Raw genomic sequence first — 57671 nt, forward strand, 5'->3', positions numbered from 1 at the left:
GCGAACCTGTCTACGCAAAATAGCGAAACAGGTTCGCTCCAACCAACATTGGAGCGAGGTAAAGCCCCGCCCGATCCCGCCTACTCGCCCGGGTCCGGCGACGGCTGGAACCGGTAAGCGCGCGGGCTGACGCCGTGAAAAGCGCTGAAGTGGCGGGTGAACGGGTGGATGGAGGTGTATCCCAGCCGTTCAGAAATAGCCGTTACTGAAAAATTCGTTTCCACGAGCAGATGAGCCGCGCGTTTCATTAACAATCTATGGCGGTAAGCGTTTGGCGTAAATCCCGTTTCCCGCAAAAACAGCGAATGGAAGTAAGAGCGCTTCAAGCCGCACATCGCCGACCATTCCTCCACCGAGGTTCGCGTCTCGGGATGCTCGTTCAGCTGCGCCAGCAGCTTGACGATGCGGAAGTCGCTAGGCTGATGGGTATGGATGACGTTGTACCAGCTCAGCATCCATGCATACAGCAGGCTGTTGACCAGCTCCGCGTGGTAATAACGCGTATCGTCAAACTGCTTGGCGAGCGTGACGAAGGAGTCGAATAGCCAAGGATAAGGCTGGAGCGAGAAGCGGCTGGGCAGCGAATCCAGCTCCGGGCATGGCTCGGTAACGGAGAGGGTATCGAACGTAAACGGCTCCGGCGCATGAATAAACATTCGGTTGAGCGACACCGGGCTGGGAGCGCCCTCCCACATATCGCAATAAAGGTTATAGGAGGACAAAGGTTGTCCTTTCTGAACATGGAAAGCATGAGGCTCGCCCGGGCGCAAAAAGATAAGCGTCCGGCGGTCGATTGGATACAGTTTCCCGTTCACTTCCATTTCGCCGGGTCCGTCCACAAACAGGTGGAATGCATAGACATTGCAGACTCGCAGTTTTTCGTTGATGCCGCCTTCATAGAGGTAACGCATGGAATCGCCGACGTAGGGCTTTAATTCATTGAGTGGTTTCATGTTCGGTTTCCCTGCCTTTGCTTTGCTTGACCGCTATACGCTATATAGGTAAATTATTTCGAAAAGTTTACCGGACTAATCGTCAACTAATTGGACTAGCGAACAAATACGTCTTTTTTTATCAATGTTACAATAATGGCGCGATTTACGAAAGGGCTTTCACCGTCAATACGGACGATTAAGCCAACACCGGAGAGGATGATTACGATGAAAATGACATATACACAGCCGGCAAGCGGCTGGAAGCAAGGAATTCCGCTCGGCAACGGACAGCTTGGTGCGGTTCAGCACGGCGGCATTGACAGCGAGACATGGAATATGACCGAGGTGACCTTCTGGTCAGGCAAGCCGGAGCGCTTCGGCGGATCGCCGGATGCAAGAGAGAAGCTGGCGGAGATGCGCGAGGCCTTCTTCAGCGGCGATTACGTCAAAGGAGACAAGCTGGCCGAGCAGCATTTGGAGCCGAGGAAGGGCAACTTTGGCACAAATCTGTCGTTATGCGACATTCTAATCAGCTATGGAGATCAGGGCACTGAGCTGGTTCGCGAGCTGGATCTGGAGCGGGCAGTAGCAGCGGTATCCTACCGCAGCAGCACTGGAGCTGCCATTCGCCGCGAATCATTCGCAACGCATGCGGATGGCGTTCTCGTATCCCGCATTAAGGGTGATCGTGCGGGAAGCGTGTCGTTGAAGCTGCGCATGCAGGGAAGAACGAATACTTTCAATGCTTGGCTGGAGGAAGAGGGTAAGCTCGTTTTCCGTACACAGGCGACGGAGGACATTCATAGCGACGGAACTTGCGGAGTATGGAGCGAAGGTGCGGTACAAGTTGCCGTAACAGGCGGAACGCTGCAAGGAGCAGATGGAGAGATCAGCATCGAGGAAGCGGACGAGGTCGTCATCTATTTCGCCGTTGCCACCGATTATGGCCGCAAGGATGACAGCTGGAAAGCCGAAAGTTCAGAGCGGCTCAATGCTGCACAAGCGAAAGGCTTTGACCGGCTCTTGGCCGGTCATTTAACAGACTATCAAGCGCTCTACAAGCGCGTTAATTTAGATCTGGGAGAGACGGCTGAATTCGCCGAACTTCCAACGGATGAGCGGGTACGCCGCTTGCGGGCGGGCGATTCTCGTGACACTGGCCTTATCGCATTGTTTTATCAATATGGACGCTATTTGACGATTGCCGGATCAAGGGGCGATTCCAGGCTGCCGCTGCACTTGCAAGGCATCTGGAATGACGGCGAAGCCAATGCGATGGCTTGGAGCTGCGACTATCACCTTGACGTCAATACAGAGATGAACTATTATCCGACGGAAATTAGCAACTTGGCAGAATGTCACGTCCCGCTTATGAACTATATCGAGAAGCTGTCGGAAGCGGGCCGGTCGGCAGCGGAGGATTTCTATGGCTGCGAAGGCTGGGTCGCGCATGTATTCTCCAACGCATGGGGATTTGCTTCGCCGGGCTGGGGAAGGTCTTGGGGGATGAACGTAACGGGCGGCCTCTGGATCGCGACTCATCTGAAGGAGCATTACGAATATGGCAAGGACCGCGATTTTCTATCCCGTCAGGCTTATCCGGTTATGAAGGAGGCCGCGTTGTTCTTCCTGAATTACATGGTCATCCATCCGAAGTACGGCTGGCTCGTAACGGGGCCGTCGAATTCCCCGGAGAACAGCTTCTATCCGGGTCCGTCAGAGCAAGGTGAGCAGCAGCTTTCCATGGGCTCAACGATGGACCAGATGCTGGTTCGTGACTTGTTCGTCTTCTGTCTGGAATCAGCAGAGCTGCTGGAAGCCGATCCGGAGCTGCAGTCGCGGCTTAAGGCGGCGATCGAGCAGCTGCCGCCGCTCCAAGTCGGCAAACGCGGCCAGCTGCAGGAGTGGCTGGAGGATTACGCGGAAGCGCAGCCGCAGCACCGGCATTTCTCCCATATGTACGGCATCTATCCGGGCAACCAGATTACGCCGGAGCATACGCCGGAGCTGAGCGCCGCGATGCGGCAGACGCTGCTTGGGCGCATGCTGGTTGACGAACTGGAGGATATTGAGTTCACCGCCGCGTTGTTCGCGCTGGGCTTCTCCAGGCTGCATGACGGCAATCAAGCGGTGAAGCATGTCCGGCATCTGATCGGCGAGCTTTGCTTCGACAATCTGCTGTCCTATTCGAAGCCGGGCGTAGCCGGCGCAGAGACGAATATCTTCGTCATTGACGGCAACTTCGGCGGCACGGCGGCGATTGCCGATATGCTGCTGCAAAGCCATGCCGGCTCTATTCATCTGCTGCCTGCTTTGCCGGCAGACTGGGCCAACGGGTCATACGAAGGACTGCGGGCAAAAGGAAATGCCGAAGCTTCGGTCGTATGGAGCGGCGGCAGCTTGACGGAGGCGGTCATCACGGCGTACTCCGATCTGGAGACGGTCGTGCAATGCGGCGGCAGCCAGATCAATCTGCAGCTGGAGGCGGGCAAACGTTACCGTCTAGACGGTCAATTACAGTTGATCGACATCTCAGCCGCCTAACATAACGAAACGAACGAGTGGCCATTCAAGCCGCCAAAGGGAGAGCTGCACCGCAATCAGAGGGTGCCAAGCTCAAACTTTGGCGGTTTGTCGTATCGTTCGTTAAATATTGGGATTGTTCCGGCCCCTTCTCTGTTTTACATTGGAAATGCACTTTGTAAGCGCTTTACTATTTTCAATAGCGAACAGGAGGCATGAAGTAATGAGAAGAAAACATTGGGCATTGTCCGGCAAAGGCTTGTTCCTTTTGCTGACGGCAGTGCTGCTTGTCCAGACGGCGTTTTTCACTCCGGGCCAGTCCGGGCGTGAAATTCATGCGGCAGGCGCAGACACCGAAGCGGCGGCAGTGGTACAGGCCGCAGCCGGAAGCTATTCGTATGAAGCCGAAGCGGCGGGGAACACGCTGACTGGCAAAGCGGAGATTAAAGCATGCAAAGAGGCAACCGGCTGCTCCGGAGGCCAAGTGGCCGGCGGGCTGTGGGGCGGTTCTTCGTTGACATTCAATGATATTACTGTGGAGACAGCCGGCGTATATACGCTGACAGTCCACTATATTTCGGGTGACCCGAGGTCGTTTGGCGTTAGCGTCAATGGCGGCACGAAGGATCACTACGATCTGCCGAAGACGGCGGACTGGGATACGCTTGGCGTTTATGAGCTTGAAGTGGAGCTGAAGGCGGGAGCGAATACGATTCGCTTCGATGATGAGGGCGGCTACTCGCCGGACATCGACCGGATCGACCTCCGCTTATCTGATAACGGCGGTCCTGGCGGCCCTGTTACAGGTACCGTCTATGAGGCGGAAGCTGCCAACAACGTACTGACAGGCAATGCTGCGGTAAGCGGCTGCGCTGCTGCGACGGGCTGCTCGGGCGGCCGCAAGGTAGGCAATTTGTGGGGCGGCTCCACGCTGCAGTTCCGCGATATTATGGCGGAGAAAGCCGGCGTGTACAAGCTTAGCATCTACTACATTTCCGGAGACCCTCGTCCGGTATCGATCTCCGTTAATGACGGCGCATCGGAAAACTATGCGCTGCCAAAAACAGAAAACTGGGATACGCTTGGCGTATTCACGCTGGAGATCGAATTGAAAGCAGGAGCGAACACAATTACCTTCAACGATGACGGCGGCTGGTCGCCGGATATCGACAAGCTGGAGATCGCTGCTGCTGGAGGCGGAGGCGAAGATCCGGGTCCGGTGGACAACATCGGTGTAATCGGCAAAGCGCTCGATTCGGACAAGTATGGCTCCATTAAAGTAACAAAACACGAGAAAGGAGCAACGTTCGTTTCCCGCTCCTACAGCATTACATTCAATACGGAGTCCGGCCTGGCTGCCTATGCCTGGAACGGCAAAACGCTTGTGAAGGGCGCTTATGCCAGCGCGCAGCTTGAGGACAAGCTGCTGGACAGCCGTCAATACACTGAGCACAGCTTCAAGCTGAAAGATGTGGAGAAAATTAAGGACGGACATGGCAAGGGCGTCCGCATTACGGTCGAGAACCGCAGCGAAGGCTTGCCTGTAATGAAACAAATCTATCAGCTGTATGAGGATCAGCCTTACTTCCTCGTATCCCAGCAGGTAGTCAGCAGCGGTGCTGCGGTTAGCTCCAATGATATGGCTCCACTCGTCGTAAACGCTAGCGGCGGCGTTGATATCGGCACAGGTGGAGACAATCGCGTACTGATTACGCCTTTCGACAACGACATGTGGTCGCGTTATCAGGCCCGTACAATCAATACGGCGCTGAACAACAACAACTACATCAGCTCGGAAATGACGGCGATCTATGACAACACCAGCCGCACCGGGCTTGTTATCGGCTCTGTTACGCATGATGTGTGGAAAACCGGCATTTACTGGAGCGGCTCGAACGACAAATTGAACAAGCTGAAAGTATACGGCGGCTTTACGTCGCTTACTTCGACCCATGACACGATCGATCACGGCAAAGTGTCGGGCCAGACGATTACTTCTCCGCAAATTGCAGTCGGTTATTACAACGACTACCGCGACGGTCTGGAGAATTACGGTGAAGCGAATGCGGCAGTTGCTCCGCCGCTCAAGTTCCAGAAAGGCGTGCCTTCCGGCGTACCGGTTGGCTGGAACAGTTGGGGCGCGTACGAAAGCTCGCTCAGCTACGATAAAGTCGTAGAAGTATCCAATTTCTTTAAAGAGAATCTGAAAAAGTCGTTTACGAACGACGGCACCGTATATATTAACATGGACTCGTATTGGGATAACCTGTCCGAGCAGCAGCTTCGCGATGCGGTGAAGGTTATTCGTAAAAACGGGCAAAAAGCAGGCATCTACTACGGCCCATTCGTCTATTGGGGCGATAATATGTCGCAGCCGGTAGAAGGCACTAACGGCAAGTATACGTACGGTGACATCGTGCTTCGCGATGCAGCGGGCAACATTTTGCCGAAGGTGGACGGCGCTTATGCGATCGATCCTACACATCCAGGCTCTCAGCAGCGCGTCGAATACGTATTCAAGAAGTTTCTGGACTACGGCTTTGAATATATTAAAATCGACTTCCTGACGCACGGTTCGTTCGAAGGCAAGCATTATGATCCGAAGGTGCAGACAGGCATTCAAGCGTACAACCAAGGAATGGCGCATATCAACAAGACGCTTGGCGGCAAAATGTTCATCAGCGCCTCGATCGCGCCTATGTTCCCGAGCCAATATGCGCATGCGAGACGCATCTCCTGCGATATCGACGGCACGCTTGGCCGCACGGAATACCAGCTTAACAACCTGACTTACGGCTGGTGGCAGAACGGAACGATCTACGCTTATACCGATCCTGACTATATGACGCTGGCCAAAGGCGGCTCGTATAATGCAGCGCAGACGCGAGTTAATGCCGCAGCCATTTCCGGTACGGTGTACATGAACTCCGATGACGTTAGCAATGTGGAAGCACAGAAGCTTATGAAGTCGCTCTTGACGAATAAAAGCGTGAATGAAATCGCGCTGATCGGCGAAGCGTTCCGTCCGGTTGAAGGCAACACAGGAACGGCTGCAACTGACGTATTCGTCCTGCAGGACAAAAAGGACTACTACCTGGCGGTATTCAACTACACGAACGAAGCAGCGGTGAAAACGATCGACCTGAAGCGGGCGCTTGGCGTTTCTGCAACTGCGAAAGTTGAGCTGACAGACGTGTGGACAGGTACGAAGGCAGAAGTGAAGGACAGCCTCCAAGTGAATCTGGAAGGCGCACAATCGAAGCTCTATAAGGTAAAAGTGAAAAAGTAACATGAATGAAAAAGCCAGCAGACCGAAAATCGGTTTGCTGGCTTTTCTTATTAACAGCCATAACATCTTACTTTCCCGGTATGCGAATCGTAACCGTCGTTCCGATGCCTAGACGGCTGTAAATCGAGACGCCGTAGGAGTCGCCGAACAGCAGCTTGATCCGGTTGTCAACGTTGCGGACGCCGTACCCGGATAGCTTGTCCTCGCTTTGCGGCAAATCCCGCTCGTTCGGCATTCGCATGCCCATGCCGTCGTCGATGACTTTTAACAGAATGTCCTGTCCATCGCGGCAGGCCCTGATAATAATGTTGATGCCATGCTCGTGATCCCAGATCGCATGGTTGATGCAATTTTCCACAAAAGGCTGAAGCGTGAGCTTCACAATCGGGCACGGCAGCACGGATTCATCGATATCATAATGGACCCGCAGCAGATTGGCGAATCGCACCTGCTGAATGGATACATAGTAGCGGGTGAGCTGGATTTCCTCATGCACCGAAAGCGTGTTTTTGCCTTTATTGAGCGAGATGCGGTAAAACTTCGCCAGGTCGGTTACCATCTTGTTCATTCGCGGATCGGCGTTCCGAATGGCCAGCGAAGAGATCGAAGCGAGTGAGTTGTACAGAAAATGCGGATTGATCTGGGCCTGCAGAACATTGAGCTCCGCTTCCCGCTTATCGATTTCTTTCATGTACACATCGGAGATTAAGGCACTGAGACGCTGACCCATTCTTCGCAGCGCATTGCCGATTTGCCCGATCTCGTCACGTCCGAGCGGCCGGATGTCAGTCAGCTCGAAATCCTCTTTCTCGATGCGCCGCATCATGCCGACGAGCGTTTCGACCCGTTTCGTGAACAACCGTGCAGTGACATAAATCAGAATGGCCATGACGGCAAGGCTGGCTACTGCATAGATCAGAATCCGCTTAGCGGTCAGATTCGCCTTGGACAGGAAGCTGCTGTACGGAATGACCGACACGCTCTTCCAGCCGTATTTGGTCGTATTGTAGACGACTAGCACCGGCTCTCCGTTATACGTGCTGTCGAACTGGCCGTTCATCTCCTGCGGGAACTTGTCCGGCAAATCGATGGGCTGATTCAACAGCGTCTTGTCTTTGGCGGACATGACGATGCCGTCATCATTGATAATCAGTACGGTTTTGTCCTCCGACTCCTTCTCCATCAGCCGGAAAATATCGGACTCCAGAATGTTGATTGTCAGCACGCCGTAAGGATTGTTCATGCTGCTAATATTCAGCATTCGCGATAGCGTGAACATCGGCGGCAGATCAGGCTCCGGCGGTGAAGTTACAAAGCGCACGTCCCCATAGCTGTCCCGCAGCGACTTGTAAGCCAGAGAATCACGGAACTTCTCGCCCATTCTTTTAATGAACATACCGTCGGTAGGAAGCGTTTCATTATTAATGTAGATCGTCATGGAATGGATATCCGGATTCGTCGTCAGCATGTTGACGAAGGAGTTGTTGATATATTTGTACGCATCGACGAATAGCGCCGGGTCTACCGAGTAATCATTCGTTAAATAGGCGCGCATCGTAGAATCCAGATATAGTGTGGCAGAAAGCTTCGTATACGTATCCAGCTTGTTCTCCAGGTTGGAGTTGATTTGCGCCACAGTAGATCCGGTATTCGCCACCATCTGGGCGGACAGCTCGCCGCGAATGGTCGTATAGGAATATAAGGCGAAGAAGAGCAGGGGGAGAATGCCCCCAAGCAAGAACATGATGAACAGCTTCTCCCGGAGCCGCCAATTGTTTAAAGGGTTGATAAGCCAAGCGGCCAGTTTTCTCATCCGTTGATCACTCCAGCCTAAAGTTGCATTTTACGATATTCGTTTGGCGTACTCCCTTTATGCTTTTGAAAAACCGAACAGAAATAGGAGACGTTCTCATAGCCGACCTGATGGGCGATTTCTCGAACCTTTAGCGAACGGTTTTTGAGCAGCTCCGAGGCATGATTCATGCGGACACGGGTCAAGTAATCGAGTATCGTCTCGCCCGTCTTTTCCTTAAATATAGTACGTACATAATTCGGCGACAAGTAGACCTCCTTCGCAATATCCTCCACCGTAATCGGAAGATGATAGCGCTCGGCGATCAGCTTCGTAATCTGCCCGGCGACCGACTGATAGCGGTCAGCATCGCGAGCTCCCGCAGCCCTCAGAAGCGCGCTGCAGAAGCGCTGCGCATACGCATTATAGTGGGCGATCGACGGCAGCAGCGACAGCTCCTTCCAATGATCGGCGAGCAGCTGGTCGCGAAGCGGGCCGGCCATCAGGGAAGTGAAATGCTGCTCAAGCGCTGTAAGCAGCTGAATGACCGCTCGAACCGCGAAGTTGCGTTCGACCCGTTCTTGCCGCATGGCCGCGAACCAATCGTCCAGTGTTTGCCCGGTACGCTCAGCATCCGTGCTCTGAATGGCGGCGATCAGCGCTGCAGTGGCTTGCTCCACAGGCATGTCGGTCTGCTTCATCGCTTCCTGGCTTCCTGGCATAATAACCGAGCCTGCCTGCCGGTAGAGCTTTTCATCATTGCAGCGCTGTGACTGCTCGAAGGCTTCCTTCAGCAGATGGAAGCCTTTGTATGGGCCGGACAGGCCAATCGTCACGAAGGATTCGCCCTCCACTGTAATCGCCAGCAGCTCTTCCCGAAGCAGCTCCCAATAGGCAGGGTCCCATTGCTGCGGTTTACCTTGAAACAGGACAAACAAAGTATTAATCCCGGTCTCCAGCACAATTGCAGTATCCAGCCGCTGCCTGAGCAAGTCGCGTGCAGCTTCAGCTGCATCCGACACCAGCGCTCCTGATGAAGCGGGCAGTGCGACTGCGTCTTCCTCAGGTTTGCCTCGCGAGGCAGGAGGCTCAAATGTCATGTAAGCGGCTCCAAAAGATTGCTGGGCAGAGAAGCCGGATGCGCTTTTTTCCCATTGGCTAATCCATTCCAGCCTGCGCTCCTCTACAGGCTCGCGTACGATGCGAAGCAGCAGCTTCTCCAGCCGCCAGCCGCCGCCTGCGCTGGCAAGCTGCTCTTCCTCGCATTTCTTTTTTACCTTCTCCAACAGTACAAGCAGCTCTTCCATATCAATGGGCTTCAGCAGATAGCCTGCCGCTTCGATATTGAGCGCGGACTTAATATATTGAAATTCGTTATGCCCGCTTAAGTAAATGATTTTGACACTTTTATCGATCTGCTTCGCCCGCCGTCCAAACTCCAGTCCGTCCATAATCGGCATGCGCACGTCCGTCACGACAATATCCGGCTTTAGTTCCGTGAGCTTACTGAGCGCTTCCTTGCCGTTTCGGGCCGTCCCGACGACCCGGATGCCGGCCTGCTCCCAGGGAACGTATTGCTCCATCATCTCCAGCTCGATTGCTTCATCATCTACCAGCAGCACAGTGTACATGTTGGCACCCGCCTTTTCTAGAAGAAATATAACTCTATGATGTCTTTTTTATTAGTGTAACGGTAATGCCGCTATTCAACAATGGAGCAAAAGTAAGAGTGTGCGTTTCGAATATGAATCGTTAGATCTTATTATAGAACAGGTATTTTGCCAGGCCTATAATGAGAACACGAAGCAAATGAAAACGCAATCAATTCACGGGAGGCAACACGATGAACATGCAACCTAAAGCGCAACCTCAAGGAAGCGGGACGCTGGCCGTCAAGCGGAATAGAGGCGGACTGCTGGACAGATTGAAAGAGCAGCGGCTGCTTTACGTACTGATGCTGCCCGCGATCATCCTGACCTTGATGTTCTCCTACGTACCGATGTTCGGGCTGTATATGGCGTTCATTAATTATCAGCCGGGCGGCGGAACGTTTTTCGAGCAATTTTTCACGACGGACTTTGTAGGGCTGCAATGGTTTGAATACTTCTTCACGAACGGCGACTTTGTAAGGATCATGCGCAATACGCTGGCACAAAGCTTCCTGTCGCTGCTGTTCGGATTCCCAATGCCGATCATTCTGGCGCTTATGATCAATGAAATGAGAAACGGCTGGTTCAAACGGACGTTCCAGACGGTATCTTATATGCCGCACTTTATCTCTTGGGTTATCGCGGCGAACATCATTATTACGATGCTCTCGTCGGGCGGGGTTATCAACAACATCCTGACCGGCCTGCATATTATCGACGAGCCGATTCAGTTCATGCAGAAGGGACCGCTTTTCTGGTGGATTATCGCCCTATCGAATGCCTGGAAGGACATGGGCTTTAACGCGATTATGTATCTGGCTGCGATCTCGGCGATCAACCCGGAGCTTTATGAGGTGGCGAAGGTCGATGGCGCAAGCCGCTTGAAACAAATGCTGCACATTACACTTCCTTCCATTAGACCAACGATTATCATTTTGGCTATACTTGCAGTCGGTGGTATTCTCAATGCCGGCTTCGACCAGCAATACCTGCTTCAGAACAATACGGTTATGCAATATTCAGAAGTCATCGATACGTACACGTACAAATACGGTCTGCAAAACGGCATGTTCTCGTACGGTGCTGCCGTCGGTTTGTTCAAATCGTTGGTGGCGTTCATACTCGTCATCAGCGTCAACCAGATGGCTAAAAAAATGGAAGAACAGTCACTGTTCTAGAACAAAACGGAAGAGGAGAACACGCCATGGTGAAAGACAAAAAAGATTTTCTCTTTATGACGGCCGTTTACACATTTATCGTTGCGATATTTATTGTTACATTCTATCCGTTCTGGAATATCTTCATTATTTCTTTGAACAGCGCGGAGGATACGCTGCGGGGCCATTTATATTTGTGGCCGAGAGAGTTCAGTTTGGCGAGCTACAAGCAAATTTTGACGGACAGCGAGATCTGGATGGCGATTCGCATCACGCTGCTCCGGACGCTTATCGGCACGCCGCTTGCTGTCATTACAATCAGTATGCTGAGCTTTGCACTTAGTAAAAAAGAGCTGGTCGCAGGCCGTTTCTGGACCTTGTACTTCGTCTTCACGATGTACTTCGGCGGCGGACTTATTCCTTACTACATGGTGCTCAAAAGCTATCATCTGATCGACAATTTCATGGTTTTCGTCGTACCTGGCTTAATGAACGTTTTCTATATGATCATCGTTCGGACCTTTATGCAAGGACTGCCGCAGGAGCTTGATGAATCGGCGAAGATGGACGGTGCGAACTACATCCAAATCTTCTTCCGCATCATTCTGCCGCTGACGACGCCGGTGCTGGCGACGATCGGATTGTTTACGGCAATCAGCCACTGGAATTCCTGGTTCGATTCGTACGTGTTCACTTACAATCCGGATTTGAAAACGCTGCAAGCTGTACTCGTCAAAATACTGAACCAGTATCAGACGGGCTCCATGGTCGGCGACGCACAGGCAATGGCGAACTCGGCCAAACGCATGGCCGTATCACCGGATACAATTCGTATGGCCGCGACGATGGTCGCAACGCTGCCGATCATTATGGTATACCCGTTCCTGCAAAAATATTTCGTGAAAGGTATGACGTTGGGCGCGGTTAAGAGCTAATCTGCCGCCCAACCAGATTACTTGCGGGAGGTGTTGCGGTCGGCCGGATGAATGCCGAACAGTCTTTTCGATAAGCATACGATTATGAATAAGGGGGATTTTTGGATGAACGCAAAAAAATGGATGCTGTCCCTGTTGACAGCCGTAATGTTGATTTCCTTATTGTCTGCTTGTGCTTCGAATTCATCGAATAAACCGAACAACACCGGTACGGAAAAGCCGAATAGCGGCACGGAAGGCACGAAAGAGCCAAGCACGGACCCGATCAAGATTACATTCTTCGATAAAAACACAGGAGATAAATTCGATAACGCTATCGCGAAAGAAATTACAAAACGTACCGGCGTAACGATCGAAATTCAGCAGCCGACAGGCAATCCGACGGAGAAGCTGAACCTGATGCTGGCGAGTGAAGACTTGCCGGACATGATTATGTTCGACCGCTCCAGTGATCTGGTTGCGAAATACATTGAAGCGAAAGCAATTATTCCGTTGAATGATCTGATCAGCCAATATGGTCCGGACGTAACGACTATGTATGGCGACGTCTTGAACAAAACACGTTACAAAGACGGTAACAACTACTACCTCTCCAACTGGTACGGCCTTGAGCATGAGCCGGTATTCGGATTCAATATGCGCAAGGATATCGTGAAGGAGCTTGCACCGGACAAAGCAGAAGGCGGCGTTCCGTTCACACAAAGCGAGTTCAAGCAGCTGCTCGTTGATTTCAAAGCGAAATATCCGCAAATCGACGGCAAGAACACGATCGCTCTGACGATGGACGGCGAGAACTGGGGCGGCACGATGGGAACTTTCAAAGGCATGTTCGGCTTGTCGGGCTACTATGAGCATGACGGCAAGCTCCAATATGATGTGAAAGATCCGAAATACAAAGATATGATTCTGTTCATGAACGATCTGTACCGTGCGGGTCTGATGGATAAAGAGTGGGCGATCAACAAACGCCAAGTATGGGAGCAAAAAATCGCGACGGGCACAATCTTATCGTCGACAGGCGCATACTGGGATCTGGGCAACTCCAACACGATCCTGAAAAAAGACAAAGGCGAGGAATCGCAGCTGTTCGCTTATAAAGTTGTTGCAGACGGCGTTGACCCTGCAAAAACAACATTCGGCGGCCGCAGCTCCCTGGGCTGGGATGCAATTGCAATTACGAAGAAGAACAAAAATCCGGAACGTACGATGCAATTCATTAACTTCCTTGCAAGCGAAGAAGGCCAATACCTGCTCATGTGGGGCATTGAAGGCACGCACTGGGATATGAAGGACGGCAAGCACGTTCCGCGTCCAGAAACGCTTCAAGCGTTCAAAGACGACTGGGCTGCTTACACGAAAGAAACAGGCATCCGCAAATGGACTTGGTTTATTAAAAACGGACCAGGCGCAGACGGTACGCCATACGACCTTCCAGGCCGTTACGAGCGTTCGCCAATCGACCAAATGGCAATCAAAAACTTGTCCGACACCATATATGACACAGCGATCTTCGACGGCCTGAACCCGCAAGGCGGAACACCGGAAGCGCTGAACGAGCAAAAAATCAACGACATCACGAAGCAAGCTTTGACGAAAGCAATCATGGCTCCTTCTGCTGAAGAAGCAAGCTCGATTTTTGACAAAATGCTTTCTGACATGAAAGCTGCAGGCGACGAGAAGGTTGAAGCTGTCTACTCGAGCAACTATGCAGCACGCAAAGAGCTGTGGAACTAATCGTATAACCGGATTTAACGAGGAGGCCAGCTGAGCTGGCCTTTTCCTTTCATTGGATAATTGAGCGCGGTAAAATAACGATGTGAACCAATAGCAGAATGGGAGCGGATGAAATCATGACGACCGATATTGGACAATTCAAGCTGGAGCAAGCATCCGGGACGTTTACGGCAGACAATGGCCTGCTGCAAGTGACGGCGAATACGGCAGAGGGCACGCTGGCGCTTGCCTGGAAGGACGGGCAAACGATGTCCGGCCTCTATGCGGAAGCTCGTGCGGGCGCAGAAATCGTCCGTTCATCCTACTACGGCTCGCATGCCGTACCGGAAGCATCGGTGCAGGCAATAGAGGACGGCTTTGGAGAAGGGCTGCGGTTCAGCTTCGAGCATACGGAACCGGGCAAGCCGGTGCTGCGGCAGTTGATTCGTCTGTATAAAGATCTGCCTTATGCCCTGATTGAGCTGGAAGCGGAGGCTGAACAGGAATGGGAGACGAATGAGCTTACACCGTTAGCCTCCTACCTGAATGATGACGGCTTGCTTGATTTCGGAGACGGCTCCAAGGAAGAGATCCGCTCTCTGTTTATTCCATATGACAATGACAAATGGGTCCGGTTCGGTTCCCAGGCGAATCCCGGCAGTGTACGCAGCTATGAAGTAACGGCAATTTACCGGGCGGAATCCCGACGCGGCTTCGTCATTGGTTCGGTTACGCATGATACATGGAAAACGGCAATCGACGTGGAAGGCACCTTCTCCGAAGCGATTGGCCGCCTGCGGGTATTTGCCGGTGCAGCTGATCTGCAAACCCGCGATACGGTACCGCATGGCTCGCTGCGCGGAACGTCCATTGTATCGCCGACGATCTTTGTAGGTGCGTACGCTGACTATCGCGAAGGCATGGAGGCTTACGGCGGGGCTAATGCGGTCATTCAGCCTGCGCTGACATGGTCCGGCGGCGTTCCGGTTGGCTGGAACAGCTGGTCGGCCGTTATGACGAAGCTCGATTATGAAGTATACACCTATACATCCGATTTTTTTGCCAAAGAAATTCAAGGGGACGGCTTCGCTGATTTTGAAGGCAGCCTGTACGTCAACTTCGATGCGTTCTCGGACAATTTGAAGGAAGGCCAGCTGGAGGATGCTGTTCGCCGCGTGAAGGCAAATGGCCAGAAGCCGGGGACGTACTACACGCCGTTTGCATTCTGGGGAAGCGACCCGGATACACCGGTGGAAGGTACGGACGGTACTGTACTCTATCGGGAAATATTGCTGAAGGATGCGGCAGGCAAGCCGCTGCCAAAGCTGGACGGCGCATTCCCAATCGATCCGTCACATCCGGAGGCGGTCGCGCGCATTATGCGCAAGCTGGATGAAGTCACTTCAATCGGCTTTGAGTATTTGAAAATGGATTTTCTGGCGCATGGCGCGATGGAAGGCGTGCATTACGACCCGTCGATCCGCACCGGCATTCAAGCCTATAACTACGGCATGGCAGCCATTGCGGAAGCGCTCAGCCCTGAACGTCTGGGCCGTCCGTTCCTGATCAATCTGTCGATCGCGCCGCTGTTCCCGCACGGCTATGCGCATAGCAGACGCGTTTCCTGCGATGCGTTCGGCACAATCGCCGATACGGAATATATGCTGAACGCGCTCACATACGGCTGGTGGATTAGCGACAATCTGTACCGCTTCAACGATCCGGATCACATCGTGCTGTATAAGAGCGACAATCAGCGGGCAATCTCTGAGCACGAAGGGCGCAGCCGCTTGAACTCGGGCGTTATTTCCGGCACATCGCTGCTGCTCGGCGATGATTACCGGATGGAGGAAGCAGCCAGTCGAGCGAAGGCATGGATGACTAACAAAGAGGTGATGGCGCTGGCGAAGCGAGGCGAGACGTTCCGTCCGGCGGAAGGACGCAGCGGCACAGGCGGCGAGGATCTTTACTCGCTTGATGGCGATGGCGGAACCTACGTTGCTGTCTTTAATTTCGACGAAGCGAACGGCAAGTCAAAGGCAATCGGCTTGTCACGAGTTGGCATCAACGGGTCGAAGGGACTGACAGTTCGCGACCTGTGGAGCGGCGAGTCCTACAGCCTGCAGCCGGGCGCAGCGGAGCATGTTTTGGCGCTGGAGCCTGGCGAATCCAAGCTGTTATTTTACGTCTAGCACGTTATCCAAATCCTTATGCATACGAAGAGACGGTTCCGTCCGGCCGGCAATAGCCGGAAGGAGCCGTTTCTTTTTTTATTTTTAAAGGCAGGGAAACTGTATTATAATACAACCATCTTTACACATGAACGAATGTAAGCGATTAACTGTTGTCTCACCAAGCTCGGGGAGAAAGGGCAATGCAGACGGTTAGGCAGGGAGGGTCAGACATGGGACACAGGATGAATTCGGGCAAAATTGTACCGCATACGCTAAAGGGCCGGCTGGCTCTCGTGCTTGTGCTGGCAACGGCTATTCCAATCGTATTGATCGGGCTGGTGTCGTATTATTGGATTTACGATATTCAGATCGGCCGCATCGGGCAGGATATACAGAATCAGGTGGAACGGGAGCAGCAGGAGATGGAGAAGCGGCTGGACGAGCTTGGCCGTGTATCGCAGCTGCTTGTGGGCGAAGGCGGGATCGGACAGGACGTCATGACGTTCATTTCCTCCAAGGACGCCTATGAGAAGACGAAGCTCTACGATAAAATATTGCAGTCGGCCTCGAACATTAATTTTGCGAATCCAAGTCTCGGCGTTATGCTCTACTATGCTCCAACATATAAGGACCCGTTTTTATTTCCCAATATGAAGGTGGAGCAGGAGCTGCTGCTGCATCCGGGGCAGACGATGTATTCCAAAAACAAGTTCGAATATTACGGCCCCCATCCTTCCGTACGAGTTTACAATAAGGTGCTGGTGCTTTCGCTTTGGCGGGAAGTGGAGAATGAGGAGGGCATGCCGCTGTCGATCTACATCGAGCGGGATATTTCGGACTTGATGATCGCAAGCCGTCCGGGCGACATTCTCGTCAGCAGCTCGGGACAAGTGCTGTACAGCCATAGCGGCTCCAAGTATAAAATCGGCGATGCCTATGGCGAGCCCCCGGAGGAGACGAAAGCTTTTGCCGCGACAAGCCGGAACGGCTGGACGTATATTCATTTCGTTCCGCTTGGCGAGTACAACCGGGAAATTAATAAATGGTTTTATCAGTTTATAGCGATTGCCCTGCTCTCGCTGCTGATCGGCTTTCTGCTGGCCTGGTTTATTTGGAAGATGGTATACGGCCCGATTCGGGTCATCAATCGCGAGATTCATCATTTTCAGATCGGGCAGGGGAATGAATCGCGGAAGCTGGCAACGACAGGGACAGTCGAGTTCGATAACGTCTTGAACAACTTTGAGAATATGAAAAACCGGATTAAGGAGCTTATTGCGGACATCGAGGAGAAGGAGAAGCGCAAGGGCCAGCTTGAGGTGGAGAAGCTTCTCGTGCAGATCAATCCGCATTTTTTGCATAACACGCTCAATACCGTGCAATGGCTTGCCCGGATGAACGGGCAGAAGGATATCGCGAACCTCGTCGCTGTGTTCACAAGGGTGCTGCATTATAATCTGGGGAAAAAGAGCATCATCGTGACCGTCCGGGACGAGGTGCAGGCGCTGCGCGACTATATCGAGCTTCAAAGCATCCGGTATGACCATAAGTTTCAGGTTCACGTTCATGCGGAGGAAGCTGCTGATCCCATTGCGATTCCCCGGTTTATTATGCAGCCTTTGGTGGAGAACGCCTTGTATCATGCTTTTGACAATGAAGAAGGGCAGATTGATGTGACGATCCGGCTGGCTCCAAGGGGACGTATGCAAATAATCGTCAGAGACAACGGGCAGGGCATTCCGCCGGAGCGGATGCATGAGCTGTTCGAGCTGGATGAGCAGCGGCAGCGAAGCGGTCTTGGCATCGGATTGCGCTATGTAAAGAAGATGCTGGAAGTATACTACGGCTCAGAGGCGCTATTCTCCGTTCACAGCGCACCGGGAGAAGGAACGACAATCACGATCGACATGCCGGATCAGGTAAAGGTGGAGGAGCAGCGATGATTCAAGCCTATATCGTAGATGATGAGAGTCTCGTTCGCAAAGGGCTGAAAATGATTTTTCCGTGGGAGAAATACGGAATTGAAATTATCGGCGAAGCGGCTTCCGGCGAGCGGGCGAAGCTGTACTTGGAGGAGCATCCAAATACGGTGCAGCTGCTCGTAACGGATATTACGATGCCTGGTATGACGGGGCTGGAGCTGATGCATTGGGTCAAGGAGTTTGACGCTTCGATCAAGATGGTCGTCTTAACCTGCCATCAGGATTTCGACTATATTCAGGAGGCGCTGCGCATCGGCGCGATTGACTATATCGTCAAGACGCAGCTGGAGACGCATAATCTCGATGAGCTGCTGGAGCGGATTGCAGCTAAGGTGACGGAGGACAAAACGGCTGCAGCGGCATCACAGCCCGCTCGTGGCGCGGTGAATACGGTGTGGACGCGGGAGGCTTTCGAGAAGGGCTGGCTCCATCCCTTATGGGTATGGGAGGACGAGTCCTTCCAGCGGATGATGGACATGCTGGCCGGCGAGCCGGCATTCGTGGCGGAGGATTGGACGAAGCAGGCTTTGCAGAAATGGAAGGGACTGTTCCCGCAATTTCCGGGCTGGGGGCCGCTGCCAAGCGGTGCTTCAGCTCTAAGGTCATGGCTGACCGATACCCGCTCCAGGCTGCAGCAGTGGCTGCGGCAATCCGGCTATTCGGAGGATATGATTCACGGTATCTTGAAGGCGCTGGCCTACATGGATGCACAGGCGATCGAAGACCTGTCGCAAGGTGATATTTGTGCGCAGGTGAACATTAGCAAAAGCTATTTCAGCCGGAGCTTTAAAGATATTTTGCGAATCTCCTTCGTCCGCTACGTACAGATCCGCAGCATCGAGGAGGCGAAAAGGATGCTGACCGCGACGAATCATCCTGTCTACTGGATCGCCGAGCAGTGCGGATTTACCGATACGCGCTACTTCGGCAAAATGTTTAAGGAAATGACGGGCATGCTGCCTACGCAATACAGGCAAAGCCAGCATGGTGATGCTGATTCCGGACTGTCCTAAACAGGCTCCTCTCTTAATGAGCTGTTGAGGCTCTGGATCAATGACCGTTCCCGTTCATGCAAAAGGCGACATTAACGCTGTCGCCCTTTGTATGAACAGGAGCGGTTTTTTTGTTGTAAAGGTATGTTATTTTTGCACGAAAGTCATACTTGGACAAAAACGTCGCAGGTGTCCGGCAAAAAATCCGCACACGGCGGAGCAGACGCCGTTGCTATAATTAAAGCAGAAAGAAAGTGCTTACAATCCACTTGAAAGAGAGCGATACAACATGGGGATGAAAAAATGGGGCTTGCTAGGCAGCACGCTGTTAATTACAGCGCTGCTCATGAACGCTTGCAGCAGCGGCGGCAATAACAATCCGGCAAAACAGCCGGAAGGCGACAAAGGCAATGGCGGCACTCAAACAGTTGATACAAGCCCGCTCGGCAAGTATGATCCGCCGATCGAGGTAACGGCTGTCCGGCCGATCTCGGAAGGGATGGAATTTAAATCGGGCGAGTCGCTGGACAACAATGCGTGGTCGAGAGCGTACGAATCGGATCTCGGCATCAAGATCAAATACCTGTGGACAACGCCGGATGCGCAATATGCACAGAAGATCAACATTGCGATCGCGTCGGATGATATGCCTGACATTGCTGAGGTGAACTCTGCACAGCTGAAGCGATTGATTGAGGATGATCAGCTGCAGGATCTCACATCCATCTACGAGCAGTATGCTTCACCGCTGACGAAGAAGATTTTGTCCGAGGATGGCGGCAATGCAATTAAGTCCTCGACCTTTGACGGGAAAATGTACGCTATTCCAAAAATGGGCTCCGGCATCGGTCAGTCCCAGGTGCTCTGGGTGCGGACGGATTGGCTGAAGAAGCTCAATCTGGAAGAGCCGAAGTCGATGCAGGATGTTCTGGCTATAGCTGATGCGTTCGCGAAGAAGGACCCGGACGGCAATGGAGCTGCCGATACGTACGGACTCGGAATCAACAAGGATCTGTGGGGCTTTTATGCAGGGCTGGAGGGCTTCTTTAACGGCTTCCACGCTTATCCGAACATTTGGGTCAAGGATGCGTCCGGCAAGCTGGTCTACGGAAGCGTGCAGCCGGAAATGAAGCAGGCGCTGCAAAAGCTTCAGGAAATGTACGCCTCTGGCGTGCTGAACAAGGAATTCGGAACGCGTGACGCTTCCAAAGTGAATGAGGATGCAAACGCAGGCAAGGTCGGCATGTTCTTCGGCTTCTTCTGGAACAGCGGCTGGCTGCAGGACGGTAAAACGAATAATCCGGACATGGAGTGGAAGGCAATCGAAATTCCTTCTATCGACGGAGAAGCGGCGAAATCGCAAGTGCCATTTGCTATCAGCACGTATTACACCGTGAAGAAAGGCAGTGCGCATCCGGAAGCAGCCGTTAAGATGCTGAATCTGGCGCTGGAGAAAATTTACGGCGAAACGGCGGAGCCTGAAATCTATAACGTCGACAAGGACGGCATGTCTGCATTCAGCTACACGCTGCTCTACGGCGAGGCGCCGCGTAAAAACCTCGATGCAATGCTGCACATCAAGAGCGCGCTGTCGTCGAATGACCCGTCCTCGCTTAATTTGGAGGAGAAGGGCTATTACGACAACATTATGAAATACCGCGGCGGCGATGCTGCTTTCTGGAGCGCAGAGAAAATGTACGGACCGGAAGGCTCGCTAAGCGTGCTTGATGCCTTTATGCAAAAAGGGCTGACGATGGACAATCAGTTTTTCGGCGCGCCGACGCAAACGATGGTGGATCGCGAGGGCACGCTGCAGAAGCAGCAGGTGCAGACGTTCACGAGCATCATTATGGGCGGATCGATCGATCAATTTGATGCCTTCGTATCGACCTGGAACAAGCAGGGCGGAGAGCAAATGACGAAGGAAGTCAACGACTGGAGTCAAAACTAGAGAACAAGTCTGGCAGAGAGAAGGAAGCGATTCCTTCTCTCAACTAAATCATGCTGGCGGAGTGGAGGAGCAGATGGAGAATAGAAGATTTTTACGTGAGATACCCTTTCACCTCATGCTGCTGCCGGGCATATTGATCGTACTTATCTACAATTACATTCCGATGGCAGGCATTGTCGTCGCGTTCAAGCGGTTTGTACCGTCCAAGGGCATGTTCGGCTCGCCGTGGATCGGATGGGATAACTTTCAGTACCTGCTCAATATGCCGGACATTTATCAAGTGCTTTGGAACACGATTTATATATCACTGATGAAAATCATTGCCGGCGTTGTCGCGCCCGTGCTGTTCGCCTTGCTGCTCAACGAGGCCAAGAACCGGCTCGTCAAACGCAGCGTGCAGACGATTGTCTATTTCCCGCACTTTTTATCCTGGATCATTCTAGGCGGTATTTTCATCGATATTCTGTCGCCGTCGACCGGGATTGTGAATCATTTTCTAACTTGGCTTGGACTGGAGCCGATTTATTTTCTAGGACATAACAGCTGGTTTCCCGTCACTCTGGTAGGTACGGAAGTATGGAAAGGCTTCGGTTACGGCTCTATCGTCTATCTGGCCGCGCTAACCGGAATCAATCCAACGTTGTACGAAGCCGCTGTGATGGATGGAGCGGGACGCTGGAAGCAGACGCTTCACGTTACGCTGCCGGGACTGATTCCGATGATTATGCTGATGACGATTCTAAGCTTAGGAAATGTATTGAATGCGGGCTTCGACCAAGTATTCAATTTATATAGTCCTCAGGTGTACCAGTCGGGCGATATTATCGATACGCTCGTCTACCGCATCGGGATGCAAGACGCGCAATACGGGGTAGCGACGGCAGTTGGCCTGTTCAAGTCGGCCGTGTCCTTCCTTTTCATCGGCATCTCCTACGGACTCGCCACGCGTTATTCGGACTACCGTATTTTTTAAGAGAGGAGACTGCATATGTTCAGGAAAGCTACAATGGGCCGAAAGCTGTTCGTCATTGGCAATTACGCGATTCTTATTGGCGCAGCGCTCATCTGCCTGCTTCCGATCATCAATATACTCGCGATATCCTTTAGCTCAAGCTCGGCGGTCGGCTCGGGCCGAGTACAGTTCTGGCCGGTTGAATTTACACTCAAATCGTATGCTTTCGTGCTGGAGAAGCCGGAATTTATGACCTCCTTCATTATCGCGGTAAAGCGGGTGCTGGTCGGCATGCCGATCAACATGCTGCTGACGATTCTGATCGCCTATCCGCTGTCCAAGGAAAAGCAGCAGTTCAAATGGCGGGGCGTGTATGTCTGGTTTTTCGTTATCACGATGCTGTTCAGCGGCGGACTGATTCCGTGGTACTTGACGATCAAAGCGACCGGCCTGATCGACTCCTTCTGGGCGCTCATTATTCCGGGAGCAGTACCGATCTTTAACGTCATTCTATTGCTTAACTTCTTCCGTTCCTTGCCCAAGGAAATTGAAGAAGCGGCGTTTATGGACGGGGCGACGCAGTGGAAGGTGCTGTGGAAAATATTCGTTCCGCTGTCTGCGCCGGCGATTGCAACCCTGGTATTGTTCTGTATCGTGACCCATTGGAACTCCTGGTTTGAGGGGCTAATACTGATGAACGATCCTAGCCACTACCCGCTGCAATCGTATTTGCAGACCGTCATCGTCAACCGGGATATGTCGCTTGCGACATCGACGGATTGGAAGGCGCTGGCGCTCGTCTCTGACCGGACGACGAAGGCGGCGCAAGTATTCGTAGCTACCGTTCCGGTGCTGTGCGTCTATCCGTTTTTGCAAAAATATTTTACCGAAGGCATCGTAATGGGCAGTGTTAAGGGCTAATCAGCATCGGCATTATATCTAACTACTTTATAAAAGAAAGCGGAGGCTATCATCATGGCAGCTAAAATTGTATTTATTGGAGCAGGCAGCATCATTTTCGTCAAAAACTTAATCGGGGACTGCTTGCTGACCCCGGCACTACGGGATGCGCATATCGCGCTGCTGGATATCGACAAGGAGAAGCTGCGCTTGTCCGAGCAAATGCTCAAGCAGCTGAACAACAACATCAACGAGGGCAGAGCGGATATTAAAGCATACGACGATCAGCGCGAAGCGCTTCGGGATGCCGATTTCGTCATCAATGCGATTCATGTAGGCGGCTACGACCCTTGCGTCATTAATGACTTCGAGATTCCGTTGAAGTACGGGCTGAAGCAAAGCTATGCGGATACGCTTGGCATGGGCGGCATTTTCCGGGGACTGCGCACAATCCCTGTTATGCTTCAGATTGCGAAAGACATGGAGGAAGTATGTCCGGACGCTTGGCTTCTGAACTATACGAATCCGATGGCGATTGTGACCGGCGCGATTCAGAAGGCGACCAGCATTAAGACGGTCGGCCTGTGCCACAGCGTGCAAATTTGTGTCCGTGATCTGTTCGAGGGACTGGGCATGGATCATACGAACGTGAAGTCGAAAATTGCGGGCATCAATCACCAGGCATGGCTGCTTGAGGTTCATCGCGACGGCGAGGATCTGTATCCGGAAGTGAAGCGCAGAGCGCTGGAGCGGCAGGCGGCGGAGCAGCATGATGATAAAGTCCGTTACGAGATTATGAATCAATTCGGCTATTACGTTACGGAATCGACACAGCATACGGCAGAATACGTGCCTTATTTTATCAAGAATGCTTATCCGGAATTGCTGGATGAATACGGCGTTCATACGATGATGTACAAAAACTGGGGACAATCGCAAGCCGACTATTGGCAAAAGGCGATGGACGAGCTGCTGGGCAACAAAGGACTGTCGCATGAGCGTACACATGAATACGCGTCCTACATTATGGAAGCCATTCTGACGGATAACATCTACAAGATCGGCGCCAATGTGATGAACAACGGACTGATTACGAATCTGCCGGACGGTGTCAACGTCGAGGTTCCTTGTCTGGTCGACGGCAGCGGCATTACGCCTTGCTACATCGGGGACCTGCCGCCGCAGCTGGCTGCACTCAACCGTACCAATATCAATGTGCAGGAGCTGACGATCGAAGCTTCGTTGACGGGCAACAAGGAGCATGTGTATCACGCTGCTTTGCTGGACCCGCATACAGCGGCTGAGCTGAGCATTGCCGACATCCGCAGCATGGTAAGCGAGCTGCTTGAAGCCAACCGCAGCTACTTGCCGCAGTTTGAAATCTAAGCCAGTTCGATTATAGCGTGAAGAAAGGCCGCTTTCCGATCATCGCGATTGGAGGAGCGGCCTTTCTATTTCATGTAAAAGGGGAAATGCTACCGTTAACGTCTACACTTTTTCGTCCCCTTTTTCTGCCGGATAATGAACGCAGAGCGGGAATATCCGAAAGGGGAAATGGCGATGAAGGATCATTACTACGCGGCAGAGAAGCTTGCCGGGTATAGACAAGCGGAGCTGGAGGAGCGGGCGCGCAAAGCGGTACTCATTCAGGAGAGCAGAGCGGCCGCTTGCCCGTGCGCAGCCTGTGTGCAGCAAGCGTCAGCAGCTCGGGGCACGGGATGGCGGAGAGGACTGCGTATACTTATTGCAGGTTTGTTCGGAAAGAGGTGAAGCGGCGGCCGCATGGCTTGCCGCTGTTTTTTTTATTTAAGTCCGCCATATTTCTTTGAAGTCAATCCAGCCATGCGCATTGATGCCTACGCCCCGGTAGGAAGGCGAGGAATAGGACTGGAAATGCGAATGAAGCAGAAACAGGCTATGGGCGTCGTCCCTCAGCCGGGTTTCGATGTCGGTTAAGAGCCGCCAACGCTCGGCGGAGCTGTCGCAGTTCAGCGCTTGATCGACATGCTCCCTGACGTATTCATGCCAGTCCGGCGTTTGAAATTGCTTCGTGAAGCTGCCCTCTTGCTCATAATTTTCAATCATGCAGATTTCTTCCTCAGGAAAGACGACGGCATGAAGGATGACGTCCATCTCATTCATGACCGCGATTTCTTGAATATCATCCATCTGCTCATAACGAATATGAAGCGGAATGCCGACGGCAGCGCACTGCTGCTGAACCCATTCCGCATCCTGCAGATGTTTGCCGTAGGTGCCTAGTGTCAGCGGGGTGCCGTCATAATCGATGAGAAGCCGCCGCGCCTCCTCCAGATCATATTGGTCCACACTGGCCCCGGCTTGCTCGGCATGAAAAAAGCTTCTGGCGGCATGCAGCCGATAGCCGCCAAGCTCGCGAAGCATCCGGGTCCGGTCGATAATGAGATCTACGGCGCGGCGAAAGCCGATCGACTGATGCGGGCCCCGCTTATTCATATTCCAGGACAGCAGACTGGTACAGCAATGCTTGGATACGGTGCTTTTCCAGCTGTCTAATTCCTCCTCCTGCTTGCCGGGGTCGTAGAGCAGCTGCTGCCAGAGCGCTTGATCGGCTGCCGCCTCCTTCGGCATGAAGACGATATGGACGCTGTCTAGATGCGGTCGGCCTTGATAATAGCGGGCATTGGCATGCAGGACGAAGCGTTCGTCCGACCATTCCGCCAGCTGGAAAGGACCGGTTCCGAACGGTTTTGTCCAAAACTGCTTCTCATGCTCGCCCCCGTAATCAAGCGGCAGAATCGATAATGCGTTCAGACAAAGAAAACGCGGGAAAATCCGATTCGGCTTGGCTAGCCGAAACCGAACCGTCCGTGCAGATACGGCCTCTATGCTGAGGAGGAAACGGAGCGGCCAGCTGTTGCGCTTGCCCGTCTGCATCCGCTGGAAGGTGAAGACGACATCCTCGGCAACCAGTTCTTTGCCATTGTGAAAAAATACGCCCTTGCGCAAATGGAAGGTCCATACAGTCGCGTCTTCGCTGGCATCCCAAGTATGGGCAATTTGCGGAAGGATCCGGTCCTCCGCCGCATCGTAGCGTACGAGCGGGTCAAAGAGGTGCTGTACCATATGCGATTCCAGGCTGTAGAAGCATTCCGAGGGGTCCAGCGTCAATATCGGATAGGATAGAGGGAGGCGCAGCGTATCAAATGCCTCATTCCCTTCTCCGCGGCTTCTGTCAAATCCGAAGCTGCCGGAGAGCCATTCCGTGAACGTATCAATCGCTTGTGTGCCAGCGTCATAGTGCTGTAAGAGCGCAAAGGCTTGCTTGTATTCTTCCTTTCCAGCGTATTGGCGGGCCAGCTCCAATAAAATAGTGATTTTGCCGGCGAGAAAAGCCAGCTTGGAACGGTTGCCCCTGCCTCGGCCCGCCTGCCAGGTAATTAAGCCGGCTTCCGTAAGTTTGCGTAAGACAAGCTTCGCGTTGCGGGGCGTACAATGCAGCGCAGCGGCGACTTGTTCCAGAGTGACTTCGCGGGAGACCTCTAGCTGCTCATGGGTATTTAATTGATGGGCCAGCATGATGTAATGCTCAAAGGGCTGCATCCGGTCGTCCTCCAGTTCTCCGTATAGTCAGGTCAGTTTTCTTCTTATTCTACAGCCAACCTGGTGTTCTTGCTATCCTGGACAAATTCCTGGTTTATTCCACAAAAAATACACCTGCTGCAGGTCGGAAGAGGCTGGCAGCCCTCCGCCTTGCAGCAGGTGTATGAATGTGAAGCCGGCTATTTTAGTTCGTTTTGCGCGATGCTTCTTCGATGTGTCCGAAAGCCCAATGGGAGGACGTTACATCCGTCCATGTTGGCTTAACGGATGACGGCAGCGGCTCTCTGCCCAGCACACGGTTGAATATAGCGACCGCTTCTGCGCGGGTTAAAGCTTGATTCGGCTTGAAAGCTCCGTCTGGCATGCCGGTCATCATGCCCGCTTCAATGACAAGACGGATCGAATTCTCCGCCCAGTGGCCTTGGATGTCTGCAGCTGATGCTGCACTGCCTTCGTTGGAAAGCTTCAGCCAGCGGCTCACAATGACCGCCATTTCGGCACGGGTAAGCTCGGCATTTGGCTTGAACGTACCGTCTGAGAGACCCTTCATTAAGCCGGAGGTTTGAATAAGCGAGACGGCTTGGAAAGCCCAGTGACCTGAAGCTACATCTGAGAAGCTTGCAGCGGCAACAGTATTTTCCTCCCCGGCACCGATTCGCGACAGCATTGCGGCGATTTCGGCTCGGTTTACGCTTTTCTCCGGCCTGAATGTGCGGTCGGCATATCCGTTAATATAAGAGCTGTGCTGCTTCTGATACAATGACCAGTTGCTCAGATGAAGGATCGTAAAGGTGCTGAATTTCGTAACGTTAAATTGCAGACGGGTTTGGCCGGCCGCATCGGTTGCGATTTCCGGCTTAATGACGACCCGCTCGCCGTCGCTATGCTCAATGAAGACGGCAAGGTTGTCCAGCCATTGCTGGCGTTCTTTCTCATTAGCAGGAATCTGTGCAGCTGGCACCGGCAGCGACAGGCTGACAGCGCGGGAGGACAAATTGGTCTCAATCGTCATCGGACGTCCAATGACTTGGAGGCTGCCGTCTCCCAGCACAGTTTTGACCGCTTCTTCTTTAACAGCACGTTCCTTGACTTTATCTTGTTCCGCTTGCGTCTTAATTGGAATGATGCGGAAGTACGTATCGCTGGTCAGGTCTGCCAGCGAGGCGTAGGGAATGATCAGACTTGCATCTGCTGTGCGAATTTCCAGGTTAATATGACCATCCGCCAGTTGCTGCACAGCACCGGCAGGGAGGTTTACGTTAATTTGGGCAACTTCGTCCTTCGTATCCGGAATAACGACACGAGCGATATGAAGGCCGGCTGCCGAGAGCTTCTCTACAATTTCGCGTGCGTTGTTAGAAGACAGCGTAACCTCATCTTTTTTCTTTCCGTCAGCCCCAGTAGTACGAACGATAGTCGCGGCTGAAATTTGATTGTTGTCGCCGCCATCTACCGGAACTGAAATCTGTTCCGTTTGGCTGGAAGGAGCGGAGCTTCCTCCCGTTCCGCCAGGAACCGGAGTTGGAGTCGGTTCTGGAGTTGGAGTCGGCGTCGGTTCGGAGCTAGGCTCCGGCGTTGGCTCCGTGCTAGGCTCTGGTATTCTAGGCTGATTGTATACTTTAATTTCTTGAAGATCCGGCCCCATGCTGCCGTCTTCACCTACGGCATGAATCACAATCTGAATGTAGCGCTGTGTAATCGCTTCGGGAAAAGAAACGGATTCTGTCGTAAAGCCGTTATAGGGCCCTTCTGTATGAGTAACAGGAGCGGCGTAAATTGTACCCGGGATCGTTGCGAACGGTCCGTTCGGGCTGTCGCTGACCCTCACTTCATAGGATTGCAGGTAGACGGAATCGGTAACGAGGATTTCGTTATAGATCGCGTTCTCTCCCATATCGAGTGTAATCGTCCATGGCGCATCAGTTGGACTGCCGGTCCAGCCTGTATGGAGCGAATCGTCGGTCAACTGAGTAATTTCACCGCTGATAGTTCCCTTGTCGACTGTAACCGGAACACCGTAGGCCAGGTTGGAGCTGTCTTCATTTACAATGACGGTCCGCGTCACTGCAACTGCTTCATTGCCGGCTGCATCAGCGGCAGAATACGAAATCGTATACGTGCCCGGGACAGCCGTATCGATGGCTGGCAGTGTATTTCCGTTCAAGCTGTAAGCGGCTTCCGCTGTCAGGTTGTTGTCGACATTATCCGTTACCGTTACGCCAGGATCATGGAAAGGCGCACCCTTTCTGATAAGCATAGTTGATGCGCCGATAAGCGTAATGACTGGTTTTACCGTATCGGTAAGCTGTTCATCAAGCTCAGGGAATTGACTGACTGATGAGCCGTAAGCTTTATACGCTTTGCCGTTTGGCAAGTATGTCATGCCGGTTGTTTGAAACTGAACATTTTTATATTGCTCAAGCTGGGAGGCATCTACGGTCCCAGCCGCTAGATGCTCGCTGGCAATTCGAAAGATTTTGTTGCTTCTATCGTCCGCAGCATATAGATGGCCGGAAGGACTGATCGTTATTCCTTGCAGTTCGGTCGAGAGGTCATCGATGACTGTTGTTGCAGCCGATGCTCCAGGTGCGAGCTTGTAGATGCCTCTGCTCGAATAGTCTGTGAAATAAAGGTTGTCTGCAGCGTCGAAAGCCAAGCCATATACGAAATTAAAGCCCGTATTGTAGTAGGGGGTTGCGCTATTTGCAGGAAGGGGGAAATCGGTGAGCTCACTGCTGCTGATTTTATATATATTTTGATCATAGCTGTCCGTTGTGAAGAACAGATCTCCGGCCCCGTTAAGGGCAACCGTCATAATATAACCTCTGTTCAGCACTTTCGTGACTTCGCCTGTCTCGACCGAAATGCGAAAGATCCCGCCCGGCTCCCGCTGTGCGGCATAGATATAGCCGTCATGGTAAGCAAGTGTTCTTACATCTTGAATCGGAACACTGATGAATTGGCTTGGTGCCGGGGGAACTGCCCAAGCTTTGGCAGCAGGAAAGCTGGCAAGCAGCAGCATTAACGCCATTAATAAAGATAAAGAACGTTTCATATGATAGTTCCTTTCCTATTCAAAGTTTTGAAATAGTTCCGGTACTATTTTATTAAAACGTTCTGAACCAATTCTGAGCAATTTCGACAAAAAACTTGCTCTTTAATACAGCAGTCTCCATAGGTAAAAGGTGGCGTAGGACTGCCAGTCTGTCCAATTAGCAGACAGCTTCACGATTTCTTCCTTTGTCGGCTTCCGGTCCATTCCAAGCACATGCTTGATTGCATTATGCAGGCCAACGTCATCAATCGGAAAGGCGGAAGGCATCCGCAGGCAGCGCATGAGCACATAATTAGCGGTCCATGGTCCGATCCCGCGAATGCTGACGAGCATTTTTTCTGCTTGCTTCAACCCTCCGGCACGGAGCAGACTGTTTTTCGTTAATTGCCCGCTTGAGATGAGGCCTGCTGTGCCGATCAAGTATTCGCTTTTTTTCGTCGTCATCTTCAGCTCGCTCAGTTCTTCAACCGGCAATACCGCGATGTCCTTTGGGGAGGGGAACAGCCAGTAGCGTTCGCCGTCATATTCAATTGCTCGTCCGTACCGCTCGACGAACCGCCGCTTCAGCGTGTAGGCAAACGGCAGGTTGATTTGCTGGCCGATAATGCCCCAGCAGAGCGCTTCGAATAAATCGGGTATGCCGATCGTACGCAGGCCGTAATATGTTCGGACGGGCAGCTCCAGCAGCGGGTCCTTGCATGCCACCTGATAGAAGGGTGCCAGATCGGTATCCAGATCAAACCACTCTCTTGTATAGAGGGCCACCGCATCGCGTACCTGCTCAGACGGCGGCTCTTCGGGCGCAAGAAACCTAACGCTCAGCTTACCGGGCTGTTCGGCGAATACCTCGACAACGACGGACAAGGATCCGTCCCCTTCGATTTCCCTATCTACCGGTATAGCTTTGCGGATTCGTCCGTCTATTACCCGGTGCATACATTCGCCTGCAGCACGCGCTAAATAACTCACGTTTTCTGTAAAGCTGAAAGGCTCGGGAAGCGGCAAGTATAGCTCCCGGCCATCCGGCGAGACTGTATAGGAAAGGCTATTGTTCATCTTAATCCTCTTCTCTGCGGACATTTTTATATAGTAGTTTTACCATAAAAAAAGCTTTCGCAGTTTCGATATCTTGCTGTCTTATTATGAACGTTGTGAGGGAAGCCGATTATTTTGCAGCCAGTCCCGGGTGCATTCTATTCGTATCAGGACTAGAAACCGCTTCTGGCTTTTTGAACGAAAGACTTTGACGGCCGGTGACAAAGTGGTATACCACGCTGACGGCAAGGATGAGAAGGACGAGATAGTCGTAGAGATGAGTGGCCGGTGTGTGGCCGGTGAAATTGAGAAAGTTATGCAAGCCGTGAAAGACGATGCCCGGCCAAATCATGCGATGCTTCACAACGAGCAAGGCGAGCAGCAGCCCCAGCAGAAAGGCATAAGCGATTTGCAGCATCGTATCTTCGGCAGATTGCCCGCCCAGCGCTTGCAGAGCGTGAGTCACGCCAAAGAAGAAGCTGGAGAAGAGAACGGCGAAGCCTGTTCCTTTGGACAGCAGCGCGCGCAGCATAATGCCGCGGAAGAGCGATTCCTCGACAAAGCCGACCAGCGGCAGCTGGGATAGAAGCATGTAAACGAAATAAGAGGAGGGGGCGGCTGCAAAGCCGCGGTTGGCAATGAGCAGAACGGCGAGAATAAGCAGCAGCGGCGCAAAGTCCAGCCACTGTCTGGCTGTAAGCTTCGTTAAGCTGCCGCTGAAGAAAAATTGCCGCCCGCGTTGTTTAATAGAAAAGAAAATGGCAAGGAATACAGCAATCGGGATAAAGCCGAGAAATGGAGCAAGCGGGTGGGTCCATTCAGCAATCGAAGCGTACGCACTGCCTCCGGCAATGAAAACAATGAGCGCCAGTTCGATGAGAACAATCGTGAGATAAGGTCTTTTCCATTTCAATTCATTCAAGTTTTCCATCATTACCATTCTCCCTTTTCGATCATTTTGCTGAAGAAATCATGCTCCATCCGAAAAAACTGCAAGCCATAATGCATGACAGATACGCGGTAGTAATAGTCGTCTTTGTTAGGAATCTGCTCCAGCTCCTTTGATACGATGCCTTGAACGGCTTCCATCTGGGCGATGCCGCTTCGCAAGGTGTGCTGGAAAGCCTGCAAGTTTTGCAGCCGGGTGGATTCATCTAAATAGTCATAGAAAAATAGTTTGAGCAGATGCTCCCGTTTATTTGCCTGCAGCGGCTCACGCAGCCAGTTCATGAAATAGCTCCGGCCTTGCTCGGTAATCGCGTACAGCTTCTTGTTCTTGCTGTCATTTGTTTCTTCTTCAATTAAGTGTCCGGCGGAGACGAGCCGCTTGAGAGCGGGATAAAGACTTCCGTAGCTCATTTTGATAAAAAGGCTAACCGATTGCTCTGCTATTTTTTTAATATCATAGCCGCTCATTTTGCCCTGCATCAGTATGCCTAGGCTAACCGTTTCAACCACTTTAGAACGCCCCTAACATATATCGATTTGATATATCAATTTGATATATGTAATTTAGCATTTATTGGATTTGTCGTCAACGGTTTTTTTTGAAAATCGTCTTAAATCGGCGCCGGCGGCATAAATTGGCTAAAAAAGGAGAGTGAGCGTTAGTGGACAAGGCCGTGAGGCGATATTACCAATTGAAGCAAAAGCAGAAAGAGCTGGAGCAGGAGCTCGGCGAGCTGCGGGCGGAAATATTGAATCATTGCGAAGAGCAGCAATTATCCGAGCTGGAGACGAAAGGCTATAGAGTGAAGCTCGTCTTGCAGGAGCGGAAGGAATATGATGACGACAAGCTGTACGAGGCGCTTCCCGATCCGGAAGTATGGCGCCTGCTATCGAAGGCTGATGCCTCCAAGGTTGCAAGCCTGATCAAGCTGAACGTCGTTCCAGAGGACAGAATTAAAGATACCTATGCGGTGAAACGCGTGTCGCTGCTGCATGTAGACAAGAAATAAAGACCATAGCAAAGCCCCTTTTCCAGGCATAGGACTTGCACTGCCGAAAAAGGGGCTTTATTCGTTTATAAAGCATTATTCGTAATAGCCTTCGGTTGATTTACGCAATTGGCTGAATTGATTGCCGTCATGTCCGAACCAGACTTGCGAGTTTGTCCGGTTGGCCAGCGTGCGGATTTTTTCAACAGAATTCCGGTAGCCGACCGAATCATAAATGACCCCCGGAGGTTTGACAGGCGGACCGTAGCTCTCCGCTGTATAGATGGTATCGGAAGCGAGGATGATCCCGCCTGTTTCCGGCATTTCAATGTGCAAGCCCAGCATGCCCCAAGCATGTCCGCTGCCGCAGTTAATGATTTGGATGCCTTCAGCCAGCTCCAGATGATCCTCATGCCGCTTGACCGTTCTCCACTGCAGCTGATTTTTAATCCATGCATCGATATCTGCCCATACGTAGGCGCCTTCCTTTTCATTGCGGGCATAGCTCTGCAGTGCGCCGTTCAGCTCATCTTCGTGGACGATAATGGTAGCATTCGTGAACATCTCGAGGCATCCGGCATGATCCATGTGCAAATGAGAAGCAATGACGTACCTGATTTCTTCAGGCCTTACACGAAGCTGCTCCAGCCGGTTATGCAAGTAGCATTCCTCGCCGGCGACCCAAGGGAATGATTTCTGGGTTGTATCGGTCCAGCGCCCTTGAGGGCCCATCGAATTCGGATTGCAGGCGGTATCGAATAAAATTTTGCCTTCCGGATGGTCGATAAGCACGGTATATATGGGGAATTCAACAAATTCCGCAGGCAGGTTAGGGTTGTTTACTGTTGCCGGATTATGCATAGCGATCAGCCAGTTTTTATCCATACTCATCCGGCCGTTGTCCAGCACGTACAGTTTTGGACGAGGTTTGATAATCGTTGACATGTGAAGCAGCCTCCCTTGTATTTGACGATGATATAGCCCTACAATAATGCATAAGCTAAAACTACGTAAGTAGGCACTTTAAGGTGTACAGGGAACTTTAAAGTGCGCAGGAGGGAAAACATAATGACAGTTTCGGCAAAAACAAAACAGCCTGACATTTCATTGGCCGTATGCGGCTATACCAAAGTGATTGAAATTATATCGAATAAATGGACGGCACTCGTGATCTACGCTATTGAAAACGGAAGTATCCGTTACGGTGAAATCGAGAGAAGAATTGCAGGCATTTCCAAAAAAATGCTGACACAAACGCTGCGGAAGCTGGAGCGTGACGGCGTGGTTCAGCGCCATGTTACCCCGTCCGTACCGCCGATGGTCGAATATTCCCTCACGCTGCTGGGGCAGACTTTGCTTCGCCCGATGAGGGAGCTGCGGCAATGGGGAAGAGACAATTATATACATGTGGAGGCGGCCAGAAATCAATATGATGTAACTTACAATAATGATTCGCTGGAGTAACGGTACTAGGAATGGAATCGCATTCTTCTTCCATTGAATGCGATTCCAGCCGTGGAGGGAAAAGTAAAAAATCCCCTTGTCAATCGAATGGGATTCATATTATAATGGTCACAAAGTTTAACCGCTTTAACTTTCGCGAAAGTATTAGTAACCGCATTCATAATCGAAGAAATAGGCATTATTTTTTTGTCCTATAAGTTAAAGCGCTTAAACTTATGGGGCGGAGCAGGACACCTACCCGTACGAAGAAGGGGGACCCTTGAGTGAGGTCAACGAAAGAAAGCCGGCGTGAGGGAAGGAATTTTTATTTTTTCATTTCACCGTGGTTAATTGGATTTGTCGTATTTGCGCTATTCCCGGTTCTGGCTTCTCTTTATTACAGCTTCACGGAATATGATATTATCCACGCGCCGAAGTTTATCGGAGCAGGCAACTATCAGGAGCTCTTCCAAGACGAGCAGTTCTGGAATTCCATCAAAGTAACGTTGAAGTACACATTCATTAGCGTACCGCTAACACTTCTGCTTTCTTTGTTTTTTGCAATTCTTATCAATCAGAAAATTCCGTTCCGCGGTTTTTTCCGGACGGCGATGTACTTTCCGAGCATGATCTCCGGTGTATCCATGGCATTGCTGTGGTTCTGGGTATTTAATCCGCAAGCCGGGCTGTTCAACTACGTGCTTTCTATTTTCGGAGTAGAGCCAATCGCTTGGTTTCTCGATGAGAATTATGCCATTTGGGCGCTGATTATCATGTCGTTCTGGGGAATGGGAGCAGGCATGCTTATTTTCCTGGCCGGACTGCAGGGCGTACCTGGCAGCTTGCTGGAGGCTGCCAAACTGGATGGCGCAGGACGGCTTCGTTCCTTCTGGAACGTAACGCTGCCGCTAATCTCGCCGGTATTTCTGTTTCAGCTTATCATGGGCTTGATTGAATCCTTCCAAGTGTTTACGCAAGCGTACACCATTACACAAGGCGGTCCGAACTACTCGACCTGGTTCTACGTTTATAACATTTACGTCAATGCGTTCAAAAACTTCCGTTACGGCTATGCATCGGCGATGTCGTGGATTCTTCTGATCGCGGTCATGATTATAACTTACGCCATTATGAAGCTGTCGAACCGTTACGTTTACTACGAAGGAGGGAGCGAACGATGAGCCAGCCCGCATACGCCGGTCAACCGAAGAAAAAAACGAAATTCGACATCGCCCCGATTATCGGGTTCATCATTTTGCTAGCTGTTACGATCGCCATGATCCTGCCTTTTGGTTTTATGATATCGACCTCATTGAAGACGACGAAGGAAATGCTCGTCTTTCCTCCGACCGTTATTCCGGAGCAATTCGCTTGGGGGAATTTCAAGGAGCTGTTCATTAATGACGAGATTAAATTCGGCAGGCAGTACGGCAACAGTCTGATCGTTGCAATAGCTACTGTTATCGGTACGGTGCTTTCCTCTTCCTTCGTCGCATTTGGCTTCGCCAGATACCGGGCTAAAGGAAGCCAGCTGATGTTCATGCTGGTGCTTGGAACGCTTATGCTGCCTTATCCGGCGATTATGATTCCGCAGTTTTTGCTGTTTACGAAGCTGGGGCTTCATGACTCGCTTCTCCCATTGATCCTGCCAGCGTTTTTCGGTTCCGCTTACATGATCTTTTTGCTGCGGCAGTTTTTCTCCAATCTGCCCAATGAGATTTATGATGCGGGACGAATCGACGGCTGCCGGGAGGTCGGCCTGTATTGGAAGCTGACGCTTCCGCTTGCAGGTCCAGTACTTGCTACGGTTGCGATCTTTTCCTTCATCTGGAGCTGGAATGATCTGCTTGCGCCGGTTCTTTATCTGGATTCGCAGGAAAACTTCACCCTTCCGATCGGGATGGCAGCCATGCTGTCGTCGAAGTTCCGGATTGCGCCTTGGAACCTGATGATGGCAGCCTCATTGCTGTCGGTCCTTCCGATTGTCGCGTTGTTCGCCGTCGCACAAAAACGTTTTGTCGAGGGCATCGTGCTGACTGGCATCAAGTAAAGTCCACATAGAGCTTTAAGCCAATTAAAAAACAAGGGGGATACACAATGAACAAGAACAAAGGCAAGCTTTTACTCGGTCTCATTCTCGTATTTTCGATGGTTATGTCCGCATGTACAGGCGGGGGCAAGGATGGCGGCAAAGACGGAGACATCGTGACAATTACGCATTACACGATCGATTCGCCGGACCGCACATTCGTGGAAAAGCTGATTCCAGACTTCGAGGCGAAGCATCCGAATATTAAGGTTAAGGTAACGAAAGCGCCTTACGAGCAATTCGATTCCAAGCTTCAATCGGCGATCGCAGCTAAAAATGCGCCAGACGTGACTTCGCACTGGGGCTATGGCGGCTTCATGGAATATTACAACAAAGGCATGCTGATGGATCTGTCTCCTTACCTGACTGACTTCAAAGCATCCGACTACAACATTCCGGAAGACGTTATGAACATTTACAAAGTAGACGGCAAAACATACGGCATTCCGGTCAACAGCTATGTAACCGTAATGCTCTACAACAAAGATTTGTTCGACAAAGCCGGCCTTCCTTATCCGCCATCGGATTACGAGGACAAAAGCTGGACGTTCGACAAAATGGTGGAGTACGCCAAAGCATTGACGGTAGACTCCAAAAACTTGAACGAAGCGCAATACGGCGTTGACTTCGGCTTTGGCGAACGCGATCAACGGCCGCAATACTTCGGCGGCAACGTCTATTCCGAGGATACGTGGACGAATGGCGGCAAGCCTTCCGAGATTAACCTGACGAAACCTGAGGTTGTGGAGGCGTTCAAGAAGGTTTACGGCCTGATCTATGATCAAAAGGTTTCCCCGACGCCGGCATTCTCGAAGTCGGTATCCGGACAGTTCGGCGACCCGTTCCTTTCCGGCAAAATCGGCATGTCCGTAGTCGGCTCGTGGAGCTTGGCCGCTTCCAGCGACTTCAGCTTCAACGTAGGCGTAGCTGCTGTACCGCAAGGCCCGAACGAGAAAGTAAGAAGCGTGCTGTATGTTGATCCATTGTTCGTACTGAAGGATTCCAAGCACCCGAAAGAGGCGCTGGAGTGGATTGAGTATCTCGTGACAGCGGAAGTACAAGAGAAATCCATCGAGCTTAGCGGCGGCAACCCGCCGGTCAACCAGCAAGCGGCTGAGAAATATTACAGCAACTTCGAAGGGATCGATCCGGAGCAAATCAAGCAAGTATTCGATGGCGCTTATAAATACGGTTTTGAATCCTATAACCACCTGATCTCCAACTATTCGCAAATCAACGAGTTGTTCATCAACGAGCTGGCTAGCGTGGAGAATGGAGACAAGAAGGTAGAGGACGCATTGCCGGGCATTGAGACGAAGCTTAAAGCACTGCTTGAGCGCTTGAACAAATAAAGCAAGGCGAAATCGGGGGAGAAACGGGGTTTGATCCGGGTCTCTCCCGTCCTTGCCTATTTGCTGTTTTGGCTCAAATATGGTATTCGTTAATAAATACTTTTTTTATTACAGGAGCTAAAACGATGAAAGTCAGTATCTTTGATGTAGCCAAGAAGTCGGGCTTGTCGGTCGTAACGGTATCAAGAGTGCTGAATAATTCGTCTTCGGTTCGTCAGAAAAATAAAGAGAAAGTGCTGCAAGCGATGCGGGAGCTTGACTATCATCCCAACGCCTCCGCCCGAAGCCTTGCGCGGGGCAAGACGGGGATTATCGGTCTGACGCTGACGACGCTGCATGACTCTTTCTTTGATGCGGTCGTTAATGAAATTAATGACAGGCTGGCAGAGCATGGCTATTATTTGGCGCTTTCGATCTCGAAGAGCTACGAGGATGCTTTTCACCGCTCCTTGTTTCAAGAGGATCGCGTAGACGGCGTTATTCTGCTCTCTCCCTTTGATGAAGACGAATATGTGAGCGAGCTGAAGAAGAAGCAAATTCCGTTCATCATGATCGATAATTCGAAAAAAAATCCGCAAGTCACTTCCATAATCGTAGATAATTTCAGAGGCGGCTACGAGGCGACCAAGCACTTGATTGAGCTGGGTCACACGGAAATCGCCCATATTGCCGGGCCCGATCATTTCCTCAGCAGCAGGGAACGGGAGCGCGGGTTTAAAGCTGCGCTGGAGGAAGCCGGCCTGCAGCCGTATTGCATAGAGCGCGGCACGTTCGAAATCTCGACCGGCTATCATATCGCCAAGGATTGGATTGCCTCGGGCAAGCTGCCGCCGGCTGTCTTTGCCGGGGACGACAACATTGCGCTTGGCATCATGGACGCCTGCCTCAATGAAGGGGTACGCATTCCGCGAGACATCTCGGTCGTGGGCTTTGACGATCAAATACTAGCCTCTGAATTCCGTCCGCTGCTGACAACCATTAGACAGCCGGCCGACAAAATCGCCGCGATGGGCGTAGAATTGCTGCTGGCTGCTATTTCCAATACCAGCACGAAAAATGCCACGGTACAGATCGAGCCGGAGCTAATTGTTCGGGAGTCGACAGCGCCGCCTCAAAAATAACTTCATCATCGTTACGTTATAGGGATGTATAAGAGAGAGTTTCAGCCGAATGCCGGCTGGAACTCTTTTTGCGTTTTTTGCAGCAGCAGGTATGAAGCATAGTGCAAGGTGGTCAATTTTTTTCCGAATCGGTCAAATCCGTTTCTTCCGGGAGCTGTCTCAACACGGTTAAATAGGAAGTAGAAACGAAGATACCAGCTAGATGAAGAGGTGACTGCACATGCAAGGAAACGAAGTTCAGCAGCAGAGGCTGCCTAAGCTGAAGCGCAAGCAGCGGGAGGAAATCGCCGGTTATTTGCTGGCGGGACCTATGCTGCTCGGATTGTTTATTTTCACCGTGATCCCGACGCTTATCTCCCTGGTGCTCAGCTTTACGGAATGGAGCTTTATTGCCGATCTTCAGAAGATGAAGTTTGTCGGTTTAAGCAACTTCAAGCAGCTGTTCGACGATCAGGTATTTCTAACTTCCATGAGAAACAATTTGATTCTGCTGCTTGTCGTTCCGGTTCAATTGATCGTCTCGCTGGTGCTGGCCGTCGTGATTGAACGGTACGTATACGGCAAAGGTTTATTTAAAGTAATGTTTTTCATGCCGTATATTTCAAGCATGGTTGCCGTCGCGATTGTGTTCCAGCTGCTGTTTCACCCGTCCTACGGTCCGGTGAATGAGACGCTTCGCTCGCTGGGCATCGCCAATCCGCCGAAGTGGCTTGCTGATCTGCATTACGCGCTGCCTTCGGTCATGATTATTCTGATCTGGGTCGGCATCGGCTTCTGTATGGTCGTCTATATGGCGGCGCTCAACGCCATTCCGAAGGATCTTTATGAATCGGCTGACATTGACGGAGCCGGCATATGGACGAGATTCCGCCGCATTACGCTGCCGCTTGTAACGCCAACAACCTTCTTCCTGCTCGTTACGGGATTGATCAGCTCGTTCAAATCATTTGACGTCATTAAGGTGCTGACGGAGGGAGGCCCATCCTATTCAACCTCGGTCGTCACCTATTATTTGTACACGACGGCATTCGAGAATTTGAAGACGGGCTATGCCTCTTCCATTGCCTGGATGCTGTTCGGCTGTGTGCTGCTCATAACGCTTATCCAGCTCTACGGGCAGAAGAAGTGGGTTCACTATTAAGTACGGAGGACTGAATATGCGAACAACGATGAATGCGCGAATAAGAAGAAGGATAGGAAAAGCGGCGGTCACGCTGGGTATGCTAATGCTTGGGATTGGCTTCCTGCTGCCCTTCATCTGGATGATATCGGCCTCCGTGAAGCCGGAAATCGATGTGTTTAAATATCCGATTCAATGGATTCCAACGAATTGGCAGTTTTTCGAGAATTATAGGGAGGTATGGGTGGGGGATCATCCATTTGCTCTCTATTACTGGAACTCGATTAAAGTGAGCGTCGTGACGACGATCGTATCGGTGTTTGTGTCTGCGATGGCCGCCTTTGCTTTCTCCCATGTCGAGTTTCGCGGAAGAAAGCTGCTGTTCGGAGTCGTGCTGATGACGTTCATGGTGCCAAGCTACTCCATTATGGTGCCTCAATTCATGATCTTCCGCTGGCTTGATCTGTTCGACAGCCATCTCGGACTCATTATGCTCGGCTCCTTCAGCGCGCTCGGCACATTCATGCTGCGCCAGTTTTTCATGGGACTGCATAAGGATTATCTGGATGCTGCCTTTATTGACGGAGCCGGCACGTTTACGACCTTTGTCCGTATCGCATTGCCGCTCGTCCGCCCTGCGCTCGCGACCTACGCGATCCTGCGGTTTATATGGACCTGGAACGACTACGCCAACCCGCTTATTTTTCTAAGAAGCGACCGGCTGATGACCGTCCAGATCGGCATACAGAAGTTTGCATCGGAGAGCGGAGCCTTCTATTCTTTAATTATGGCAGGCACCGTGTCGGCGATCTTGCCGCTGCTCATCATCTTTATTTTCGGACAGAAGCAGGTTATTGAAGGAATTGCCCTTGGCGGCGTGAAAGGGTAAAAATAGTTTCGAATCGGTAAAAATCGTTACTGTGAGCGCGAAAAACGGAATGGTAAGTTTAAATAGCAAATGAAACCGCTTTATTATAAAGGGAGGCATAGAGATGAAGAAGAGATGGATGTCTACGGCAATATCGGCTATTGTGCTGACGACGCTGCTTGCGGGCTGCTCCGGCGGGAACGGAAATGGCGGAAGCGCAGCAACGGAGAAGCCGGATAAGAGCGCAGAGACGACGAATGCGCCGCAGGTGAAGATCAAGTTCTTGAACTGGGAGAAGGCTGAGGTGTATCAGCCGGCAATTGATGCGTTTGAAGCCAAGCACCCGAATATTAAAGTCGAGTACGTGCCGGTCGTCGAGAATGACTCCAATGAGACGATCAAAAAAATCGACATTATGTATGCATCCGGAGAGCAATTTGACGTATTCTCGCTGAACTCGGTGCCGAATTTCAGCCAAAGGGCGGTCAACGGCATGCTGGAGCCGCTTGACGATTATTTGGCCAAAGAAGGCGTGAAGTTCGAGGATGAGTACAAGGCGGAGCAGATGAAGCTGGACGGCAAGCGCTATTCGCTTCCGGGCAAGTTCGGGCCTTGGTTCATTCTGATGAACAAGTCGCAGCTTGATGCGGCAGGGCTGGAGGTTCCGCAGAGCTGGACGTGGGATGAATTCCGCGAATATGCGAAGCAGCTGACGAAGGGGGAAGGACCAAGCAAGCAGTACGGCGCCTTTTTCCATACGTGGAAGGACTACTTCCTGCTCAAGCAGTACAGCTCGGCTCAGGATCAAGGCATTATGAAGGATGACGGCATCCACTTGAATGCGGACAATCCGCTGATGAAAGCGTCGCTGGAGCTGCGTTATGCGATGGAGCATGAGGATAAAAGCTCGACGCCGTATCAGGATATCGTGACGCAGAAGATTCCGTACCGCGACGAATATTTCCAAGGCAAAGCAACGATGCTGCCTACCGGTCCTTGGATGATTGCTGAAGCGGGCGGCACGGACAAAATTCCTGCGACATTCGTCTCGGCGTTTGCGCCGTGGCCGACCAATGCGAAGGGCGATGAGAACTATTCGTTTGGCGGAGCGGACTCGCTCGTTATTTCGTCCAAGTCGAAAAACAAGGAAGCCGCTTATCAGTTTATCCGTTTCCTGTCGACGGAAGGGATGGCATTGACGAAGCAGCTTAGCGCATGGAAGAAAGCTGATGTAGCAAGCGAGGTTGATGCCATTGTAGCATCGACGATGACGCCGGATATGATTGATAAAGCTTCGCTGTTGAATACGCTCAACGTATCGAAGCTGCCGCAGCCGGCTAATGCGCCTTCCTACGCTGCTGATATCGAGAAAGCGTATATTTCCGAAGCGGAGAAGTACATTTTGGGTACGGCGGATATTGACGCGACGATCGCGGCCATCAAGACGAATCTCCAGAAAATTATCGATGCAAACCAGAAATAGTTTCCTTATAATGATCTAGACAAGAGGATGCCTGCGCGCAAGCGGGGCATCCCTTTCACCTTTTAGAAGAAAGGGGCCTTCGCGATGAGCTTATCTTCCTTCGGCTGGCGCAAGAAGCTGATTACGTCCGCACTGCTGTGCCTGTTCATTCCATCGCTGCTTACGCTATTGATTACCGGCTTGAATACGAGGAATGAGCTGAAGGAGAAGGCGGTCGTCAAGGCCGAGCAATCGCTGGAGGTAGCCGATCTTTACGTATCCAATCTGGTAACGGATATGCTGAAGGCGTCCAATACGCTGCAATACGACAGCGAGATGATGACGGCGATGCGTACCGCTTGGAGCAGCTACCGGAAGAGCGGAGACGGCAAGCTTGATTTTTTTGCCTATAAGCCGGTTGCGGAGAAGCTGGATCAGCTGACGTTTTTTGGCGGCAAGACATATGTAACGATTCTGCTGCCGGGCGGATTGATCTTTACCAACTATTCTACGTATCGCAATGATCTGACTTATATGTATAAGGAGCCATGGGTAGATAATATGACGTTGGAGCCGGTCAATACGACGTATTGGCTGGGTACCCAGCCTAATTATGTCCATGGGGATGCGGCTGACAGCCCGAATGTTGTGACGATTATTCGCAGCTTTCAGCTGTTTGCCAATACGGGCAAAGCCTATATCGTACTGAGCAAGCCGGAGGAGCAGTTCCATGAAATATTCAGCAAATATGCAGCGGATCAGAAGATGATGCTGATGAACGGAGAGGACCGCATTATTTCGCATCCGGAAACCTCGGCCATTGGCGGTACGATTGAGGCGTCGTTGACTCCCGAGCAAGAGGGTGAAGCTTCACCCGCTCCTGCGCTGCGAGATTATATCCGCGTCGAGCATAGTTTATCCTATGCGGGCTGGAGCATCGTCAGCCTGACGCCGTACAAAGCGGCAACAGGCACTATTAACGGCTTTCTTAACGATTTGATTATTTTACAGGTGCTGTTTTTCCTGTTGTTCTCGGCGGTATTGATTTATCTGCTGCGGCAATTGACGAGACCGATCGTACAGCTTGCGAAAATTGCTGAGAGAGTCGATGCCGGCAACTTGAATGCCCGTTCCCGGTTTGGCGGCCAGGATGAGGTAGGGCGGCTTGGCGCTTCATTTGACCGGATGCTGGACCGGATCAAGGAGATGATCCATCAGATCAAGCGTGAGCAGGACCGCAAGCGGATGGCGGAGCTGGAGCTGCTGCAGGCGCAGATCAACCCGCATTTTCTGTTCAATACGCTGAACTCTATTCGCTTACGGGTATTGATGAAGGGCGAGAAGGATATCGCCGAAATCGTCGGCTCCTTGTCGACACTGCTGCGCATGACGATCAACCGCAACAATGAATTCATTACGCTCTACGACGAAGTTGCGACCGTCAAGGAATATATGCGGCTGATGAACTTCCGCCATGTGGAGAAGGTGGAGCTGACGAGCAATCTTGCTTCCGACACGCTGCTCGCGATGCTTCCCCGGTTCACGCTGCAGCCGTTAATCGAGAACGCTTACATGCACGGATTGAGGCAGAAGGAAGGGCATATCGATGTGCAGTCTTGGAAGCAGGGGCATCTGCTCTTTATTTCGATTCAGGATGACGGTATCGGCATGACGGAGGAGGAGCAGGCAGCGCTGCTAGGCAGGCTGGCTGAGCAAGTGGAGCCGCCGGAGCAATCCGAGCAGCGGGAACAGCATGAGCAGCCGCTTCGGCAGCAGTTTGCGAATGACAGGCCGCAGACGTCCGGGCAGCGGAACGGGGAGAGAAGTCCGGTTAGCGGAATTGGTTTGAAGAACGTGCATGAGCGGCTGCGGATGATTTACGGCGAGGTATATCAGCTGCAGATTGAAAGCCCGCAAGGCGGGGGCTTGAAGCTGGTGCTGCGCATTCCGATTTCGATGGGACAGGAGGCGATAGAAGATGAATACCGTAGCGCTGGTCGATGATGATGTCGCTGTGCTTGAGTTTTTGGAGAAAATGATTCCTTGGAGCGATTATGGCTTTCGCGTTGCGCATACCAGCACCAATGCATTGGAAGCGCTCGATGCCTGCGCTGCGCTGATGCCGGATCTGATCATTACCGATATCGGCATGCCGGTGATGGACGGCGTCGCATTCATTCGGGCGGTGAAGGAGCTTAGCCAGCAGCCGCGGTTCGTCATCCTGTCCTGCCACGATGATTTTCGCTATGCGCAGCAAGCGGTCCAGCTTGGCGTGCAGGATTACATCCTAAAGGAGACGATGGATCCTGAGGCGTTATCGTCACTTATTGCCGGCATGCAGGAGAAGATTGGTGCGGAACGGCGGCTGCACGATGAGCTGAAAATGCTGCACAGCCGGGCGCATCGCAGCAACTCGGTGCTGAAGGAGCAGTGGCTGCGCGAGCTGCTGTCATCGCCTGTGCCGGACAGCCCGGCATGGACGGACTCGCTGCAGCCGTTTGGCTTCCGGACGGTGCTGCCTTATTTTATCCCCGTCGTTGGTCGGCTTCATGAGGTCAATGCAGCCTGGAAGCGCTATGAGAGCGAGGATATGGTAAAGTTCATCGTCGAGAACATGGCGGAGGAGCTGTTGGGCAGCGAGGCGAATGCGCTGTTCATTAGCGTGTCGGCAAGAGAATTCTGCATCTTGTTCAACTGCAGCAAGGAGCTCAAGCACAGTCCCTATGAACGCATTCGGTCGCTCGCGAGGCTCGTACAGCAGAAGCTGGAGCAGGTAGTCAAGCTGCGTTACTCCATTCTCATCGGCGGCATCGAAGCCGAACGATCGGGCATTAGGCGGCAGATGGGCGGCATGCTGCAAGCGACGGACCGGTTCTTTTATTTGCGGGACCCTCAGTTCATGACGCTGGAGGAAGCGGGCAGACTGACTTTTCACGAGGAGGAGCCGTTAACCTTTTACTACGAATATGCGGAGCGGATCAACCGGACGATCATCGAAGCGAACATCGATGTTCCTGATGCCGTCGAACCGTTTATTCACTTCATTTCGATTCATAAGTTCGAGCCGAAGGCAGTCAAGCGGTTCGTCTTCAAGCTGGCGCTGGATACGATGATGAAGCTAAAGGATACCCGGCACTATACGAATGAAAAGGTGCAGAACGAACTGGATCAGCTAGGCAACATCAGCGAGCTTCGGGAATGGCTGATCGGCTTCGTGCAGGAGGCGGTCGGCTTGATGGAGCAAATCGCCAAGCAAAGCAAGAAGGTTGAAATTGTCGACGCGCAAAAATTTGTCCGGCAGCATCTCGACCGGAAAATTTCGCTAGAGGAAGTAGCGGCGCATTTGCATCTGAATCCCAGCTATTTCAGCCGTTTGTTCAAGAAGGAGACGGGTCAGAATTTCATCGAATATGTGACCCGCAGCAAAATGGAGAAGGCACGGGAGCTGCTGAACGGCTCAGACCGGACGATGGAGCAGGTCGCGCAGCAGCTCGGCTATGAGAACAGAAGCTATTTCGTCAAATTGTTCAAGGAGCATTACGGCGTATTGCCAAGCAAATATGTGTAGCTAAGGCTGCTTCAGAGCTTTTCTCTGGAGCAGCTTTTTTTGTATAAGAACCCTCCGCAGTCAGACGCTATTCCAAAGTGTACCTCTGTCTAACTCTGCTCTGCTGATGTAACATGAAGACAAAGCCAGTTTCGTTATCTTGCTATTCTACTCCCGAAATCACACATTCGGCTGTTTTCGAGGCTATACTATAGGCGAGGTGAAGCCCATGAGCGAGAATGAGCTGCCGTTGACGGAAGAGCGATGGCAAGCAATCGTAAGCAATGACACGGCGTATAATGACCAATTTATTTATGCGATTAAGACGACAGGCATCTTTTGCAAACCGAGCTGCAAGTCAAGAATACCCAATCGCGAAAATGTCAGGGTCTACGCGAATGCAAAGCAGGCGCAGCAGTCGGGCTTCCGTCCTTGCAAACGCTGCAAGCCGACGGGGGCACGGCTGCCGGATCAGGAATGGGTAGCTGTTGCGGCACAATTTATCGGCAATCATTATAAGGAGCCGCTTCCGCTCCAGACGATAGCTGATGCTTGTCATGGCAGCCCGTATCATTTGCAGCGAACGTTCAAGCGTATTATGGGTATTTCGCCTTCCAGTTATGTTCAGCAGTTGCGAATATCGAAGGCGAAGCAGCTTTTGAACGAGACGGATCAATCGGTAGCAGGGATTGCAGCAGCGGTCGGAATGCCGAATACCGCTTATTTTATAACGCTGTTCAAGAAGACGACAGGCCGTACGCCTGCAGAATACCGGCTGCACCGCAGCCGAAATGAGATCGGATAGGTGATGGATAATGGAACTGGCAAATGAACGGAAAATTTATTGGGCTTTTTTAATCCATGGACAATGGAGGTTTTACGTGGCGGCAACGCCAGAGGGACTATGCTATGTCGGTTCGCCTGGCAAGCCCTATACAGAAATGAGCGAGTCGGTGAGCCGCCGTTATCCCCGCTATGAATGGGAGCAGAATGATGTGGCGTTGCAACCGTACATCGAGCAATTGAAGCAATATATGGACGGGGGCCGCAGGGAATTTACAATCCCGTTTGATTTGGGCGGAACGCCATTCCAAAGTGCCGTATGGGAGGCCTTGCAGCACATACCTTATGGCGGGACGTGCTCATATTCCGATATCGCGGAGCAAATCGGCAAGCCGTCCTCTGTGCGGGCAGTAGGGACAGCAATTGGCGCTAATCCCATTCTGATTACCGTGCCCTGCCATCGTGTCATTGGCAAAAATGGTGCGCTGTCCGGTTATCGCGGCGGCATAGAGATGAAGACCGAACTGCTCCGGCTGGAGCGGGAGAATCTTGTTGCCAGCAGGGGAGTTCAGCATGTCTGATCAGCTATCTAAGCGGCTTGCACATGTCGATTGGCTTCGGCTGCAGGAGGAGTTGGACGAGCAGGGGTTCGCCGTCATCCCTGCATTGCTGGACAGCGGACAGTGCCAGAAGCTGATCTCTGCTTATGAGGATGAGGCTTTGTACCGCAAGACGATTCGTATGGAGAGATACTCATTCGGAGAGGGCGAGTACAAATACTTCTCAGCTCCGCTGCCGGACCTGCTGCAGCAGCTTCGTGAAGGACTGTATCCTGAGCTTGCGAAAGCGGCCAATCGCTGGCAGGAGAGATTGGGCCGAGACTCGGATTATCCAGAGCAGCTTTCCGGGTTTTTGGCCCAGTGTCGGGAGCAGGGGCAGCTGCAGCCGACCCCGCTCATTCTCAAATATGAAGCGGGCGGCTATAATTGCTTGCATCAGGATTTGTACGGTGATGTCTATTTTCCATTTCAGACCGTTATCGCTTTAAATCAGACAGGGCAGGACTATACAGGCGGTGAATTTATGCTGGTGGAGCAGCGGCCAAGGGCGCAAAGCCGAGGACATGTCATTCGTCTCGAGCAGGGAGAGGCGCTTGTTTTTCCGACACAATACCGGCCTGTCCAAGGGAGCCGCGGTTATTACCGGACGACGCTGCGCCATGGTGTCAGCACGATTACTGCGGGAACCCGCTACAGTTTGGGAGTGATTTTTCATGACGCAAAGTGAGATTCTGTACAAAAATGCGAAAACGCTGCTTAATAAAGGAACCGGCTTGCTGTCGGGCTATACCCATTCTTTGAATCCCTATGGAGGCTGTGCCTTCGGCTGTTCTTATTGCTATGTCAGGGAGATGCCGGTGGCGCTCTTTCACGAAGGAGAATGGGGCTCGTGGATTGATGTGAAGCAAAATGCCGCTGAGCTTCTGCGCAAGGAGCTGCGGCGCGCAAAGGGGAAAGGCAAAGTAACGATCTTCATGTCGTCCAGCACCGATCCGTATCAGCCGATCGAATATAAGGAGCAAATTACGAGGTCGCTGCTGGAGGCGATGATTGAGGAGCCGCCTGATTTCTTGCTCGTGCAAACGCGCAGTCCGCTCGTTAGACGGGATATCGATCTGCTTCTTAAACTGGGCGAGCGGGTCAGAGTCAGCATGACGATTGAGACAGACCGTGAGGACATTCGCAAGCATTTTACGCCAGGTGCGCCGCCTATTGCCGCAAGATTGGAGACGCTGCGGCTGCTTCGCGAGGCGGGCGTAGCTGCACAAGCGACAATCGCTCCTGTACTGCCGAGCACGGAGCAGTTTGCAGAGCTGTTGAGGCCGCTCGTTCACCGTGTATGCGTAGACGATTATTTCATGGGAGACGGCAGCGGAGGCAGGCGGACGAGAAAGCTGGGCATCCGTTCCCTATACGAGGAGCTGGGTTTGGAGGACTGGTATAGCCCTGCCGCCTACAGAACCGTATACGACAGACTGCTGCAGGTATTTGCTGCTGAGCAAGTATATGTCGGACAGCGAGGGTTTGAGCCGTGATGTCCGTTAATCGATAACGACCCGAAGCGAGAGGCTGCTTCGGGTCGTTTGTACGTTTAAGGCTTGTTTAATTGCCTTCTTGTGTCAATCGAAGGATTTGCTCTCTAACATTGTCTTGGCTCAAACCGCCGTGATAGCAAATCACGTTCTCGATATCGAGCGCCAGAAATTTAGACAGGGAGCGGATTGCAGTACCCATATCTGGTGTATTCTGCTCGGCAGGTCCGTGTAAACGGCCTTCGGAGGATACCATGGCATCTGCGGCGATAAGCGTCTTGCTCTGTTGCAAATAGAGGCTGATGTGGCCCGGCGTATGACCAGGCGTGAATACGACTTGAATGCCGCCGAAATCCGGCAATACCTGACCGTCCTCCAGAAGCTGATCTACTGGAATCTTAGGTTGATTTCGAAAAATTTCGAGTGCTTTGTCAAGCTCTTCTTCCGGCAGATGGGACAACAGCTTAGCCATCCGTTCCGGATTGGATTTCACCAGCGGAAGCTTGCCTTCGATATAAGGCTGATCGAGCTCGTGTGCGTAGACGGGAACCGGTTTGTCGGCTGCATGAATGATTTCCAGAACGCCTCCGGTATGATCCAGATCCTGATGTGTAACGATAATCGCCTTCAACTGAGAAGGTGTTATACCAGCCTTGTCCATCGCATCCACGATGAGTTGGCTTTGGCCTGGCATACCCGCATCGACGAGAATGGCCGAATTTTCGTCATAAATGAGTGTCGGGTTGAGCACCATAGGTCCACGAGGGCTTGTCACATGAATCTCCAGCATTTCGACTCCGTTTGCAATTTTCATTGCCAGTCAGCCTCCTCTTTCGGTTTCGGTTCCATATTGACTTGAAATCATCTATAGTTATCTCATATTTCGAAAACAAAAGTCAAATGTAAAATATTAAATTATATCATAAAAATAATTATTTGTCAATAGTCTAAATTTGAATATTCGGAGGGAATATACAGGGCATCCCAGTTTGCGTATGCCCATATTTTGCCCCGTTGCAACATAGTTAGCCGGTCCAAAGTGTATTGCCCCGCCGTAACAATGCTAGATTTAAGCAACACTGTTTCTCTAGACCCACACGTACCCCCATTTGTATAATGGTCAAGTGTCAAAAAAAGCTATAGGTCAGCGAATGAATAAAAGGGGCTTACGCAGCATGAACCAAAAGAGCAATTCAACAGGCACGTTTGCAATTGCAATCAGCCTGATCAGCAATTTACTATTGACGATTCTAAAATTGGCTATCGGCCTGATGGTAGGCAGCCAAGTGCTTCTGGCAGACGGCATTCATAATGCCGGGGATGTGGTAGCAGCGGCCGCCGCCTTGAGCGCGACGATTATCGCCAGAAAACCGAGAGACAATGACCATCCATACGGTCATGGCAAAGCTGAAGTGATCGGCTCCGCAATCGTTGCCGTTATTATGATCATTGCGGCCTTTTATATCGCTTATCATTCCGTTGAATCCTTCTTCCATCCTGCTGTACAAGCGAGCTATTTAGCGCTCGGCGCGGCTGTGCTGTCGCTTGTGTGGAAGCAATGGCTGTATGTATATTGCATGCGTCTGGGCAAACAGATGAATAATAAAAGCTTAATCGCTACGGCTTATGACCATCTGGCCGATGTCTATGCATCCATCGCAGCGGTTGTTGGTGTCGGAGCTGCCCTCGTCGGTGATCATTTTCACATCGCTTTCCTCAGCTACGGTGATCCCATCGCCGGAATTATCGTCGCTTACTTTATTCTGAAGCTTGCTTACCATATGGGGAAAGAAGCGATTGATATCCTTATGGATAAAATGGTGGAGCAAGAGAAATTGGATCTGTATGAAAGCCTTGTCGTTTCGGTGCCGGAGGTAAAGCGCATTGACCGTATCCGTGCAAGGGAGCACGGCCACTACATCATTATCGACGTGCGTGTCGGCGTCCCTGCGGACTTGAATATTCAGGAGGGCCATGACGTCTCGAAAAAAATAAAAGCGACGATTATGGAGCAGCATGATGACGTCGAGGAAGTGCTTGTGCACTTAAATCCATGGTACGAAGATGAGGACGAGGAATTGTTGAAATAAAGGCAACGCTACTCACCTTTATATGATTTCGGGGTTCGCTTCTGCTGCCAGAAGTAGAGTATAGTAGAAGTGGTTGGAAATATATAATTTTCAGGAGGCTGCAGCCATGTCACAGGAAATTTGGATTAACCTGCCGGTCAAAGATGTTCAGAGGTCAACGGCCTTTTTCAATGAGATTGGATTTCATGCGGATAGCGTTGGCGGCGAGAGGGCCAAGCTTGCCATTGGCCAAACAACGATTCTGTTGTTCCCGGCTGCGGTATTTGAGAAATTTACAGGTGCAAAAACCGCAGATACTTCTCATAGCGCAGAGGTGATATTTTCCATTGGCGCCAACAGCAGAGAAGAAGTAGATGCCTTTATTCAAAAGGCAGAGGCTGCCGGAGGAAGCATCTTTGGCAGGCCGAGTGAAACGGACGGCTGGATGTACGGCGCAGCATTTGCCGACCTCGACGGTCACCGCTGGAACCTGTTGTACATGGATGAGAGCAAAATGCCGAAAGGCTAATAAGGCAACGCCGGTCACCTGCTTAAGGTTGCCGGCGTTTTTTTTACATATCGCCATTTGCAACGGTATATGAGCAAAAAAAGAACGGCTGAATGTTCAGCCGTTCCTTGCGCATTGATCATGGCAGGCGCAGCCTTATACCATGATTTTGCAAATATCGTTTGTGAATTCAACCGGATCTTGTACCGGCAGGCCTTCGATAAGAAGCGCTTGATTGTACAGCAGGCTCGTATACAGATCGACCTTCGTTTTATCCTGCTCATAAGCGGCTTTCAATGAAGCGTAAACCGGATGGTTGACGTTGATCTCAAGAACCTTCTCGGCTTTAATGTCTTGATTGTTCGGCATCGCCTTCAAAATTTTCTCCATCTCGATCGTCACTTCACCCTCAGTGGACAAGCAGACCGGGTGAGACTTCAAACGTTTCGAAGCTTTGACCTTCGTCACCTTGCCCGACAGCAGTCCAGCCATATGCGCGAACAGATCCTGGTTCTCGTTCTCCTCGGCATTGCTGTCCTTGTCGTCCGCATCTGGCTCGATGCCAAGATCGCCGCTGGATACCGATTTGAATTCCTTCTCCTTGTAGCTTGCGATCATTTTCACCGCAAACTCGTCGATATCGTCCGTGAAGTACAGAATTTCATAACCTTTGTCCGATACAATTTCCGTTTGCGGAAGCTTCTCGATGCGAGCGATGGATTCGCCTGCAGCGTAGTAAATGAACTTCTGGTCTTCCGGCATCCGGGAGATGTATTCGTCCAGCGTGACGAGCTTCTTCTCCTTCGAGGAGTAGAACAGCAGCAGATCCTGCAGCGTATCTTTGTTTGCGCCGTAATCGCTGTATACGCCGTATTTCAGCTGGCGGCCGAACGACTCGTAGAACTTCTCGTATTTGTCCCGCTCGTCCTTGAGCAAGCTTTGCAGTTGGCCTTTAATTTTGTTTTTAATGTTTTTCGCGATCAGCTGAAGCTGGCGGTCATGCTGCAGCAGCTCACGGGAAATGTTGAGCGACAGGTTTTCCGAGTCGACCATCCCTTTGACGAAGCCGAAGTAATCCGGGAGCAGGTCTGAGCATTTGTCCATAATGAGGACGCCGTTCGAATACAGCTCCAGGCCTTTCTCGTATTCTTTCGTATAGTAGTCAAACGGAGTGCTTTCTGGAATGTACAAAATCGCATTGTAGACGACTGCGCCGTCTGCACTGATATGGATATGCTTAATTGGCTTGTCGAAGCCGTAGCGCTTCTCGAAGTAGAAGTTGTCATAATCCTCCGGCCTCAGCTCGGATTTGTTTTTGCGCCAGATCGGAACCATGCTGTTGACCGTCTGTTCTTCGGTAAAGCTCTCGAATTCGTTCTCTTCGCCTTCCTTCGGACGGGAGCTAGTGATGTCCATCTTGATCGGGTAGCGGATGAAGTCCGAATATTTCTTAATAATCGATTTCAGGCGGTACTCGTCCAAATACTCATCGTATTGGTCGTCTTCGGTGTTTTCTTTAATTTTCAGCGTAATGTCGGTACCGATAGCTGCTTTCTCGGCAGGTACGATCGTGTAGCCGTCTGCACCAGTGGACTCCCATTTGAAGGCTTGCTCGCTGCCGAGCGCCTTGCTGACAACCGTCACTTCATCAGCAATCATAAAGGCGGAGTAGAAGCCTACGCCAAACTGGCCGATAATGTTATGGCCGTCCTTCGCTTCGTTCTCCTTCTTGAATGCGAGAGAGCCGCTTTTTGCGATAATGCCGAGGTTGTTCTCCAGATCCTCTTCGGTCATACCGATACCTGTATCGGAAATCGTCAGTGTCCGGTTCGCTTTGTCAGCTGTAATTTTCACAAAATAGCTGTCACGGTCGAAGTTCAGCTGATCGTCAGTGAGCGCTTTATAGTATATTTTATCGATGGCGTCGCTTGCGTTGGAAATGAGTTCGCGCAGAAAAATTTCCTTTTGCGTATAAATGGAGTTGATCATCATCTCGAGCAGTCGTTTGGACTCGGCTTGAAACTGTTTCTTTGACATGAAGGAGCTCCTTTCGATTTGGGGAAGCTTTCGATTTAGTTTAGCACTCATAGCGTTCGAGTGCTAATTCTTTCTTTTATATACCATATCCCAATTTGCACTGTCAATGTTGGGGCTGTGTTCGGGCGTGGAGGAAGGGGCTGCTGGAAGCACTTAGGGAGCTCAAAATGCAAAAGTGCATGCTGTTATGGGGAAAAAGGCTGCATTTGCGCTTCAAAATGTAAAAGTACATTTTGATTTGCTCGATTGGGTTGATTTGAGCGATTATGCGGCACCTAGCCTGCACTTTTACATTTTGAAGTCGTTTTTTGACTAAATAGTGGAAAATGAAATGTGCTTTTGCATTTTGTTGGCGGTAGGGAGGCTTAAGGTGCTGCTAACTAGACCTTTATTTGATCGGATTCTTCGAAATTGCATACTTCATAGATCAGCTTTTTAAAAGAGTTCGATAGGCTGACCGATAGATGGGCGAACAACCCATGGAACGTCTTCCGTCCGCCGAAGCTCCTTGCTCAGACTGAACAAAGCAGGCTGCTAATGACACGTCTTGCGCGCACAGCAGTGGTCGTCACCGCCGCCAGTGGCATATTTTCTGCATCTATCGATGGTTGTCACTGCGCTATTGCCGCGTCTTGCATGCACAACAACTAACTGCCCGCAATGCGCATCCGAACGATCTTTATTGTTTGTGCGTGGAGCGTACCGATCTCCTCCATGAGCCGGTTTGCTTTATCGCTGTATTGGCGGTTCAGCTCGGCATCCTTTAAGCTGTTCAGATTGATTTGAACGGTCAGCAAGGCGGATTCGGCTGCCGCTTTCATCATGATGGCTCCGATGCCCAGGTCGGAGATGACATTTTTGTTGGCGGCATCAGCGATACTGTTGGTACTTTCGAGGCCGTTTTTGCATGCCTTCATCAATTCCAGAGGCACATCAATTGCTTTGATGGCGGCTAGCTGGATAGCCTGCTTGCGCAGCGTTTTCTCCTCCTCCGTCCCGGCGGGCAGTTTAATCGCGTGCATATACGTATCGAAGGAAGCGATGTCGGCGGCGAGCAGCGCCTCGCATTGCCCGATGAAATGCTGCATTTTCGCCAATGTCTCGGTTACTAGCGGCTGGATGCTGGCATACTTCTCGCCTTGCGTCAGATTGCACGTCATGGAGGTCATGGCGGCGCCAAGCGCTGCGGCGAGGGCGGCTACGCTGCCTCCGCCTGGCGTAGGGCTGGCGCTGGACGATTGCTGAACAAAGTCACGGATGGAATGCTCCCAGTTTATTTGAGTCATTGCGGTTGAACCTCCCTTTGTTGCGCAGCGAGTGCTTTCATGAGATTTTCGAACAGAACGGCAGTTGTCAGCGTACCGACGCCTCCGGGCACAGGAGAAACAGCGGCCGCAATATCTCCGATATCGCTTGCTGCGTCACCGGTGATTTTACCGTCTGCCCGTTCATTTATTCCCGCATCGATGACGGCCAAACCCTCATGCACCATCTCTTTGCTAACGATGTTTGGCCGGCCGACGGCGACGAACGCAATCTCGGCATGCTGCAGATGCGAGGCGATGTCCGGTGTGCGGGAGTGGCAGACGGTCACAGTAGCCTGTTCCCGCTGCAGCATATGGAACAACGGCAGGCCAACTGTCTGGCCTCTGCCGACAAGCGTTACATTTTTCCCCGATAGGGAGTAGCCGTAATGCTTGAGCAGCCGGATGCAGGCTTGCGGCGTAGCGGGATATAAGCCATCCTCACCTGTGACTACGGCAAGCTTATTGGCTGGCGTTACGCCATCGATGTCTTTTGCGGGGGAGATTGCATTCTCGACAGTACGGGCTGATATCCCCTTGGGCAAAGGAAGCTCCAGCATAATGCCGTGAACGTTGGCGTCTGCATTGAGCAGGCTGATTTGTTCCAGCAGTACTTTTTCGCTTGCACCGGCAGGGAAGGCGTGGAGCTGGAATGCAATGCCGAGACGGTCGGCAAGCTTGCGTTTGGCCTCCGCGTAGTAGGCGGAAGCGGGATCGCCCTCCACCAGCAGCGTTGCGATGCAGGGGGGAATTCCTCGTTGCTTCCATCCTTCCACTTGTGCAGTGATTCCGGCGTAGACGAGCTCCGCCGCTTCCTTCGCTTTCATTATTAAGGCCATTGTTTGTTCCTCCTTGTGTGGGATAAAATGCAAAAAAAGTATCCGCGGAGCGCTCGTCAAAAACGAGCACCCGCAAATACTTTCCCCCAGGCGAACGGCACGGTGCAGCCGCATGCTTCCTCGTGGTTCATTCCACTCGATTCTCGCCAGTCGCATGCGGTGATATTGGATTTATTTTACCAAATGGATACCGGAAAAGGAAGCTATGGAGTCAAGGATTCTGCCGGAATCATTGCTATTGTTCGCCACCTATTGGTACAATACTCCTTAGTAGATTGCGATAGACGAGGAGCTGTAACGATTGACCAAAGGAAAAAAGAAAAGCGGCATCGGGCAAGGAACGGGTAAAAAAGGCTGGAGCCGTTGGGATAAAGCAGCAAAAGCGAAAAGCGCGAAGCGCGTGTTCAGCAAAAATGCCAAGCCTGGCGCAGCCGGCAAGAAGGCGGATGAAGGCGGCGAAGGCGCTCCTGCAAGCGCCAAGAAGGATTCGAACTAAACAAGCGAAGGGCTGTTCCCGGCAAGCTGAGGGGATGGCCTTTTTTTACGCAGATAGATAGGGCTGTCAGGGGGAGGCTGCAATGAAACGCGCATTTATATTTCAAAGCGGGCGGTCGAATAAATTTTGGCGCATTTCGTGCAACGGCCCGGTGTATACCGTTCATTTTGGACGGATCAACACGAACGGCAGAATGCTGGATAAGAGGTTCAGGAGCGAGGAGGAATGCTTGCGCCAAGCGGAACGGATCATTGCGCAAAAGCTGAAAAAAGGCTACTGGGCAGACCCGTCATTTGATCGCTGCGGGTATTACTATGACGATCCTATTGAAGGGCTGCAGGCCCGAACCTCGCACCCTCGTTTTAGAGAACATTTCACTCAGTCAGTTTATTATATGGCGGACGACGAGACCGCTCCGTTTGGCACGAAGGAAAGTCTGGCAGCGCTTCGGGCATTGGAGACGTTTGTTCAGCAGCAAGAGGGCGGGGCGGGGGGAGATAACGCAGATATGACGGCGATATTTCCGCATTTGCTGATCGAGAGGGACTGGGACATGCTGTATGTCCCGGCGCATCGAAGCGATGAAGCTTTTGTGAAAAAGCTGCTGGAGGGACCAAAGCTGGACCGGATGAGCAACGCGGAGCTTCTGCTGCTGAACGATCGCGTAATCGTAGCTTCGGCGCTGGGCGGGATTAAGATTATGGGCGAGCTGAGCCATGCCCTGAGAACGGAGGCGCTCCGGTCGCTGGAACGTATGAACGTGTTGATGCGGCTGACTGGGGGCACGGAAAAAGGAAGGCAGATTCGAGGGCGGATAGCCGAGGACTTGGTTAGTTTTTAAGTTTTTGAGACGGATGAACTTTAGAGAAAAGTGGATGATGGCTGCAGCTGTTTTTCACGGTGCAGTAAGTTTGGAAGGAGCAGCACGGATGCTCAACCTACTGCTAATGCCACGGCTTCTCTTGTTCGGATTCTTTTAAACTAACTTCGCTATTTAACTGAACTTTTTTCTTTAATTACTGGCCGGAATCGAGCAAAATGCAGGTTTCTGCGGTTTTAAGTGAACTTTTTTCTCTATATGGAAATCAAATTCCGCTGCAGTGAACTTTTCGACGTTAACGGCTCGTTATCGTGTAATTGAGCGGGAATTAAGGTAGATTGATTACGTAATAAAGAAAAAATTTACCGAACCGATTTGGCAGCTAGCAGCGATGAGGGCTTGGGAACTAACTTCGCTATTAACTGAACTTTTTTCTTTAATTACTGGCCGGAATCGAGCAAAATGCAGGTTTTTACGGTTTTAAGTGAACTTTCTTCCCTATACGGAAATCAAATTCCGCTATAGTGAACTTTTCGACGTTAATGGCTCATTATCCATTAATTGGATGGGTAATAAGGTAGATTGACTACGTAATAAATAAAAAAATTACCAGAATAAAGAAAAAAGCTATCAAACCCGATTCGGCAGCTTGCTGCTCAGCAGCTCCTGATCTGAATTTGCTCGTATTGCCTAATAGAGATTGATCAGTTATAGTATTGGTGATAAATCGCATATGAAGTGCGGGTGCTGGATGAAGTCCGGCTGAGATAGGCAACTTGTTTGCCTGACCGTTAATCTGAACCAGGTAATGCTGGCGTAGAGAACATTTCGAATTGTAAGCCATTCGTCTATTCTCGAATGGCTTTTTGTTGTGTTTCGAGCGCCTTAGCTTACGTTACCGACGGTTACTAAGCAAAGGAGTGCAGATGAAAAATGGTAAAAATGCATGTGAAAGAACGATTCAGCGACAGGTTGTATGAGGGCTCTAAGGACATTTGGGAGCAAAGCCACCGGCATCCGTTTTTGGCGGAGCTTAAGGCGGGAACGCTCGATCAGGAACGCTTTAAATATTACCTCATGCAAGATTATGTCTATCTGATCGACTATGCCAAAATGTTTGCTTACGGTAGCATCAAGGCCGGCGATCTCGAGATGATGGGCAAGTTCT

The 57671-nt window shown here is 51.5% G+C and carries 45 protein-coding genes, 1 pseudogene and 2 riboswitches (1 of these 48 cut by a window edge); of the genes and pseudogenes, 33 read left to right on the forward strand and 13 right to left on the reverse strand.

From position 1 onward, the window contains the following. Positions 1–80: 80 nt before the first annotated feature. Positions 81–953: a helix-turn-helix domain-containing protein gene (locus ACFVVF_RS22955; RefSeq protein ID WP_387814631.1), complete on the reverse strand. Its 873-nt coding sequence runs from the start codon at positions 951–953 to the stop codon at positions 81–83. Between the two features lie 135 nt (positions 954–1088). Here ACFVVF_RS22955 and ACFVVF_RS22960 point away from each other — a divergent pair, with 135 nt between their 5' ends. Beyond that, positions 1089–3479: a glycoside hydrolase family 95 protein gene (locus ACFVVF_RS22960; RefSeq protein ID WP_387814633.1), complete on the forward strand. Its 2391-nt coding sequence runs from the start codon at positions 1089–1091 to the stop codon at positions 3477–3479. A 202-nt stretch (positions 3480–3681) separates the two neighbouring features. Further along, entirely contained in the window at positions 3682–6747 is a 3066-nt protein-coding gene (locus ACFVVF_RS22965) for a carbohydrate-binding protein (protein ID WP_387814635.1), read from the forward strand. A 67-nt stretch (positions 6748–6814) separates the two neighbouring features. Here the strand turns inward: ACFVVF_RS22965 and ACFVVF_RS22970 are convergent, their stop codons facing one another. Together ACFVVF_RS22970 and ACFVVF_RS22975 are read right to left on the reverse strand one after the other, a co-directional pair. Beyond that, entirely contained in the window at positions 6815–8560 is a 1746-nt protein-coding gene (locus ACFVVF_RS22970; RefSeq protein WP_387814637.1) for a sensor histidine kinase, read from the reverse strand. A 17-nt stretch (positions 8561–8577) separates the two neighbouring features. Beyond that, entirely contained in the window at positions 8578–10170 is a 1593-nt protein-coding gene (locus tag ACFVVF_RS22975; protein WP_387814639.1) for a response regulator transcription factor, read from the reverse strand. A gap of 212 nt (positions 10171–10382) precedes the next feature. Between ACFVVF_RS22975 and ACFVVF_RS22980 the strand changes: the two genes are divergently transcribed. From ACFVVF_RS22980 to ACFVVF_RS23030, 11 genes are all read left to right on the forward strand, one after another. Further along, on the forward strand, positions 10383–11366 hold the full coding sequence (locus ACFVVF_RS22980) for an ABC transporter permease (protein ID WP_387814641.1): 984 nt from the start codon (positions 10383–10385) through the stop codon (positions 11364–11366). A gap of 26 nt (positions 11367–11392) precedes the next feature. After that, positions 11393–12280: a carbohydrate ABC transporter permease gene (locus ACFVVF_RS22985; protein ID WP_387814643.1), complete on the forward strand. Its 888-nt coding sequence runs from the start codon at positions 11393–11395 to the stop codon at positions 12278–12280. A gap of 105 nt (positions 12281–12385) precedes the next feature. Continuing rightward, positions 12386–14014 carry an ABC transporter substrate-binding protein gene (locus ACFVVF_RS22990; RefSeq protein ID WP_387814645.1) on the forward strand — a complete coding sequence of 543 codons (1629 nt, stop codon included), beginning with the start codon at positions 12386–12388 and terminating at the stop codon, positions 14012–14014. Between the two features lie 116 nt (positions 14015–14130). Continuing rightward, positions 14131–16185 (forward strand): alpha-galactosidase, encoded by a 2055-nt coding sequence (locus tag ACFVVF_RS22995; protein WP_387814647.1) that lies wholly within the window; start codon positions 14131–14133, stop codon positions 16183–16185. A gap of 212 nt (positions 16186–16397) precedes the next feature. Beyond that, positions 16398–18110, forward strand: a complete 1713-nt coding sequence (locus ACFVVF_RS23000; RefSeq protein ID WP_387814649.1) for a sensor histidine kinase — start codon at positions 16398–16400, stop codon at positions 18108–18110. Then, positions 18107–19162, forward strand: a complete 1056-nt coding sequence (locus tag ACFVVF_RS23005) for a response regulator transcription factor (RefSeq protein WP_387814651.1) — start codon at positions 18107–18109, stop codon at positions 19160–19162. The genes ACFVVF_RS23000 and ACFVVF_RS23005 overlap by 4 nt, the downstream gene beginning before the upstream one ends. 268 nt (positions 19163–19430) lie before the next feature. Further along, positions 19431–21092 (forward strand): extracellular solute-binding protein, encoded by a 1662-nt coding sequence (locus ACFVVF_RS23010; protein ID WP_387814653.1) that lies wholly within the window; start codon positions 19431–19433, stop codon positions 21090–21092. A 73-nt stretch (positions 21093–21165) separates the two neighbouring features. Next, positions 21166–22065 carry an ABC transporter permease gene (locus ACFVVF_RS23015; RefSeq protein ID WP_387814655.1) on the forward strand — a complete coding sequence of 300 codons (900 nt, stop codon included), beginning with the start codon at positions 21166–21168 and terminating at the stop codon, positions 22063–22065. A 15-nt stretch (positions 22066–22080) separates the two neighbouring features. Continuing rightward, the gene (locus ACFVVF_RS23020) at positions 22081–22965 is read left to right on the forward strand and encodes a carbohydrate ABC transporter permease (protein WP_387814657.1); all 885 of its coding nucleotides are present in this window, start codon (positions 22081–22083) and stop codon (positions 22963–22965) included. 54 nt (positions 22966–23019) lie between these two features. Then, entirely contained in the window at positions 23020–24330 is a 1311-nt protein-coding gene (gene melA / locus ACFVVF_RS23025; RefSeq protein WP_387814659.1) for an alpha-glucosidase/alpha-galactosidase, read from the forward strand. Positions 24331–24504: 174 nt separating this feature from the next. After that, positions 24505–24714 (forward strand): hypothetical protein, encoded by a 210-nt coding sequence (locus ACFVVF_RS23030; protein ID WP_387814661.1) that lies wholly within the window; start codon positions 24505–24507, stop codon positions 24712–24714. A 354-nt stretch (positions 24715–25068) separates the two neighbouring features. On the opposite strand, the pseudogene ACFVVF_RS23035 reads toward ACFVVF_RS23030, so the two are convergent. From ACFVVF_RS23035 to ACFVVF_RS23055, 5 genes and pseudogenes are all read right to left on the reverse strand, one after another. Continuing rightward, positions 25069–26526 (reverse strand): annotated as a pseudogene (locus tag ACFVVF_RS23035) (ABC transporter substrate-binding protein); the annotation flags it as partial. A gap of 184 nt (positions 26527–26710) precedes the next feature. After that, positions 26711–29581, reverse strand: a complete 2871-nt coding sequence (locus tag ACFVVF_RS23040) for an S-layer homology domain-containing protein (RefSeq protein WP_387814662.1) — start codon at positions 29579–29581, stop codon at positions 26711–26713. A gap of 102 nt (positions 29582–29683) precedes the next feature. Further along, the gene (locus tag ACFVVF_RS23045) at positions 29684–30637 is read right to left on the reverse strand and encodes a DNA-3-methyladenine glycosylase family protein (RefSeq protein WP_387814664.1); all 954 of its coding nucleotides are present in this window, start codon (positions 30635–30637) and stop codon (positions 29684–29686) included. A gap of 109 nt (positions 30638–30746) precedes the next feature. Beyond that, on the reverse strand, positions 30747–31550 hold the full coding sequence (locus ACFVVF_RS23050; protein ID WP_387814666.1) for a CPBP family intramembrane glutamic endopeptidase: 804 nt from the start codon (positions 31548–31550) through the stop codon (positions 30747–30749). Beyond that, on the reverse strand, positions 31550–32074 hold the full coding sequence (locus ACFVVF_RS23055; protein ID WP_387814668.1) for a PadR family transcriptional regulator: 525 nt from the start codon (positions 32072–32074) through the stop codon (positions 31550–31552). The genes ACFVVF_RS23050 and ACFVVF_RS23055 overlap by 1 nt, the downstream gene beginning before the upstream one ends. A 152-nt stretch (positions 32075–32226) precedes the next feature. On the opposite strand from ACFVVF_RS23055, the gene ACFVVF_RS23060 reads away from it, so the two are divergent. After that, positions 32227–32574 carry a hypothetical protein gene (locus tag ACFVVF_RS23060; protein ID WP_387814670.1) on the forward strand — a complete coding sequence of 116 codons (348 nt, stop codon included), beginning with the start codon at positions 32227–32229 and terminating at the stop codon, positions 32572–32574. A 75-nt stretch (positions 32575–32649) separates the two neighbouring features. Here the strand turns inward: ACFVVF_RS23060 and ahlS are convergent, their stop codons facing one another. After that, a complete protein-coding gene (gene ahlS / locus ACFVVF_RS23065) occupies positions 32650–33498 on the reverse strand; it encodes an AhlS family quorum-quenching N-acyl homoserine lactonase (protein ID WP_387814672.1) in 849 nt (282 codons plus the stop codon). A gap of 123 nt (positions 33499–33621) precedes the next feature. On the opposite strand from ahlS, the gene ACFVVF_RS23070 reads away from it, so the two are divergent. The 14 genes from ACFVVF_RS23070 to ACFVVF_RS23135 all read left to right on the forward strand — a co-directional run bounded on the left by ACFVVF_RS23070 (position 33622) and on the right by ACFVVF_RS23135 (position 48433). After that, complete coding sequence (locus tag ACFVVF_RS23070; protein ID WP_387814674.1) at positions 33622–34017, forward strand: winged helix-turn-helix transcriptional regulator; 396 nt, start codon at positions 33622–33624, stop codon at positions 34015–34017. A gap of 263 nt (positions 34018–34280) precedes the next feature. Beyond that, positions 34281–35177 carry a carbohydrate ABC transporter permease gene (locus ACFVVF_RS23075; protein WP_387814676.1) on the forward strand — a complete coding sequence of 299 codons (897 nt, stop codon included), beginning with the start codon at positions 34281–34283 and terminating at the stop codon, positions 35175–35177. After that, entirely contained in the window at positions 35174–36046 is an 873-nt protein-coding gene (locus ACFVVF_RS23080; protein WP_387814677.1) for a carbohydrate ABC transporter permease, read from the forward strand. The genes ACFVVF_RS23075 and ACFVVF_RS23080 overlap by 4 nt, the downstream gene beginning before the upstream one ends. Positions 36047–36093: 47 nt before the next feature. Then, a complete protein-coding gene (locus ACFVVF_RS23085) occupies positions 36094–37437 on the forward strand; it encodes an ABC transporter substrate-binding protein (RefSeq protein WP_387814679.1) in 1344 nt (447 codons plus the stop codon). 125 nt (positions 37438–37562) lie between these two features. Continuing rightward, a complete protein-coding gene (locus ACFVVF_RS23090) occupies positions 37563–38558 on the forward strand; it encodes a LacI family DNA-binding transcriptional regulator (protein ID WP_387814682.1) in 996 nt (331 codons plus the stop codon). Between the two features lie 220 nt (positions 38559–38778). Next, positions 38779–39699, forward strand: a complete 921-nt coding sequence (locus ACFVVF_RS23095; protein ID WP_387814684.1) for a carbohydrate ABC transporter permease — start codon at positions 38779–38781, stop codon at positions 39697–39699. Between the two features lie 16 nt (positions 39700–39715). Then, on the forward strand, positions 39716–40567 hold the full coding sequence (locus ACFVVF_RS23100; protein ID WP_387814685.1) for a carbohydrate ABC transporter permease: 852 nt from the start codon (positions 39716–39718) through the stop codon (positions 40565–40567). Positions 40568–40670: 103 nt separating this feature from the next. Further along, a complete protein-coding gene (locus ACFVVF_RS23105; protein WP_387814687.1) occupies positions 40671–42029 on the forward strand; it encodes an ABC transporter substrate-binding protein in 1359 nt (452 codons plus the stop codon). A gap of 84 nt (positions 42030–42113) precedes the next feature. Beyond that, positions 42114–44012: a sensor histidine kinase gene (locus ACFVVF_RS23110; protein WP_387814689.1), complete on the forward strand. Its 1899-nt coding sequence runs from the start codon at positions 42114–42116 to the stop codon at positions 44010–44012. Beyond that, positions 43987–45576 (forward strand): helix-turn-helix domain-containing protein, encoded by a 1590-nt coding sequence (locus tag ACFVVF_RS23115; protein WP_387814691.1) that lies wholly within the window; start codon positions 43987–43989, stop codon positions 45574–45576. Before ACFVVF_RS23110 ends, ACFVVF_RS23115 begins: the two co-directional genes overlap by 26 nt. A gap of 208 nt (positions 45577–45784) precedes the next feature. Then, positions 45785–46360, forward strand: a complete 576-nt coding sequence (locus tag ACFVVF_RS23120) for a bifunctional transcriptional activator/DNA repair enzyme AdaA (RefSeq protein WP_387814693.1) — start codon at positions 45785–45787, stop codon at positions 46358–46360. A gap of 10 nt (positions 46361–46370) precedes the next feature. Further along, positions 46371–46919 carry a methylated-DNA--[protein]-cysteine S-methyltransferase gene (locus ACFVVF_RS23125; protein WP_387814694.1) on the forward strand — a complete coding sequence of 183 codons (549 nt, stop codon included), beginning with the start codon at positions 46371–46373 and terminating at the stop codon, positions 46917–46919. Then, on the forward strand, positions 46912–47625 hold the full coding sequence (locus tag ACFVVF_RS23130) for a 2OG-Fe(II) oxygenase (protein WP_387814696.1): 714 nt from the start codon (positions 46912–46914) through the stop codon (positions 47623–47625). The genes ACFVVF_RS23125 and ACFVVF_RS23130 overlap by 8 nt, the downstream gene beginning before the upstream one ends. After that, the gene (locus ACFVVF_RS23135; protein ID WP_387814697.1) at positions 47612–48433 is read left to right on the forward strand and encodes an SPL family radical SAM protein; all 822 of its coding nucleotides are present in this window, start codon (positions 47612–47614) and stop codon (positions 48431–48433) included. The genes ACFVVF_RS23130 and ACFVVF_RS23135 overlap by 14 nt, the downstream gene beginning before the upstream one ends. A 67-nt stretch (positions 48434–48500) precedes the next feature. Here the strand turns inward: ACFVVF_RS23135 and ACFVVF_RS23140 are convergent, their stop codons facing one another. Continuing rightward, a complete protein-coding gene (locus tag ACFVVF_RS23140; protein WP_387814699.1) occupies positions 48501–49244 on the reverse strand; it encodes an MBL fold metallo-hydrolase in 744 nt (247 codons plus the stop codon). Positions 49245–49605: 361 nt separating this feature from the next. Between ACFVVF_RS23140 and ACFVVF_RS23145 the strand changes: the two genes are divergently transcribed. Both ACFVVF_RS23145 and ACFVVF_RS23150 read left to right on the forward strand, forming a co-directional pair. Next, positions 49606–50520 (forward strand): cation diffusion facilitator family transporter, encoded by a 915-nt coding sequence (locus tag ACFVVF_RS23145; RefSeq protein WP_387814701.1) that lies wholly within the window; start codon positions 49606–49608, stop codon positions 50518–50520. A 106-nt stretch (positions 50521–50626) separates the two neighbouring features. Then, the gene (locus ACFVVF_RS23150) at positions 50627–51028 is read left to right on the forward strand and encodes a VOC family protein (RefSeq protein WP_387814703.1); all 402 of its coding nucleotides are present in this window, start codon (positions 50627–50629) and stop codon (positions 51026–51028) included. A gap of 135 nt (positions 51029–51163) precedes the next feature. Here the strand turns inward: ACFVVF_RS23150 and htpG are convergent, their stop codons facing one another. From htpG to ACFVVF_RS23165, 3 genes are all read right to left on the reverse strand, one after another. Then, the gene (htpG, locus tag ACFVVF_RS23155) at positions 51164–53044 is read right to left on the reverse strand and encodes a molecular chaperone HtpG (protein WP_387814705.1); all 1881 of its coding nucleotides are present in this window, start codon (positions 53042–53044) and stop codon (positions 51164–51166) included. A gap of 647 nt (positions 53045–53691) precedes the next feature. Beyond that, positions 53692–54330, reverse strand: a complete 639-nt coding sequence (locus tag ACFVVF_RS23160) for a cyclodeaminase/cyclohydrolase family protein (RefSeq protein ID WP_387814707.1) — start codon at positions 54328–54330, stop codon at positions 53692–53694. After that, on the reverse strand, positions 54327–55187 hold the full coding sequence (locus ACFVVF_RS23165; RefSeq protein ID WP_387814709.1) for a bifunctional 5,10-methylenetetrahydrofolate dehydrogenase/5,10-methenyltetrahydrofolate cyclohydrolase: 861 nt from the start codon (positions 55185–55187) through the stop codon (positions 54327–54329). Before ACFVVF_RS23165 ends, ACFVVF_RS23160 begins: the two co-directional genes overlap by 4 nt. Before the next feature lie 77 nt (positions 55188–55264). Further along, a riboswitch (ZMP/ZTP riboswitch) is annotated at positions 55265–55351 on the reverse strand. A 137-nt stretch (positions 55352–55488) separates the two neighbouring features. Between ACFVVF_RS23165 and ACFVVF_RS23170 the strand changes: the two genes are divergently transcribed. The 3 genes from ACFVVF_RS23170 to tenA form a co-directional block, all read left to right on the forward strand. Further along, a complete protein-coding gene (locus ACFVVF_RS23170) occupies positions 55489–55683 on the forward strand; it encodes a DUF3934 family protein (RefSeq protein WP_387814711.1) in 195 nt (64 codons plus the stop codon). Positions 55684–55765: 82 nt separating this feature from the next. Next, positions 55766–56524 carry a WGR domain-containing protein gene (locus tag ACFVVF_RS23175; protein WP_387814713.1) on the forward strand — a complete coding sequence of 253 codons (759 nt, stop codon included), beginning with the start codon at positions 55766–55768 and terminating at the stop codon, positions 56522–56524. 709 nt (positions 56525–57233) lie between these two features. After that, positions 57234–57343: riboswitch (TPP riboswitch) on the forward strand. A gap of 93 nt (positions 57344–57436) precedes the next feature. Beyond that, positions 57437–57671, forward strand: the start of a protein-coding gene (gene tenA, locus ACFVVF_RS23180; protein WP_387814714.1) for a thiaminase II. Its footprint extends 455 nt past the window's final position; 235 of the gene's 690 nt are visible here — the first part of the coding sequence; it begins with the start codon at positions 57437–57439; its stop codon lies off the right edge, out of view.

The sequence above is a fragment of the Paenibacillus sp. NPDC058174 genome (assembly GCF_042883865.1).
Taxonomy (GTDB): domain Bacteria; phylum Bacillota; class Bacilli; order Paenibacillales; family Paenibacillaceae; genus Pristimantibacillus.

What these genes read in the sequence shown, in the direction of transcription:
- ACFVVF_RS23000 (WP_387814649.1), top strand. Translation starts at nt 16,398, where the DNA reads ATGGGACACAGGATGAATTCGGGCAAAATTGTACCGCATACGCTAAAG.
- htpG (WP_387814705.1), bottom strand. Translation starts at nt 53,044, where the DNA reads ATGTCAAAGAAACAGTTTCAAGCCGAGTCCAAACGACTGCTCGAGATG.
- ACFVVF_RS22955 (WP_387814631.1), bottom strand. Translation starts at nt 953, where the DNA reads ATGAAACCACTCAATGAATTAAAGCCCTACGTCGGCGATTCCATGCGT.
- melA (WP_387814659.1), top strand. Translation starts at nt 23,020, where the DNA reads ATGGCAGCTAAAATTGTATTTATTGGAGCAGGCAGCATCATTTTCGTC.
- ACFVVF_RS23165 (WP_387814709.1), bottom strand. Translation starts at nt 55,187, where the DNA reads ATGGCCTTAATAATGAAAGCGAAGGAAGCGGCGGAGCTCGTCTACGCC.
- ACFVVF_RS23105 (WP_387814687.1), top strand. Translation starts at nt 40,671, where the DNA reads ATGAAGAAGAGATGGATGTCTACGGCAATATCGGCTATTGTGCTGACG.
- ACFVVF_RS23100 (WP_387814685.1), top strand. Translation starts at nt 39,716, where the DNA reads ATGCGAACAACGATGAATGCGCGAATAAGAAGAAGGATAGGAAAAGCG.
- ACFVVF_RS23095 (WP_387814684.1), top strand. Translation starts at nt 38,779, where the DNA reads ATGCAAGGAAACGAAGTTCAGCAGCAGAGGCTGCCTAAGCTGAAGCGC.
- ACFVVF_RS23110 (WP_387814689.1), top strand. Translation starts at nt 42,114, where the DNA reads ATGAGCTTATCTTCCTTCGGCTGGCGCAAGAAGCTGATTACGTCCGCA.
- ACFVVF_RS23135 (WP_387814697.1), top strand. Translation starts at nt 47,612, where the DNA reads ATGACGCAAAGTGAGATTCTGTACAAAAATGCGAAAACGCTGCTTAAT.
- ACFVVF_RS22970 (WP_387814637.1), bottom strand. Translation starts at nt 8,560, where the DNA reads ATGAGAAAACTGGCCGCTTGGCTTATCAACCCTTTAAACAATTGGCGG.
- ACFVVF_RS23085 (WP_387814679.1), top strand. Translation starts at nt 36,094, where the DNA reads ATGAACAAGAACAAAGGCAAGCTTTTACTCGGTCTCATTCTCGTATTT.
- ACFVVF_RS23045 (WP_387814664.1), bottom strand. Translation starts at nt 30,637, where the DNA reads ATGAACAATAGCCTTTCCTATACAGTCTCGCCGGATGGCCGGGAGCTA.
- ACFVVF_RS22980 (WP_387814641.1), top strand. Translation starts at nt 10,383, where the DNA reads ATGAACATGCAACCTAAAGCGCAACCTCAAGGAAGCGGGACGCTGGCC.
- ACFVVF_RS23030 (WP_387814661.1), top strand. Translation starts at nt 24,505, where the DNA reads ATGAAGGATCATTACTACGCGGCAGAGAAGCTTGCCGGGTATAGACAA.
- ACFVVF_RS23130 (WP_387814696.1), top strand. Translation starts at nt 46,912, where the DNA reads ATGTCTGATCAGCTATCTAAGCGGCTTGCACATGTCGATTGGCTTCGG.
- ACFVVF_RS23010 (WP_387814653.1), top strand. Translation starts at nt 19,431, where the DNA reads ATGGGGATGAAAAAATGGGGCTTGCTAGGCAGCACGCTGTTAATTACA.
- ACFVVF_RS22985 (WP_387814643.1), top strand. Translation starts at nt 11,393, where the DNA reads ATGGTGAAAGACAAAAAAGATTTTCTCTTTATGACGGCCGTTTACACA.
- ACFVVF_RS23050 (WP_387814666.1), bottom strand. Translation starts at nt 31,550, where the DNA reads ATGATGGAAAACTTGAATGAATTGAAATGGAAAAGACCTTATCTCACG.
- ACFVVF_RS23040 (WP_387814662.1), bottom strand. Translation starts at nt 29,581, where the DNA reads ATGAAACGTTCTTTATCTTTATTAATGGCGTTAATGCTGCTGCTTGCC.
- ACFVVF_RS22975 (WP_387814639.1), bottom strand. Translation starts at nt 10,170, where the DNA reads ATGTACACTGTGCTGCTGGTAGATGATGAAGCAATCGAGCTGGAGATG.
- ahlS (WP_387814672.1), bottom strand. Translation starts at nt 33,498, where the DNA reads ATGTCAACGATTATCAAACCTCGTCCAAAACTGTACGTGCTGGACAAC.
- ACFVVF_RS23150 (WP_387814703.1), top strand. Translation starts at nt 50,627, where the DNA reads ATGTCACAGGAAATTTGGATTAACCTGCCGGTCAAAGATGTTCAGAGG.
- ACFVVF_RS22965 (WP_387814635.1), top strand. Translation starts at nt 3,682, where the DNA reads ATGAGAAGAAAACATTGGGCATTGTCCGGCAAAGGCTTGTTCCTTTTG.
- ACFVVF_RS23145 (WP_387814701.1), top strand. Translation starts at nt 49,606, where the DNA reads ATGAACCAAAAGAGCAATTCAACAGGCACGTTTGCAATTGCAATCAGC.
- ACFVVF_RS23015 (WP_387814655.1), top strand. Translation starts at nt 21,166, where the DNA reads ATGGAGAATAGAAGATTTTTACGTGAGATACCCTTTCACCTCATGCTG.
- ACFVVF_RS23020 (WP_387814657.1), top strand. Translation starts at nt 22,081, where the DNA reads ATGTTCAGGAAAGCTACAATGGGCCGAAAGCTGTTCGTCATTGGCAAT.
- ACFVVF_RS23175 (WP_387814713.1), top strand. Translation starts at nt 55,766, where the DNA reads ATGAAACGCGCATTTATATTTCAAAGCGGGCGGTCGAATAAATTTTGG.
- ACFVVF_RS23070 (WP_387814674.1), top strand. Translation starts at nt 33,622, where the DNA reads ATGACAGTTTCGGCAAAAACAAAACAGCCTGACATTTCATTGGCCGTA.
- ACFVVF_RS23005 (WP_387814651.1), top strand. Translation starts at nt 18,107, where the DNA reads ATGATTCAAGCCTATATCGTAGATGATGAGAGTCTCGTTCGCAAAGGG.
- ACFVVF_RS22960 (WP_387814633.1), top strand. Translation starts at nt 1,089, where the DNA reads ATGGCGCGATTTACGAAAGGGCTTTCACCGTCAATACGGACGATTAAG.
- ACFVVF_RS23140 (WP_387814699.1), bottom strand. Translation starts at nt 49,244, where the DNA reads ATGAAAATTGCAAACGGAGTCGAAATGCTGGAGATTCATGTGACAAGC.
- ACFVVF_RS23120 (WP_387814693.1), top strand. Translation starts at nt 45,785, where the DNA reads ATGAGCGAGAATGAGCTGCCGTTGACGGAAGAGCGATGGCAAGCAATC.
- ACFVVF_RS23090 (WP_387814682.1), top strand. Translation starts at nt 37,563, where the DNA reads ATGAAAGTCAGTATCTTTGATGTAGCCAAGAAGTCGGGCTTGTCGGTC.
- ACFVVF_RS23080 (WP_387814677.1), top strand. Translation starts at nt 35,174, where the DNA reads ATGAGCCAGCCCGCATACGCCGGTCAACCGAAGAAAAAAACGAAATTC.
- ACFVVF_RS22995 (WP_387814647.1), top strand. Translation starts at nt 14,131, where the DNA reads ATGACGACCGATATTGGACAATTCAAGCTGGAGCAAGCATCCGGGACG.
- ACFVVF_RS23125 (WP_387814694.1), top strand. Translation starts at nt 46,371, where the DNA reads ATGGAACTGGCAAATGAACGGAAAATTTATTGGGCTTTTTTAATCCAT.
- ACFVVF_RS22990 (WP_387814645.1), top strand. Translation starts at nt 12,386, where the DNA reads ATGAACGCAAAAAAATGGATGCTGTCCCTGTTGACAGCCGTAATGTTG.
- ACFVVF_RS23160 (WP_387814707.1), bottom strand. Translation starts at nt 54,330, where the DNA reads ATGACTCAAATAAACTGGGAGCATTCCATCCGTGACTTTGTTCAGCAA.
- ACFVVF_RS23115 (WP_387814691.1), top strand. Translation starts at nt 43,987, where the DNA reads ATGAATACCGTAGCGCTGGTCGATGATGATGTCGCTGTGCTTGAGTTT.